General features: G+C 71.6%; 53 protein-coding genes and 1 pseudogene (3 of these 54 only partly in view). 27 read left to right on the forward strand and 27 right to left on the reverse strand.

What is annotated here, in order from left to right; genetic code table 11:
• Positions 1–9, forward strand: the final stretch of a protein-coding gene (locus IGS69_RS29310) for a GTP-binding protein (protein WP_190903474.1). It extends 615 nt beyond the left edge of the window; the window shows 9 of its 624 coding nt (coding positions 616–624); the start codon falls outside the window, past its left edge; it ends in the stop codon at positions 7–9.
• Positions 1–586, forward strand: partial view of a GAF domain-containing protein gene (locus tag IGS69_RS29315; RefSeq protein ID WP_190903475.1) — the 3' portion only. It extends 29 nt beyond the left edge of the window; only the last 586 of its 615 coding nucleotides appear in the window; its start codon lies off the left edge, out of view; the stop codon is at positions 584–586. The genes IGS69_RS29310 and IGS69_RS29315 overlap by 38 nt, the downstream gene beginning before the upstream one ends.
• A gap of 179 nt (positions 587–765) precedes the next feature.
• On the opposite strand, the gene IGS69_RS29320 is transcribed toward IGS69_RS29315, so the two are convergent.
• The 5 genes from IGS69_RS29320 to IGS69_RS29340 all read right to left on the reverse strand — a co-directional run bounded on the left by IGS69_RS29320 (position 766) and on the right by IGS69_RS29340 (position 6031).
• Positions 766–963, reverse strand: coding sequence for a hypothetical protein (locus IGS69_RS29320; protein WP_190903476.1), 198 nt, complete (start codon positions 961–963; stop codon positions 766–768).
• A 1032-nt stretch (positions 964–1995) separates the two neighbouring features.
• The gene (locus IGS69_RS29325) at positions 1996–2811 is read right to left on the reverse strand and encodes an ABC transporter permease (RefSeq protein WP_190903477.1); all 816 of its coding nucleotides are present in this window, start codon (positions 2809–2811) and stop codon (positions 1996–1998) included.
• Positions 2812–2846: 35 nt separating this feature from the next.
• On the reverse strand, positions 2847–3731 hold the full coding sequence (locus tag IGS69_RS29330) for an ABC transporter permease (protein ID WP_190903478.1): 885 nt from the start codon (positions 3729–3731) through the stop codon (positions 2847–2849).
• 7 nt (positions 3732–3738) lie between these two features.
• Positions 3739–4926, reverse strand: a complete 1188-nt coding sequence (locus IGS69_RS29335; RefSeq protein WP_190904692.1) for an ABC transporter substrate-binding protein — start codon at positions 4924–4926, stop codon at positions 3739–3741.
• A gap of 67 nt (positions 4927–4993) precedes the next feature.
• On the reverse strand, positions 4994–6031 hold the full coding sequence (locus IGS69_RS29340; RefSeq protein WP_190903479.1) for an ABC transporter ATP-binding protein: 1038 nt from the start codon (positions 6029–6031) through the stop codon (positions 4994–4996).
• A 101-nt stretch (positions 6032–6132) separates the two neighbouring features.
• Between IGS69_RS29340 and IGS69_RS29345 the strand changes: the two genes are divergently transcribed.
• Both IGS69_RS29345 and IGS69_RS29350 read left to right on the forward strand, forming a co-directional pair.
• Entirely contained in the window at positions 6133–6927 is a 795-nt protein-coding gene (locus tag IGS69_RS29345) for a FadR/GntR family transcriptional regulator (RefSeq protein WP_190903480.1), read from the forward strand.
• Positions 6920–7717, forward strand: a complete 798-nt coding sequence (locus IGS69_RS29350) for a PDC sensor domain-containing protein (RefSeq protein WP_190903481.1) — start codon at positions 6920–6922, stop codon at positions 7715–7717. Before IGS69_RS29345 ends, IGS69_RS29350 begins: the two co-directional genes overlap by 8 nt.
• Before the next feature lie 364 nt (positions 7718–8081).
• On the opposite strand, the gene IGS69_RS29355 is transcribed toward IGS69_RS29350, so the two are convergent.
• Positions 8082–9800 carry a sigma-54-dependent Fis family transcriptional regulator gene (locus IGS69_RS29355; protein ID WP_190903482.1) on the reverse strand — a complete coding sequence of 573 codons (1719 nt, stop codon included), beginning with the start codon at positions 9798–9800 and terminating at the stop codon, positions 8082–8084.
• A gap of 237 nt (positions 9801–10037) precedes the next feature.
• Between IGS69_RS29355 and IGS69_RS29360 the strand changes: the two genes are divergently transcribed.
• The 5 genes from IGS69_RS29360 (at position 10038) to IGS69_RS29380 (ending at position 15742) form a co-directional block, all read left to right on the forward strand.
• Complete coding sequence (locus tag IGS69_RS29360; RefSeq protein WP_190903483.1) at positions 10038–11786, forward strand: FAD-dependent oxidoreductase; 1749 nt, start codon at positions 10038–10040, stop codon at positions 11784–11786.
• Between the two features lie 81 nt (positions 11787–11867).
• The gene (locus IGS69_RS29365) at positions 11868–12737 is read left to right on the forward strand and encodes an intradiol ring-cleavage dioxygenase (protein ID WP_190903484.1); all 870 of its coding nucleotides are present in this window, start codon (positions 11868–11870) and stop codon (positions 12735–12737) included.
• Positions 12734–13840, forward strand: coding sequence for a maleylacetate reductase (locus tag IGS69_RS29370; protein WP_190903485.1), 1107 nt, complete (start codon positions 12734–12736; stop codon positions 13838–13840). The genes IGS69_RS29365 and IGS69_RS29370 overlap by 4 nt, the downstream gene beginning before the upstream one ends.
• Positions 13841–13849: 9 nt before the next feature.
• Positions 13850–14692 (forward strand): NmrA family NAD(P)-binding protein, encoded by an 843-nt coding sequence (locus IGS69_RS29375; protein WP_190903486.1) that lies wholly within the window; start codon positions 13850–13852, stop codon positions 14690–14692.
• A gap of 138 nt (positions 14693–14830) precedes the next feature.
• On the forward strand, positions 14831–15742 hold the full coding sequence (locus tag IGS69_RS29380; RefSeq protein ID WP_190903487.1) for a YceI family protein: 912 nt from the start codon (positions 14831–14833) through the stop codon (positions 15740–15742).
• Between the two features lie 72 nt (positions 15743–15814).
• On the opposite strand, the gene IGS69_RS29385 is transcribed toward IGS69_RS29380, so the two are convergent.
• Positions 15815–16198, reverse strand: coding sequence for a DUF6083 domain-containing protein (locus tag IGS69_RS29385; RefSeq protein ID WP_190903488.1), 384 nt, complete (start codon positions 16196–16198; stop codon positions 15815–15817).
• Positions 16199–16708: 510 nt separating this feature from the next.
• On the opposite strand from IGS69_RS29385, the gene fusA reads away from it, so the two are divergent.
• Positions 16709–18751 carry an elongation factor G gene (gene fusA / locus IGS69_RS29390; protein WP_190903489.1) on the forward strand — a complete coding sequence of 681 codons (2043 nt, stop codon included), beginning with the start codon at positions 16709–16711 and terminating at the stop codon, positions 18749–18751.
• Positions 18752–18819: 68 nt separating this feature from the next.
• On the opposite strand, the gene IGS69_RS29395 is transcribed toward fusA, so the two are convergent.
• Positions 18820–20622, reverse strand: a complete 1803-nt coding sequence (locus IGS69_RS29395; protein ID WP_190903490.1) for a coagulation factor 5/8 type domain-containing protein — start codon at positions 20620–20622, stop codon at positions 18820–18822.
• Positions 20623–20877: 255 nt separating this feature from the next.
• Here IGS69_RS29395 and IGS69_RS29400 point away from each other — a divergent pair, with 255 nt between their 5' ends.
• From IGS69_RS29400 to IGS69_RS29420, 5 genes are read left to right on the forward strand one after another with little or no spacing between them, the layout of a single operon-like run.
• Entirely contained in the window at positions 20878–22194 is a 1317-nt protein-coding gene (locus IGS69_RS29400) for an ABC transporter substrate-binding protein (RefSeq protein WP_190903491.1), read from the forward strand.
• A gap of 5 nt (positions 22195–22199) precedes the next feature.
• Positions 22200–23189, forward strand: a complete 990-nt coding sequence (locus tag IGS69_RS29405; RefSeq protein WP_190903492.1) for a carbohydrate ABC transporter permease — start codon at positions 22200–22202, stop codon at positions 23187–23189.
• Positions 23190–23200: 11 nt separating this feature from the next.
• Positions 23201–24040: a carbohydrate ABC transporter permease gene (locus IGS69_RS29410; RefSeq protein ID WP_190904693.1), complete on the forward strand. Its 840-nt coding sequence runs from the start codon at positions 23201–23203 to the stop codon at positions 24038–24040.
• A 29-nt stretch (positions 24041–24069) separates the two neighbouring features.
• On the forward strand, positions 24070–25428 hold the full coding sequence (locus IGS69_RS29415) for a GH1 family beta-glucosidase (RefSeq protein WP_190903493.1): 1359 nt from the start codon (positions 24070–24072) through the stop codon (positions 25426–25428).
• 14 nt (positions 25429–25442) lie between these two features.
• Positions 25443–25664, forward strand: a complete 222-nt coding sequence (locus IGS69_RS29420; protein WP_190904784.1) for a hypothetical protein — start codon at positions 25443–25445, stop codon at positions 25662–25664.
• On the opposite strand, the gene IGS69_RS29425 is transcribed toward IGS69_RS29420, so the two are convergent.
• The 5 genes from IGS69_RS29425 to IGS69_RS29445 form a co-directional block, all read right to left on the reverse strand.
• A complete protein-coding gene (locus IGS69_RS29425; protein ID WP_190903494.1) occupies positions 25642–27204 on the reverse strand; it encodes a hypothetical protein in 1563 nt (520 codons plus the stop codon). The genes IGS69_RS29420 and IGS69_RS29425 overlap by 23 nt on opposite strands.
• A gap of 254 nt (positions 27205–27458) precedes the next feature.
• Complete coding sequence (locus IGS69_RS29430) at positions 27459–28232, reverse strand: LppU/SCO3897 family protein (protein WP_190903495.1); 774 nt, start codon at positions 28230–28232, stop codon at positions 27459–27461.
• A 33-nt stretch (positions 28233–28265) separates the two neighbouring features.
• On the reverse strand, positions 28266–28508 hold the full coding sequence (locus tag IGS69_RS29435; RefSeq protein WP_232543673.1) for a hypothetical protein: 243 nt from the start codon (positions 28506–28508) through the stop codon (positions 28266–28268).
• A 13-nt stretch (positions 28509–28521) separates the two neighbouring features.
• Positions 28522–28842 carry a hypothetical protein gene (locus tag IGS69_RS29440; RefSeq protein ID WP_232543674.1) on the reverse strand — a complete coding sequence of 107 codons (321 nt, stop codon included), beginning with the start codon at positions 28840–28842 and terminating at the stop codon, positions 28522–28524.
• A 112-nt stretch (positions 28843–28954) separates the two neighbouring features.
• On the reverse strand, positions 28955–29578 hold the full coding sequence (locus IGS69_RS29445; protein WP_190903496.1) for an HD domain-containing protein: 624 nt from the start codon (positions 29576–29578) through the stop codon (positions 28955–28957).
• A 170-nt stretch (positions 29579–29748) separates the two neighbouring features.
• On the opposite strand from IGS69_RS29445, the gene IGS69_RS29450 reads away from it, so the two are divergent.
• Positions 29749–30291 carry a hypothetical protein gene (locus tag IGS69_RS29450; protein ID WP_190903497.1) on the forward strand — a complete coding sequence of 181 codons (543 nt, stop codon included), beginning with the start codon at positions 29749–29751 and terminating at the stop codon, positions 30289–30291.
• Between the two features lie 43 nt (positions 30292–30334).
• Here IGS69_RS29450 and IGS69_RS29455 read toward each other — a convergent pair whose 3' ends face one another.
• Both IGS69_RS29455 and IGS69_RS29460 read right to left on the reverse strand, forming a co-directional pair.
• Positions 30335–31294, reverse strand: coding sequence for an ATP-binding protein (locus IGS69_RS29455; RefSeq protein ID WP_190903498.1), 960 nt, complete (start codon positions 31292–31294; stop codon positions 30335–30337).
• 228 nt (positions 31295–31522) lie between these two features.
• Entirely contained in the window at positions 31523–32284 is a 762-nt protein-coding gene (locus IGS69_RS29460) for a CDP-alcohol phosphatidyltransferase family protein (protein WP_190903499.1), read from the reverse strand.
• Between the two features lie 108 nt (positions 32285–32392).
• Between IGS69_RS29460 and IGS69_RS29465 the strand changes: the two genes are divergently transcribed.
• The 5 genes and pseudogenes from IGS69_RS29465 to IGS69_RS34815 form a co-directional block, all read left to right on the forward strand.
• Positions 32393–33385, forward strand: coding sequence for a zinc-dependent alcohol dehydrogenase (locus IGS69_RS29465; protein ID WP_190903500.1), 993 nt, complete (start codon positions 32393–32395; stop codon positions 33383–33385).
• A gap of 159 nt (positions 33386–33544) precedes the next feature.
• Positions 33545–33943 carry a 6-pyruvoyl trahydropterin synthase family protein gene (locus tag IGS69_RS29470; protein WP_190903501.1) on the forward strand — a complete coding sequence of 133 codons (399 nt, stop codon included), beginning with the start codon at positions 33545–33547 and terminating at the stop codon, positions 33941–33943.
• A complete protein-coding gene (locus IGS69_RS29475; RefSeq protein WP_190903502.1) occupies positions 33940–35145 on the forward strand; it encodes a glycosyltransferase family 4 protein in 1206 nt (401 codons plus the stop codon). The genes IGS69_RS29470 and IGS69_RS29475 overlap by 4 nt, the downstream gene beginning before the upstream one ends.
• A gap of 266 nt (positions 35146–35411) precedes the next feature.
• A complete protein-coding gene (locus IGS69_RS29480) occupies positions 35412–36350 on the forward strand; it encodes a class I SAM-dependent methyltransferase (protein WP_190904696.1) in 939 nt (312 codons plus the stop codon).
• Positions 36347–37417, forward strand: a pseudogene (locus IGS69_RS34815) (lysylphosphatidylglycerol synthase transmembrane domain-containing protein); the annotation flags it as partial. The gene IGS69_RS29480 and the pseudogene IGS69_RS34815, both read left to right, overlap by 4 nt.
• A gap of 155 nt (positions 37418–37572) precedes the next feature.
• On the opposite strand, the gene IGS69_RS29485 reads toward IGS69_RS34815, so the two are convergent.
• Positions 37573–38301 carry a creatininase family protein gene (locus IGS69_RS29485; protein WP_190903503.1) on the reverse strand — a complete coding sequence of 243 codons (729 nt, stop codon included), beginning with the start codon at positions 38299–38301 and terminating at the stop codon, positions 37573–37575.
• 41 nt (positions 38302–38342) lie between these two features.
• Here IGS69_RS29485 and ribA point away from each other — a divergent pair, with 41 nt between their 5' ends.
• The 3 genes from ribA (at position 38343) to IGS69_RS29500 (ending at position 41353) form a co-directional block, all read left to right on the forward strand.
• On the forward strand, positions 38343–39002 hold the full coding sequence (gene ribA / locus IGS69_RS29490; RefSeq protein WP_190903504.1) for a GTP cyclohydrolase II: 660 nt from the start codon (positions 38343–38345) through the stop codon (positions 39000–39002).
• A gap of 141 nt (positions 39003–39143) precedes the next feature.
• Positions 39144–40199 (forward strand): saccharopine dehydrogenase, encoded by a 1056-nt coding sequence (locus IGS69_RS29495; protein WP_190903505.1) that lies wholly within the window; start codon positions 39144–39146, stop codon positions 40197–40199.
• Positions 40196–41353 (forward strand): saccharopine dehydrogenase family protein, encoded by a 1158-nt coding sequence (locus IGS69_RS29500; protein ID WP_190903506.1) that lies wholly within the window; start codon positions 40196–40198, stop codon positions 41351–41353. The genes IGS69_RS29495 and IGS69_RS29500 overlap by 4 nt, the downstream gene beginning before the upstream one ends.
• 6 nt (positions 41354–41359) lie before the next feature.
• On the opposite strand, the gene IGS69_RS29505 is transcribed toward IGS69_RS29500, so the two are convergent.
• The 3 genes from IGS69_RS29505 to IGS69_RS29515 form a co-directional block, all read right to left on the reverse strand.
• On the reverse strand, positions 41360–42592 hold the full coding sequence (locus tag IGS69_RS29505; protein WP_190903507.1) for a serine hydrolase domain-containing protein: 1233 nt from the start codon (positions 42590–42592) through the stop codon (positions 41360–41362).
• Positions 42593–42898: 306 nt separating this feature from the next.
• Positions 42899–44266 (reverse strand): MFS transporter, encoded by a 1368-nt coding sequence (locus IGS69_RS29510; protein WP_190903508.1) that lies wholly within the window; start codon positions 44264–44266, stop codon positions 42899–42901.
• Between the two features lie 165 nt (positions 44267–44431).
• A complete protein-coding gene (locus tag IGS69_RS29515; protein WP_190903509.1) occupies positions 44432–45097 on the reverse strand; it encodes a TetR/AcrR family transcriptional regulator in 666 nt (221 codons plus the stop codon).
• 142 nt (positions 45098–45239) lie between these two features.
• Here IGS69_RS29515 and IGS69_RS29520 point away from each other — a divergent pair, with 142 nt between their 5' ends.
• Both IGS69_RS29520 and IGS69_RS29525 read left to right on the forward strand, forming a co-directional pair.
• Positions 45240–46115, forward strand: coding sequence for a shikimate dehydrogenase (locus IGS69_RS29520; RefSeq protein WP_190903510.1), 876 nt, complete (start codon positions 45240–45242; stop codon positions 46113–46115).
• A gap of 14 nt (positions 46116–46129) precedes the next feature.
• Positions 46130–47926 (forward strand): bifunctional sugar phosphate isomerase/epimerase/4-hydroxyphenylpyruvate dioxygenase family protein, encoded by a 1797-nt coding sequence (locus tag IGS69_RS29525; RefSeq protein WP_190903511.1) that lies wholly within the window; start codon positions 46130–46132, stop codon positions 47924–47926.
• On the opposite strand, the gene IGS69_RS29530 is transcribed toward IGS69_RS29525, so the two are convergent.
• From IGS69_RS29530 to tal, 7 genes are all read right to left on the reverse strand, one after another.
• Complete coding sequence (locus IGS69_RS29530) at positions 47913–48122, reverse strand: hypothetical protein (protein ID WP_190903512.1); 210 nt, start codon at positions 48120–48122, stop codon at positions 47913–47915. The two genes, IGS69_RS29525 and IGS69_RS29530, sit on opposite strands and share 14 nt — an antisense overlap.
• 73 nt (positions 48123–48195) lie before the next feature.
• Positions 48196–48783: a histidine phosphatase family protein gene (locus IGS69_RS29535; RefSeq protein ID WP_190903513.1), complete on the reverse strand. Its 588-nt coding sequence runs from the start codon at positions 48781–48783 to the stop codon at positions 48196–48198.
• A 3-nt stretch (positions 48784–48786) separates the two neighbouring features.
• Positions 48787–49671, reverse strand: coding sequence for a phosphogluconate dehydrogenase (NAD(+)-dependent, decarboxylating) (gnd, locus tag IGS69_RS29540; RefSeq protein ID WP_190903514.1), 885 nt, complete (start codon positions 49669–49671; stop codon positions 48787–48789).
• Between the two features lies 1 nt (position 49672).
• Positions 49673–51337, reverse strand: coding sequence for a glucose-6-phosphate isomerase (gene pgi / locus IGS69_RS29545; protein WP_190903515.1), 1665 nt, complete (start codon positions 51335–51337; stop codon positions 49673–49675).
• Positions 51330–52265 (reverse strand): glucose-6-phosphate dehydrogenase assembly protein OpcA, encoded by a 936-nt coding sequence (gene opcA / locus IGS69_RS29550; RefSeq protein WP_190903516.1) that lies wholly within the window; start codon positions 52263–52265, stop codon positions 51330–51332. Before opcA ends, pgi begins: the two co-directional genes overlap by 8 nt.
• Positions 52262–53935 carry a glucose-6-phosphate dehydrogenase gene (gene zwf, locus IGS69_RS29555; protein WP_190903517.1) on the reverse strand — a complete coding sequence of 558 codons (1674 nt, stop codon included), beginning with the start codon at positions 53933–53935 and terminating at the stop codon, positions 52262–52264. Before zwf ends, opcA begins: the two co-directional genes overlap by 4 nt.
• Positions 53932–55077: a transaldolase gene (tal, locus tag IGS69_RS29560; RefSeq protein ID WP_190903518.1), complete on the reverse strand. Its 1146-nt coding sequence runs from the start codon at positions 55075–55077 to the stop codon at positions 53932–53934. The genes zwf and tal overlap by 4 nt, the downstream gene beginning before the upstream one ends.
• An 89-nt stretch (positions 55078–55166) precedes the next feature.
• Here tal and IGS69_RS29565 point away from each other — a divergent pair, with 89 nt between their 5' ends.
• Complete coding sequence (locus IGS69_RS29565) at positions 55167–55973, forward strand: helix-turn-helix domain-containing protein (protein WP_190904697.1); 807 nt, start codon at positions 55167–55169, stop codon at positions 55971–55973.
• Between the two features lie 51 nt (positions 55974–56024).
• Here IGS69_RS29565 and IGS69_RS29570 read toward each other — a convergent pair whose 3' ends face one another.
• Positions 56025–57202 carry the 3' portion of a glycoside hydrolase family 16 protein gene (locus tag IGS69_RS29570; RefSeq protein WP_190903519.1) on the reverse strand. It continues 220 nt past the right edge of the window, so 1178 of the gene's 1398 nt are visible here — the last part of the coding sequence; its start codon lies off the right edge, out of view; it ends in the stop codon at positions 56025–56027.

The raw sequence follows: 57202 nt of genomic DNA on the forward strand, positions 1-57202 counted from the left end.
CGGGCCTGAGTCCGGGATCGCCGTGCGCCATCTGCTCCTCCCCCCGGAGGACCCACAGGTGCGTACCCGATCCGAGCGGCTGCGCGAGCTGGGCATCGAAGCCCGTCCGGACACGGAACTTGACGCCTTCGCACGGGAGCTGGCACAGCGCACCGGCGGCTGCTACGCCGGGGTCAACTTCTTCCTCGACGCCGACCGCCAGTTCTTCGCAGGGTTGTACAGCGCCGCACAGGACACCCCGGTGCACGTGGGATCGCCGTTGCTGGAGGACCCGGTGCCCGGCCGTGTCATGCCCCGCGACATCGACATGGGCATCTGCCCGCACGTGGTCAAGCGTCGCCGGGCGCTGGTGCTGGAGGACATCCGGGATTTCCCGCGGTTCGCCGGAAACCGGGTGGTCGACGCGATCGGCATCCACTCCTACCTGGGCGCGCCGCTGATAGACAGCACCGGCGTGGTGCTCGGCACCATCTGCGTAGTCGACCAGGACCCGCAACCATGGGGGCGTAGGGGGCTGGAAATCATCAAGGCCATGTCTGCGGAACTGGTGGAACGGCTCGAGGAGTCGGCGCGCGGTCGCAGCTGACCGGCGCTGCCGGACTTGCAAAATCATGTGACCCGTTGCCAGGGTGCTCTGTCGTCCGCTGGACGAGGTATGCGTCAGGCCACTGCGTGCGGCTATCGTCCAGGATTGCCTTGGCTCGGCGCTGGGGGAGCTGTCCCAGGGGCTCGATGCCCTTAAAGGACTCGGAGGTCCGTCGAGGTTCAGGTGCGCGGCTTCAGCTTGATCAGGCGTACGGGCTCCCCGTCGAGGAGCAACCGGTCGATCAAGTCGTCGGTGATGTCATCGTGTTCGCCCTGGGGCAGGTCGAGGGTGACGTGGAAGTCGCGCAGCGCGGCACGGATCCGGTTCGGCAGGCTTCCGTAGTCGGGAGTCTCGGCCGGGTCTGCGCCGATGGTCACATGGGCTTCGCGTGGTGCGTCGCGCGGCCAGGTGACGCAGTACCTGGCCGCGATTGCGCTGCACGACACGGCGCGCAAGGCGTTGTGGAGGGCGGACTCGAACTGGTTGACGTGCGCGTCACTGGTATCGACTGTGCGGCGGTATCCGCGCTGACCCCGAGCGCCTGGCCGATCGCAGCCCAGCCGGCGCCGGCGGCGCGGTCTGCTTGTGCCGCGGTCCGAAACCGGGCTCACTGAGTCCGGGATGCCCCCAGGAGAATCGTCCCGCTTTGAGTCAAAGCATCATGACAATCAGGGGGCACATCCATGTGCATCCTCACCCATGTTCGACGCTTGGCCGCCGCCGGGCTCGGCTCGGCCCTTCGCGCCACGGGCGGCGGAGCGGCAACCGTGCACCGAAGAACCCGCCGAAGGACCCAGGTGTCGATGCTGGCGGCCTTCCTCCTGGTCTGCGGAGTCATCGTCACCTCGGCCACTACGGCACAGGCGGCGCCACCGGACAGTCATCGCCCGGCCACCTGGAACATGAACCAGAGCAGTTCCCGATGGGACGGCGTGTACAGCCTCACCCACCACCACGACGTGGTCGCCCTCCAGGAAGTCCCGCTGCACGCGCCGACCGGGAGTGAGCGCCTGCGAGACATTCGTGGAATCGAGCGCTACCGGTGGCGCGAGAGCGACCGTCATCCCTACCGCTACCTATTCATCCTGCGGCACTCCAGCCGGAACATCGGCATCGTCACCCGCTGGCTGCCGAGCAACACCTACGAGATCCCCAGCGTCTACCGGCCCGCGCTCGCCGTCGCCCACCGCGGCGACGGCGTCCTGTTCGCCTCCGTGCACGCTGAGTCCGGAGCGGAAACCTCAGGTCACGGCTCGGCTTCGCAGCGCGGCCGGCCGGCTGGTGCCGGCCGAACTCGAGGGTTCCCTGACGGGACGTCCCTCCTCCGGAACCTGCTCGTAGGGATGCGGCATCAGCTCGGGATCCCACGGGTCCGGAGCGTCGCGGGAGCCCCGGGTCATGGGGGTTCCTCAGATCCTGCTGCCCGAGGCGGTGTCAGACGACAGCCGCTGGGCGAGGTAGATCGGTATGACCGACAGCAGGACGAGGACCGCGGCGACAACGTTGACCACGGGCGCCTGCTGGGGCCGGGCCATGTTGGAGAAGATCCAGATGGGCAGGGTCTGGACGCCGGGCCCGGCCGTGAAGGTCGTCACCACGATCTCGTCGAAGGACAGGGCGAAGGCGAGCAGCCCGCCAGCCACGAGCGCGGAACGCACCAGGGGGAAGGTGATGTCGACGAAGGTACGGAAGGTGTGTGCGCCCAGGTCCATGGCGGCTTCCTCGTACGAGCCGGCCATTCGGCGCAGCCGGGCGACCACATTGTTGAAGACGACCACGACGCAGAAGGTGGCGTGACCGACGACGACCGTGAACATGCCGAGGCCGACGCCGAGCGGTTCGAGGACCGTACGGAAGGCGGTGTTGAGCGCGACGCCGGTGACGATGCCGGGCAGCGCGATCGGCAGGACGATCACGAAGGAGATGGTCTCCCGGCCGAAGAACCTGAAGCGCTGGACGGCGAAGGCGATGAGCGTGCCGAGGACCAAGGCGATCGCGGTAGCGCCGAGCCCGGCCTTGACCGAGGTCCACAGTGCGGCGCGGGCACCGGTGCTTCGCCATGCGTCGCCCCACCAGTGAAAGGTGAGTCCGGGCGGCGGCCAGCCCGAGCTGCGGTCCGGGTTCAGGGAGTTGACCACGACCAGCAGCAGCGGGATGTAGATGACCGCGAAGCCGAGCACGGCGGCGATGCGCACGGTGATACGCGCGGGGCGGGAGAGATTCATCGAGGGGCCTTCGGTTTGCGTACCGTCAGAGGCTGTCAGAGGCTGCTGAGGGCTCCGGTGCGGCGCACCGCGAGCAGATAGAACACGATGATCACCACGGGTACGGTGCCGAGCGCCGCGGCGAGCGGCAGGTCGAGGGTGATGTTGGAGTAGATGAGGTTCCCGATCAGCTGGGTCTTGCCGCCGACGATCTGCACGGCGATGTAGTCGCCGAGGCTGAGCGAGAAGGTGAAGATCGAGCCGGCCGCGATGGACGGCAGAATCATCGGCAGCACCACCAGGCAGAAGGTCCGGCCGGTGCGGGCGCCGAGGTCGGCGGAGGCGTCCAGCAGGTTGGCCGGGAGCTGTTCGAGCCCGGCGTGGATCGGCAGGATCATGTACGGCAGCCACAGGTAGGTCAGCACCAGAACGGTGGCCGTCAGTCCGTAGCCGGGTCCGTGGAGGCCGAGGGGCGCGAGCAGCCAGTCCAGCAGACCGCCCTCGGCGAGCATGAGCCGCCAGGCGTACGCCTTGACCAGATAGCTGGCCCACAGCGGGGTGAGGATGGCGACCACCAGCAGGGGCCGCCACCTGGGCCGCGCGATCCGGGCCGTGTAGAAGGCGACCGGGAAGGCGATCACGGCGCACAGGACGGTGACCACGAGGGCGACGCCGATGCTGCGCAGGGCGACCTGGCGGTAGACGTCGGTGGTGAACAGGGCGGTGAAGTTGTCCGTGTTCCAGACCTTCACCACGCTTGAGGTGAAGCTGTCCGTGGTCCAGAACGCGGACGTGAACAGCGCGGCGAGCGAGCCGAGGTAGGCGAGGACGAGCCAGGCCACCGGCGCGGAGAGCAGCAGGGACAGTTGCAGCCGGGGACGACGGTGCAGGGTCCCGGCGAACCGCCGGACGAATCCGGCGGTCGGCACGGTCTTCGTCATGTGATGCTCAGCCCTTGATCTCGGTCCATGCCTGGACCCACTTGCTGTAGGGCACGCACTTGGTGTCCTTGCGGCCGTCCAGGCACTGCGGGACGGGCGTGGTCCAGAAGTGGACCTTCTTCCAGTACGGCTCGTCGGCCGCGTGGTACGTGGCGCAGTGGTCCTTCACCGAGGTCAGGGCACAGGACTTGGCGTTGGACGGGGCCTCGCCGAAGTACTCGGCCACCTGGGCGTTCACCTGGGGAGAGATGATCCAGTCCATCCACTTGTAGGCGCAGTTGGGGTGCTTGGCCTTGGCGGAGATCATCCAGGTGTCGGACCAGCCGGTCGCGCCCTCCTTCGGCAGCACCGCCTTGACCGGGGCCTTCTCCGCCTGTGCGGCGTTGACGATCACCTGCCAGGCAGTGCCGACGACCGAGTTACCGCTCTTGAAGGCGGAGATCTCCTTGAGGTAGTCGCCCCAGTATTCCCCGATGTTGGCGTTCTGCTCCTTGAGCAGATGGACGGCGGCGTCGAACTGCTTCTGGTCCAGGGCGTAGGGGTTCTTGATGCCCAGCGACGGCTTGCTCTTCATCAGGTACAGGGCGGCGTCCGCGATGTAAATCGGTGAGTCGTACGCGGTGACCTTGCCCTTGTGGGCCGATGCCTTGTCGAAGACGGCGGACCAGGAGTCGGGGGCCGGGGAGACCTTCTCCGTGTTGTACATGAGGAGGTTGGCGCCGCGGCCGTGCGGGATGCCGTACGGGACACCGTGGACGGAGTTCCAGTCCTGGTTCTTGAGACCGGCGAAGACGTCCTTGTAGTTGGGGACGAGCTTGGTGTTGACGGGCGCGGCGTCGCCGGAGGCGATCAGGCGCAACGAGGCGTCGCCGGAGGCCGAGACCGCGTCGTACTGACCGGACTTCATCAGGCTGACCATCTCATCGGAGGTGGCCGCGGTCTTGGTGCTGACCTGGCAGCCGGTCTGCTTCTCGAAGTCGCTGGCCCAGTCGACCTTCGGGTCGTTCGAGCCGTCCTCGACGTAGCCGGCCCAGGCTATGAGGTTCACCTTGCCCTCGGTCTTGCCGAGCTTCTTCTGCGCCTTGAGGTCGGGCGGGTTGAAGCCGTCGGCCGGCGAGGACGTGCCGGACGAGCCGCAGGCGGTGGCGAGGAGGAGGGCGCCGACCGCGGTGGCGGCCTTCAGCGAACGGGACATGCGCACGGAGAGCTCCACAGGGGATGCGGGGAAAGGTGGCGGGGACAGGACGTGCGGGGTGGTGCGATCACTGCGATTCGGGAACACGGACGTTGTGGCGTGGCTGCCACTGGAGCCTGACCCGCGAGCCGCGATAGGCCGCGACGTCCTCGGACGAGGTCTCCAGGTTCTGCTGGAGGGCGGTGAGCCGCCCCCCGGCGTCGAGGTCCACGAGGAAACGAGTCGCGTCCCCGAGGTAGACGACCTCAGCGACGGTGCCGACGGCGCTGGAGCACCCCGGCTCGCTGCTGTCCCGGTCCTCCTTCAGCACGCGGATCTTCTCCGGACGGATGCTGAAGGTGCCGGCCGTGCCCACCACCCGCTCCGCGGCCTGGCCGGTGAGCAGGTTGGAGGTGCCGACGAAGCCGGCGACGAAGGGCGTGGCGGGACGTTCGTAGATCTCGGCGGGGGTGCCGACCTGCTCGATGCGGCCCTGGTTGAAGACCGCGATGCGGTCGCTCATGGTCAGCGCCTCGTCCTGGTCGTGGGTGACGAAGACGAAGGTGATGCCGACCTCGCGCTGCAGCTCCTTGAGCTCGATCTGCATCTGCTCGCGCAGCTTGAGGTCGAGGGCGCCCAGCGGCTCGTCGAGCAGCAGCACCCTGGGCGTGTTGACCAGGGCCCGGGCCAGCGCCACGCGCTGCCGCTGGCCTCCGGAGAGCTGGGACGGCCGGCGGTCGCCCAAGCCTTCGAGCCGCACGCTCGCCAGGGCCTCGCGGGCCCGCTCCAGCCGCTTGGCCTTGGGAACCTTGCGGATCTTCAAACCGTAGGCGACGTTCTGTTCGAGCGTCATATGCGGGAAGAGCGCGTAGTCCTGGAAGACGGTGTGCACATCCCGCTCGAAGGGGGCGAGGCGGGTCACGTCCCTCCCGGCGAGTTCGATGGTGCCGCTGGTGGGCAGCTCGAAGCCGGCGATCATCCGAAGCACGGTGGTCTTGCCTGATCCGGACGGCCCCAGCATCGAGAAGAACTCGCCGTCCGCGATGTCCAGATCGACCCCGGCTACCGCCTTCGTCTGCCCGAAGGACTTGCACAGGCTCTGCAGTCGGACGGCTTTCCCTTCCATGGGCGGGAACCTTTCTGGCGCTGCCGGACGTTGACCTTAAACATATGAAGTCATAGTCCTAGTTTCAATACCCCGCTAAGGTAAAGCTTGAGTCAACGAACATGGGGGTGGTTGCTGTGACGCGAGAACCGGGCGGCGCCCGGCAGGCCGTCTTCACACCCGTCGACAATCAGGCCCGGGTGGACGCGGTCGTGCGGCGGCTCGGCGACGCCATCGAGCTCGGGCTACTGGCGGACGGGGAGCAACTGCCCGGCGAGTCCGACCTCGCGACACAGCTCGGCGTCTCGACCGTCACCCTGCGTGAAGCACTGATGGCGCTGCGCCAGCAGGGGTTGGTCACCACCCGCAGGGGGCGGGGCGGAGGGAGTTTCGTCACCGTTCCCGAAGGTCCCGCCGAGGAGCGGCTGCGGAGCCTCCTCGTCGGCTGGAGCACCGAGGAACTCCGTGACCTCGGCGACCACTGGGCCGCCATCTCGGGGGCCGCCGCCCGGCTCGCGGCCCAGCGCACCGAGCCCGGGGATCTGCTCCCACTGCGCAGGTCTGTTGAGCAGTTGACGGAGGCGGCCGACGGCGCGGCACGCAGCCGGGTGCACGGGCGCTTTCACGTGGAACTGGCCGCCGCGGCCCAGTCCGCGCGGCTGACCCGGGAGGAGATCGGCATCCAGACAGAGGTGGGGGCGCTGCTGTCTCTCGTGCTCGGCGAGGAGGGGTATCTCAAGGACGTGTGCGATCGTCACCGCACCGTGATCTCCGCACTGCAAGATGGTGCGGACGAGCAGGCGAGAGCCCAGACCGAGAGGTGTGTCCAGTTGTGCATGGCGCGCTTGGTCGAACTCCGCCTCGGCTCCTCCAGCTCCGCTGGTGGTCCCCATCCCCAGGAGAACACCTATGGGTAGCAGTCCCCGTCCCACAGGCGGCGGACCCGACATCCTTGACGAGGTGACGGCCGCCGACGTGGCAGCCTGCGTCCGCGACACCCTGGAGGGCGTCTTCCACGCCGTTTCCGAGACCGGTACGGACGCGGCGGCACTCCTCGCCTCGGCCACCGAGAGCGGCCGGCGGCCCCTCACCGGCGACCTCGCCGCGCTCCGCCCCGGCCTGCACACCCGGCTCACGCGACTCGATCTGGTCTCCGGCGCCGGTTTCGTGGCCGCTCCGGGGCTGCTCGCCGACGTATCGGCATGGCTCGAATGGTGGCAGATCGGCGCGAGCGGTGCCGTGCGCCCGCTGGTGCTGGACCTGGACCCGGAGCACTCGGCGTACTCCGACTACACCCACTGGGACTGGTTCACACTGGCCCGCGACACCGGGCGGCGCGCGGTCGCGGGGCCGTACGTGGACTATCTCTGCTCCGACGAGTACAGCCTCACCCTGTCCGTGCCGGTGGCGGTCGGGGGCCGCTTCACGGGAGTGGCCGCGGCGGACGTGTACCTCTCGCATTTCGAGGCGGCGGTGATGCCGGTCATGCAGAAGCTGCCCGGCCCCGCCTTCCTCGTCAACGCGCGCGGCCGTGTCGCTGCCTCGGCCTGTGCCGACCATTTGGCCGGTTCTCTCGTCAAGGGCCCGGACTTCGGGGCCGTACTGGCCGGACCGGCGGACGGCGTCGAACACGGCGGGCTGCGGCTGCGACCCTGCGGTGACATCCCCCTCATCCTGGTCACGACTCCGCCGGTATGGCGTGCGTAGGTCTCCGAGCCGCCCCCTACCGGCACTGCCGACCCGTTATCCGTGTGGCTTCGCTGCGCGGTAGGCGGGAGGGCGGAACGACCGCTGCTTCGGCAGCGCTTACTTCGGAGACACGCGATGCGTAACCAGTCCAAGCCTGCGACGCGGTGCCGGATTCGGCCGGCACCTTTCCTGCTGTGTGCGCCCTCCGTGGGGCCGGGCAGTTCAGTCGGGCATCACACTGTCTCGTCGCCTAGAGGGGCCGCGGATGCGGTCGCGGTAACTCCCTTCTTTCGTGGCAGGAGTTGGGCGGCCGGCCGGGTGGCCGGGGACGCGCGGGGGCGGCGTGGACGGACCGTCGCGAGGGGGCCGGGGGCGTGGCCGCTCACCCCCGGTACCCCCGAAGCTTGCGGTACAGCGTCGCCCGGCCGATCCCGAGTGCGACCGCCGTGCGTGCCTTGTTGCCGCCGTTGCGGCGCAGCGCCTCCAGGATCGCGGCACGCTCGGCGTGCTCCATCGGGCTGAGCGGGCGGGCGGCCGGGCCTTCCCGGACGGCGTCCGGCAGCTCCGCGCGGCGGACCGGCCCGGACACCCGCCGGTGCTCCGCGAGGGCGCGTACGACATGGGCCAGCTCGGTGACGTTGCCGGGCCACGGGTACGCCTCGAGCGCGCGCAGGGCGTCCAGGGTCCAGGTCAGGGGCGGTTGCCCGGGCGCCGGGCGGGGGGTGAGGGCGGGCAGGAGTTCCCGGATGTCCTCGGTGCGTTCCCGCAGCGGCGGCAGGGTCACCGAGCGGGCCGACAGCTTGTCCAGCAGGCGCTGGAGGCAGGGGCCGGGCTGCGCGCCGGGGGTGTAGGTGACCAGCAGCCGGGTGTCCGGGTGCTCGTCGAGCAGGGAGTTGAGCGCCGCCACTCCAGGCTGCGCGAGGCGCTCGGCATGGCGCAGCAGGAGGAGCCGGTCGGGCTGCCGGGCGGACAGGGCCTGCTCGAGGCCCACGTCCCGTGCCGCGTCGGCCTCCTGGACGGGGTCCGGGCCGAACAGCTCGCGTGCCAGTGCGGCCTTGCCCGTTCCGCGTTCGCCGGTCAGCAGCAGGGGTTCCCCGGAGCGGACCAGTTCCGCCGCACGCCCGACGGCGTGCCGCCAGGGGACCGAGGAGCCGGTCAGGGCGACCGGCGGAGGCGCGGCCGGCGCGGCGGGCGCCGGATCGTCGAGCGGCTCCAGAGCGACCACGATCCCGATCGTCCTGCCGTCCAGCCGTACCGGGGTGACGCGCGCCGTGCAGCCGGCTCCCTCCGGCAGCCGGGCGACGCCCGTGACGTCCCGGTGCCGCGCGTCGGCCGCCGTGCGCTCCAGCGTCCCGAGCACCTCGGGCGTCAGCAGCCGCTGCGCCGCGTCGCTGACCAGCCGGTTGCGGCCGTCGAGTGCCGCCACGGCCCGGTCCGGCCCGCGCGCCGCGCGCACGTAGGCGTCCAGCAGCGCCCTTTCGTCCCGCCCGGCCCGGGCCCGCAGCTCCGTCTCGACCGCCGCGACCGTCGCCTCGGCGAACGCCGCCTGAGGATGCGGCGGTCCGGCGGCGCACAGCTGTGACGCGACCGTCACGGTGCCCAGCACCTGTCCGCTCTCCGGCCCGAGCACCGGGACGCTGACCGCGGAGACGTCCTGCCACCGGTCGAGGAAGTGCTCGGGTCCGTGGACCTCGGCCCGGCCCCGGGTGCGCACGGCGAGAACCGCGCTGTTGTGGCCGACCTCCTGCTCGGACAGGCCGGTGCACGCGCCGAGCCCGGGCATGCTTCCGGCCGTCCACAGCACGCGCAGCCGCTCGTCGGTCAGGACGAGCAGCGACCCGCCCGCGCCCAGGGCGGGGACGATCCGGTCGAGCACCGGCCGGGCGGTGCCCAGCAGAGCCGACTCCCCGGGGCGCGCGGGACACGTCACCGGCTCCTCCAAGTCGTGCGGCACGCCGAAGAACCGGGCCCGCCGCCACGCCGCGACGACCTCCTCCGGCACGCCCTGGGGCAGCGGACGCCCCGACAGGAACCGCTGGCGGGCGACGCGCAGTGAGGGCCGGGCGGTGGTGGCTGTGGGGGAGGCATCTGTGGTGGTCACGGCACGGTCCACCGTAGCGGGTTCAGTTGAACAGGAAACAACCGTGGGTCCCGTCGCCACACTTCGCCCACAATCTGATGTGTCGTAGCGGGGTGAACGAGGCCCTTGCGTCTCGTCGCCGACACCCCTGTGCCCCGTACCTGTGTCTCGTAATGAGACACCCGCGACCAGCCGAAGAGCCCCATGATCGTGCACGTCCCGCGTCCGCCGCCCGAACCCCTTCCGCAGGAGCGCCCCGTGTCCACCGTCGTCGAGACCGACGTCCTGATCGTGGGCAGCGGCCCGGCCGGTGCGTCGGCCGCGCTCGCCCTGAGCACCTACGGCGTCCCCAACATCGTGGTGACCCGCTACGCGAGCCTCGCCGACACACCCCGCGCGCACATCACCAACCAGCGCACCATGGAGGTGCTGCGCGACCTCGGAGTGGAGCAGGAGGTCGTCGCGCAGGCCACCCCGCAGCACCTGATGGGCAACACGACGTTCTGCACGAGCCTCGCGGGTGAGGAACTGGGCCGGGTGCGCTCCTGGGGCAACGACCCGCTCGTGCAGGCCGAGCACGAACTCGCCAGCCCGACCCGCATGTGCGACATGCCGCAGCACCTCATGGAGCCGGTCCTCGTGAACGCGGCCGTCGCCCGCGGTACCCGGCTCCGCTTCCAGAACGAGTACCTCTCCCACACCCAGGACGCCGACGGCGTCACCGCCACCGTCCGCGACCGGCTGCGCGGGGACACGTACGAGATCCGCGCCAAGTACCTGATCGGCGCCGACGGCGGACGGTCGAAGGTCGCCGCGGACGCCGGGCTGCCGATGGGTGGTCAGATGGGCGTGGCGGGCAGCATCAACATCGTCTTCGAGGCGGACCTGAGCCGGTACACCGCCCACCGTCCGTCCACCCTCTACTGGGTCCTCGCCCCGGGCGCGACGGTCGGCGGCATCGGCGCGGGCCTCGTGCGCTGTGTGCGCCCCTGGAACGAGTGGCTGATCGTCTGGGGCTACGACGTGAACGCCGGCCCGCCCGACCTGACCACCGAGTACGCCGAGTCGGTCGTCCGGACGCTCATCGGGGACGACGACATCCCCGTGACCGTCAAATCGTCCTCGGCGTGGACCGTCAACGAGATGTACGCCGAGACGTACGCCAACGGCAGGGTCTTCTGTGCCGGAGACGCCGTCCACCGGCATCCGCCGTCCAACGGCCTCGGCTCCAACACCTCGATCCAGGACGCCTACAACCTCGCCTGGAAGCTCAAAATGGTCCTCGACGGCACCGCCCACCCCAGGCTGCTCGACAGTTACACCGCCGAGCGTGCCCCGGTCGGCCGGCAGATCGTCACCCGCGCCAACCGGTCCATCCGCGAGACCGCCCCGGTCTTCGAGGCCCTCGACGGGCTCTCCCCGCAGACCCCCGAGCAGCTGTGGGCCAACATCGCCGCCCGCAAGGACGCCACCGAGGCCGCCGAGAAGCAGCGGGCGGCTCTGCGCGAGGCGATCGCCTTCAAGGTCTATGAGTTCAACGCCCACGGCGTCGACCTCAACCAGCGCTACGACGCCGGGGATTGCGCCGCGATCGTCCCCGACGGCACGCCCGACCCCGGCTTCGCCCGCGACCCCGAGCTGCACCACCAGCCGTCCTCCCGCCCCGGCGCCCGGCTCCCCCATGCCTGGATCACCTCCGGCACCCGCACGCTCTCGACCCTCGACACCATCGGCCGGGGCCGTTTCACCCTGCTGACCGGCATCGGGGGAGAGGCCTGGGTGCGAGCGGCCGAGGCACAGGAGGTGGAGATCGCCACGGTGGTGATCGGCCCGGGGCAGCGGTACGAGGACCCGTACGGCGACTGGGCGCGGCTGCGTGAGATCCCGGACGCGGGCGCCCTCCTGGTACGCCCGGACGGTTTCGTCGCCTTCCGGCACGCCTCCGCCGGCCCGGACGCCGGAGAACTGCTCGCGGACGCGCTGCGGCGCATCCTCGGTCACGCCTGACCGCGCCATCATGGAGGCAGCGGAAGAGCGCCAGGAACCGGAAGATCAGCAAGCCGCGGACGTCGACGACGAGGAGCCGGGATGACCACCGATGCGACCAGGGCCGGCGTCACCGAGCAGGTGCTCGCCAGCCTGCGCGGGACCGCCGACCCGCGGCTGCGTGAACTGCTCACCGGCCTCGTCCGCAATCTGCACGACTTCGCGCGCGAGACCCGCCTCACCCAGGAGGAGTGGGAGCGGGCGATCGCCTTCCTGACCGCGACCGGGCAGAAGTGCACCGACACCCGGCAGGAGTTCATCCTGCTGTCGGACGTGCTGGGCCTGTCCATGCTGCTGGAGACGCTGAACGACGATCACGTGGCGGGCGCCACCGAGTCGACCGTGCTGGGCCCCTTCCACATGACCGAATCGCCGGTCCGCGCACTCGGCGACGACATCGACCTGGTCGGCGGCGGCGAGAAGTGCGTCGTCAGCGGGCGGGTGCGGTCCGCCGACGGCACCCCGCTGCCCGGCGCCGTCGTCGACGTCTGGCAGGCCGACGACAAGGGCTTCTACGACGTCCAGCAGCCCGGCGTCCAGCCCGCGGGCAACGGACGCGGGCTGTTCACCGCCGACGCCGACGGCCGCTTCTGGTTCCGCACCTGTGTCCCGGCGGCGTATCCGATCCCCACCGACGGCCCCGTGGGCGGGCTGCTGCGCGCGACCGGACGGCACCCCTACCGCCCCGCGCACATCCACTTCATCGCCGCCGCCGAGGGCCACACGCCCGTCACCACGCACATCTTCGTGGCCGGCGGCGACTACCTCGACTCCGACGCGGTGTTCGCCGTGAAGCGGAGCCTGGTCCAGGACTTCGCCGAGACCGACGACCCCTCCCTGGCCCGGGAGTTCGGAGTGGAGAACCCCTTCCGGCACGCCCGCTTCGACCTCGTCCTGGAGCAGGCCGTATGACGTTCCAGCAGGAGTTCACGTACGAGACCCGGCCCGTGCGGGTCGTGTTCCGGCCCGGCGCGGCCGTCACCGCGACGCCGGACGAGGCGGCGCGCCTGGGGCTGAGGCGGCTGCTCGTCGTGTGCGGCAGCCGGGGCGAGCCGGTGGCCCGGGCCGTCGCGGAGGCGCTCGGCGACAGGTGCGCGGGAGTGCACGCCGAGGCGCGGATGCACGTGCCCGCCGAGGACGCCGACCGGGCCGTCGCGGCCGTCCGGGTGGCCGGGGCGGACGGCTGCGTCGCGGTCGGCGGCGGCTCCGCGATCGGGCTCGGCAAGGCGATCGCCCTGCGCACCGGACTTCCGCTGATCGCCGTGCCGTCCACCTACTCGGGCTCCGAGATGACCCCGGTCTGGGGCCTGACCGAGGGCGGCGCCAAACACACCGGCCGCGACCCGGTCGTCCAGCCCCGCAGCGTCGTCTACGACCCCCGGCTCACCCTCTCCCTACCCGTACCGCTGACCGTCACCAGCGGGATCAACGCGCTCGCGCACGCCGTCGAGGCGCTGTACGCCCCCGATGTCTCACCGCTGGTGTCGGTCATGGCCGAGGAGGGCGTCCGGGCCATGGCCGAGGCCCTGCCGCGACTGGCCGCCGGCCCGGAGGACCTCGACGCGCGCAGCCGGGCGCTGTACGCGGCATGGCTGTGCGGGGCGTGCCTCGGCGCGACCACGATGGGGCTGCACCACAAGCTGTGCCACGTCCTCGGCGGTACCTACGGCCTGCCCCATGCCGAGACCCACACTGTGGTCCTGCCCCACGCCCTCGCCCACAACGCCCCCGCGGCCCCACAGGCGTTGACCGTCCTGCGCCGCGCCCTCGGGGCCGACGACGTGCCCCGCGCCCTGTGGGACCTGGCCGGCCGCCTCGGCGCCCCGCGTTCCCTGGCCGAACTCGGCCTCACGGAGGCCGACGTGACCCCGGCGGCGGCCCGGGCCGCGGGTGAGCCGTACGCCAACCCGCGCGAGGTGACGGCGGAAGGGGTACGGGGCGTACTGCTCGCGGCGTTCGAAGGAGGCCCGCCGGACTCCGGCTCGCGGACAGAAGGTGACCGCAAGCCTTCCTAGGGTCGAGGCATGACTCAGACACAGAGGATTCTTGTCACCGGCGCCACCGGAACCGTCGGCCGGCAGGTCGTCGCCGAACTGCTCGACCGGGGGCACGAGGTGCGTGCCCTGACCCGCGACGCCGCGAAGGCCGCCTTCCCGGCCGGGGTCGAGGTCGTCGAGGGTGACCTGACCGAGCCGGACGGGCTCGCCCCCGCCCTGGAGGGGGTCGGCGGACTGCACCTGATCACGTTCGGCGGTGCCGCATTCAGCCCGCTGGAGACCGGCCCCCGGATCCTGGAACTCGCCAAGTCCGCCGGGGTCCGCCGCGTCACCGTGCTGCACGGCGGCGGCCCCACCCCGCTGGAGGACGCGGTACGGGCCGAGGACGGCGTGGACTGGACGGTGCTCATGCCGGTCGAGTTCATGGCCAACGCCCTGGAGTGGGCCGACGGGATCGGGGCCTCGGGGGAGGTGCGTGAGCCTTTCGTGAACCGGCTGAGTGCCATGGTCCACGAGGCGGACATCGGCGCCGTCGCGGCCGTCGCGCTCACGGAGGAGGGGCACGGCGGCCAGGAGTACGTGATCACCGGCCCCGAGGTGCTCACCGTAGGCGACAAGGTGAAGACGATCGCTGCCGCCGTCGGCCGGGAGATCACCCTGGTCGAGCTGACCGAGGAGCAGGCCGTCGCGCAGTGGCGGGCGGCGGGCCTCGCCGAGGACGTCATCGGCTTCCTGCTCATGGCGTACGGGGACACCCCCGAGGTGGGCCGTACGGTCTCCGGCACCGTCGAGAAGGTCACCGGCCGCCCGGCGCGCACCTTCGCCCGGTGGGCGGCCGAACACGCCGGCGTCTTCACAGGACAGTCATGACTGTCTCGTATTGAGACACCCGGACCACCATCCGGTCCGTCAAGATCGAAAAGGGGGTGTGACCACAGCAAGGTGCGGCCGTCGGCATGGGCTGAATCGCCGACCGCACGGCCGCACACCCGAAGAAAGGTGACCACCATGGCCCTCGCACTGCTCCGGCGCCGGTGGCTCAGAGACACCCCCGCCGCGGCGGGCCTCGCCCTCCCCCTCCCCGACGGCGCGGGCGCCGTCGCCCGCGAAGTCGTCGACCCGATGGGATCGCCCCTGGCGGCCGCGGACGTCACCGTCACCGCCCTGGACACCCACCGCGTCGCCGCCCGCGGCACGACCGACCCCTACGGCTACTTCCTCGCCACGCTTCCGCCCGGCCGCTACAGCCTGCTCATCTCGGCGCAGGGCCTGCGGCCGCACCGCGAGACGATCGAGACGGGCCCCGGCACGTCGACGGCCACCGAGCGTGTCTGGCTGCAACCCGCCGAGGCTCTCCAGCTTCCGGCGCCCGGCACCTGGCTCTTCGACCCGCCGCACACGGCGATCCGGTTCATCGCCAAGCACGTCGGCATGGCCCATGTCCACGGCCGCTTCGAACGCTTCGAGGGCGGCATCCGGATAGCCCCGGACATGGCCGACTCCCGGGTGCACGTCCGGATCGACGCCTCCAGCATCACCACCGGCAACAACACCCGCGACAACCACCTGCGGTCCGCCGACTTCCTCGACGTCGAACGCTTCCCGCACATCGACTTCACGAGCGCGCGCTTCGTCTACCGCGGTGGCAGCAAGTGGACGCTGCAGGGCTCCCTCACCATGCACGGCGTCAGCCGCTCGGTGGCCCTGGACACGACGTACCTCGGCACCGTGAACGGCGGCTACGGCCAGGAACTGCGCTGCGCGGCCCTGGCGACGGCGGAACTCCACCGCGAGGACTACACCCTCAACTGGCGTTCCATGCTGGCCCGCGGTATCGCGGTGGTCGGCCCGACGGTCCAGCTGGAACTCGACGTCCAGGCGATGTACCGCACCCACGACACGCCCACCCCGCCGGAGTAGTGGGCCGGCCTGGGCCTTTGGACGAGGCCCAGGCCACGCTCCGCGCCGGTCCGTCGTACGGACCAGCCGGGCCTACCCGGCGTCGGGCCACACCTGCGGCGGCCGGGGATGCTCCGGGCCGGTCCGCCGCCCGGCCGCCCGGGCGTTCTCGCCCCGCAGGGCCGTCAGCCATGGCCAGAGATCAGGCAACGGCTGCTCCGCACACGCCAGGCGGTGCTCGATCCGGCATCGCTGAGACCCGTCCGGCGGGCACACGCCGTACACCGTGACCCGGCCGTCCGACAGCGTGATCCACCGGTGGTCCGCCGGCACCAGATGCGCCGGCACCTCAAGCCCGGGCTCCAGCAGAACCCAGTCCTGCTCCGGCGTCGCCACGCGGTCCTGCGGCAACCGGCAGTACGGACACGCGTACTGGCCGACCCGTAATCGGCGCAGCCCCTCATCCACAGCCCCCATACGGCCAGAGTCCGCAGTCAGTGGCGCGGCGACCAGAGCGCGAACCGGACGTTGCGCCCGAGGTGCTCCGGCATCACCGAGGCGCCGTGAGACCCGGCTGGTGCGGCCGGCCACTCCCGCCGGTTCGCCGGCGGCCGGGATTCGACGAAACCGCGACCGGGCCGCGCACCCGACGCACACCGCCGATATTCGCTGGTCCCCGTCCCGCCGGCCTCCCTACACTCACCCCAGACCCGCGCCGCCCACGATCCCAGCGCCGCACCGACGTGACGAAGGAAGGGAGACCGCCATGCGTGACCACACCGCTGTCGCCGTCTCCCTGCCTCAGCACGAGGTGATCCTCGTGTCTTCGTCGCCCCGGTGCCCGCTGCGCGGCGGCACCGGCTGACCGGGACGAACGCCCGGCGACTCCCGACGACCTTGACGTGACGTCAGGTCCCGGTGACTCCTTCCTGTTTCGCCCGGAATCGCGCTGCCCCATTTCCTGATCGCATCGAAAGGCCCCGGGCCGTGCGCACCCACCTCAACCCGCTCGCCGTCGTCCGCAACCTCGGCATCCTCGCCCACGTCGACGCCGGCAAGACCACCGTCACCGAACGGATCCTGTTCGCCACCGGCACCACCCACAAGCGCGGCGAGGTCCACGACGGCACCACCGTCACCGACTTCGACCCGCAGGAGCGCGACCGCGGCATCACCATCTTCGCCGCGGCGGTGAGCTGCGCCTGGGACGGTCACCGGATCAACCTCATCGACACCCCCGGGCACGTCGACTTCGCCGACGAGGTGGAGCGCGCGCTGCGGGTGCTCGACGGGGCGGTCGCCGTGTTCGACGCGGTCGCCGGGGTGGAGCCGCAGAGCGAGTCGGTGTGGCGGCAGGCCGACCGGCACGGCGTACCGAGGATCGCCTTCGTCAACAAGATGGACCGCGCCGGGGCCGACCTCGACACGGCCGTCGCGTCGATCCGGGAGCGGCTCCACCCGGCTCCCCTGGTCGTGCAGCTGCCGATCGGCACGGAGGACACCTTCACCGGCGTCGTCGACCTGGTGCGCATGCGCGCACTGCTGTGGGACGACGGCGGCTCCGTCGAGGAGACGCCGGTGCCGGACGGCCTCAGGGACGAGGCCGCCGCCCGCCGCCGCGCGCTGGAGGAGGCCGTGGCGGAGCTGCACCCGGGCGCACTGGAGGAGTTCTGCGACACGGGCACGCTCGCCGAGGAGACCCTCACCGCGGCGTTGCGTGACGTGACCCGGGACGGTGACGGCGTGGTCGTGCTGTGCGGCTCCGCGTACCGCAACCGCGGTGTCGAGCCGCTGCTCGACGCGGTCGTGGCCTATCTGCCCTCGCCCCTGGACGTGCCGTCGGTCCGCGGCACGCACGAGGGCGAGGAGCGGACGCGGCCCGCCGATCCCGCGGCACCGGCCGCCGCCCTGGCCTTCAAGGTGCAGGCCACCGCGACAGGCCGGCTGACCTGTCTGCGGATCTACTCGGGCACGATCGAGAAGGGAGACACCCTGTGGGACGCGACCGCGAGGCGCACCGAGCGGATCGGCCGGATCCTGCGCGTCCGGGCCGACCGGCACGCCCCGCTGGACCGTGCCGTCGCCGGGGACATCGTCGCCGTGGTCGGGCTGAAGTCCGCCCGCGCCGGCTCGACCCTGTGCGCACCGGACGCGCCGCTCGTCCTGGAGCCGCCCGGTGTGCCCGAGCCGGTCGTGTCGGTCGCGGTGGAGTCCCGCCGCGCCGGTGACACCGACCGGCTGGCGTCGGGGCTGGCCCGGCTCACCGAGGAGGATCCCTCGCTCGTCGTGCGAACCGACCCGGAGACGGGGCAGACGGTGCTGTCCGGTATGGGTGAACTGCACCTGGAGGTGGCGGTGGAGAAGCTCCGGCGCGAGCAGGGGCTGGAAGTCAACGCCGGGCGCCCCCGCGTCAGTTACCGCGAGACCGTCGGCCGGGGCGTGTCCGGCGCGGTCTTCCGGCACGTCAAACAGGACGGCGGGGCAGGGCAGTTCGCCCATGTCGTCCTCGACGTGGAGCCGCATGACGAGGGTGGCTTCGAGTTCCGCTCGGCGGTCGTCGGCGGGCGGGTGCCGCAGGAGTACGTCCGGGCGGTCGAAGCGGGCTGCCGCGACGCCCTCGCCGAAGGGCCGCTCGGCGGGCACCCGGTGACGGGCCTGCGCGTCACGCTCACCGACGGGGCGACCCATGTGAAGGACTCCTCGGACACGGCGTTCCGCACGGCCGGCCGCCTCGGTCTCCGCGCGGCCCTGCGCGCCTGCGTGATGATCCTGCTGGAGCCGGTCGTCGAGGTCACGGTCACCGTGCCCGAGGACGCGGTCGGCGGTGTGCTCGGCGACCTCGCCGCCCGGCGCGGCCGGGTGACCGGGTCGGTCACCCGGACGGGCGCGGCGATCGTCACCGCCACCGTGCCGCTGGCCGAACTGTTCGGCTACGCGACCCGGTTGCGCAGCCGCACGCAGGGCCGCGGCACGTTCACGGCCCGTCCCACCGGCTACGCGCCTGCGCCGGTCGCGACGCCGATGCGGTAGCGCACGAGCCGGGCCCCTCCCTTCCTCACCGGAAGGGAGGGGCCCGCCGGTCCGCCCCACCCTGGGAGCTACGGGTACGACACCACCGTCGACGGCACTGTGGACGTCCCCGACGTCGGCGAGCCCGTGTCGTTGATGACGCACTCGTACTGCCCGTTACCCCCCAGCGACACCACGAGCAGGTCGTGGAAGCGCACCCCGGGCCGGTTCGGCGCGGCGAAGCCGTGGTGCTGCACGATGCCCGGATCGACGTTGTAGTAGCAGTAGCTGCCCAGGCCCCAGCCCTCGTGGGTGGTGACGCCGTCCCCGACGCGGTAGGCGGCGTAGCCCTTGACGGAGCCGTTCTGGATCGCGGCCTGGTTCGGGGCGTCGTACGCCTTCTCGTTCTGGTAGAAGATCGTGCGGCCGCGCTCGCCGAACCACTGCACGTCGTACTTGTTGAAGTGCTCCACGAACAGCCCGGTCGCCAGCACGTCATGGCCGTTGACGACGACCCCGTAGTCCGCGCGGTTGGTCTCCCAGCCGACGCCGTCGCCGTGGTCGGCGCGCCAGACCCAGGTGTGGTCGACGATGGTGTGCCGGCTGTTGACGACCATGCTCGTGGTGGCCTTGCCCGGGCCCGCCCCGCCGATGCGGACGAACACGTCCTGGACGGTCGTCGGGTTGGCGGAGTGGTCGCGGGAGGCGCCCCGTGGGCCGATCTCCAGCAGCGTGGCGGAGTTGACCGGCCCGGCGTCGACGAGGAACCCGGCCAGGCGCACGCCGTCGACGTCGGCGACCTTCAGCGCGGTGACGCCGTTGTCGGGGATGAGCGTGGCGTATCCCAGTCCCAGCACCACCGTGCCGGCCCGGTCGACCCGTACCGGCTGGTCGAGGTGGTAGATCCCCGGCGTCAACAGCAGGTGGAGTCCCTCGGCGAGGGCCTGGTTGAGCGTGGCCGCCGGGACGCCGGGCTTGGCGACGTAGAAGCGCGACAGGGGCAGCGAGGTGCCCCGCGGGGTGCCGTTGCCCCAGGTGACGCCCCGGGCGTCGGTCCGCTTCTCGGGCAGGAAGACCCGGTACTCGCCGCCGTCGAGGTACAGGAACGGCTTCTCGCGGGAGACCGGCGTCGTGGCCAGGGTGGTGTACGGCGGGTTGGGGAAGCCCTGCGCGGGGGCGCCCTCGACACCGGAGAACACCATGTTCCACACGCCGTTGAGCCAGCCGCCGATCGCGCTGTCGCGGGTGTACCACTGCTGCTGGGAGTACGGCTGCACCTGGCCGTCGATCCGGCTGTCGGCGATGTAGCCGCCGCTGGACCAGCCGTAGCCGGTCGGGGCGAGGTTGAGGTTGCCGCGGATGTGCATCCGGCGGAACGGGGCCGCCTGCGAGACCGCCCAGCGGTTGGTGCCGTTCACGGGAACGACCGCGAGATTCTCCGCAGAGCGCCAGAAGTTCTGCGTGGCGTTGCCGTTGAACCAGCCCGCGTCGACCGTGATGTCGCCGTTGATGGTGGTGTCGTCGGGGGAGAGGCCGAGACCGGAGATCGAGGTGTAGAAGCCGATCTGGGCGTTGAGGCCGTGATAGGTGCCGGGTTTGAACAGCAGCTGGTAGCGGCCGGTGCCGAACTGGGCCGATTCCTGCTGCCGGAAGATCTCGTCGAGTCTGCCCTGGATGTTCGGCGTGGCCGGGTCGAAGACCAGCACGTTCGGGCCGAGGTCGCCACCGCCGGGCAGGGCGCGAGGCTTCCTGCGCACGGGGGTCTTCGGTGCGTCGGGGGCGGCCGAGGCGGTGCCGGGCAGCGCCGCGAGCGCGGACGCGGCCGCGGCGGCGCCGAGGACGGTCCGGCGGCCGGGCGCCGGCAGGCGGGATGACGGGGAGTCAGGGTGCATGGGGCGGCTCTCCTGGTTCAGGAAGTGAACAGAGTGGGGTGCGGGGAGCGCTCTCTCGCCGCTGAATGGTTCATCCGTGGAACAGATGCGTCAAGGGGTGCGGCGAGACTTCCAAGAGTGTGTCCAAACCCTTGACGGGACTGCCTTCCGGGGATTAACTCACGTCCTAAATTAAGCCATGACGGCTTCTTTTCCCGCCCAGGCTCTCGCCCCGGCGGAAGGGGCCGTACTCCCGGAAGAGAGCCAGGAGCACCCATGCGCAGCAACCGAGCCGCGGCGGCAGGCGCCGTCACACTGTCACTCGCCCTCGCGGCCACGGCCTGCGGAGGTGGCTCCGCCACCGGCGGCGGATCGAACGATTCGCCCAAGACGCTCACCTACTGGGCGTCCAACCAGGGCGCCAGTATCGAGGTCGACAAGAAGGTCCTCCAGCCCGAACTCGCCAAGTTCGAGAAGCAGACCGGCATCAAGGTGAAGCTGGAGGTCGTCCCCTGGTCGGACCTGCTCAACCGCATCCTCACCGCCACCACCTCCGGCCAGGGGCCGGACGTGCTGAACGTAGGCAACACCTGGAGCGCCTCCCTCCAGGCCACGGGCGCGCTGCTGCCCTGGGACGCGAAGAACTTCGACAAGATCGGCGGCCGGGACCGGTTCGTGGACTCGGCACTCGGCTCCACAGGCGCGGAGGGCGAGGACCCGGCGGCGGTGCCGCTGTACTCGATGGCGTACGCGCTCTACTACAACAAGAAGATGTTCGCCGACGCGGGCATCTCCCAGCCCCCGGCCACCTGGGACGAACTCGTCGCCGACGGGAAGAAGCTGTCCAAGGACGGCAAGTGGGCCCTGGGCATGGAGGGTTCCAACCCGTCGGAGAACATCCACCACGCCTTCGTCTTCGCCAAGCAGCACGGCGCCGACTTCTTCACCGCCGACGGCAAGGCCGACTTCACCGGTGACGGGACGGTCGCCGCGGTCAAGCAGTACGTCGACCTCATGGCCACGAACAAGGTCATCGCGCCGGGCAACGCCGAGTACGCGCAGAACCAGTCCGTCAGCGACTTCGCCAAGGGGAAGACGGCGATGCTGCTGTGGCAGTCCGCGTCCGCCAACCTCGAGTCCCAGGGCATGAGCAAGGACGACTACGGCATCGCCCCCGTGCCCGTGCGGTCCGGCACCCCCGGCACCGGCAAGCAGGTCAACTCGATGGTCGCCGGCATCAATCTGGCCGTCTTCAAGAACACCGACAACCTCGACGGCGCCGCCGAGTTCGTGAAGTTCATGACGAGCGACGCCGAGCAGAAGATCCTCAACAAGGCCTACAGCACGATCCCGCCCGTCAAGTCGGCCCAGGCGGACGCGGCCTTCGCCACCCCGGCCAACGGCGTCCTGAAGGACACCCTGGCCAAGAGCGCCGTGGCACTGCCGCAGGTCGCCGACGAGTCCCAGTTCGAGACGGCGGTCGGCACCGCCATCAAGGGCCTGTTCGCCGACGCGGCCGCCGGAGACCCGGTCACCACCGGCTCCGTGAAGGCGGCCCTGCAGAAGGCCCAGCAGCAGATGCCGGCGGCCTGACCGACATGACGACCACTGCCGAGGCCGAGAGGCCGGCGGTCCGCACGAGCCCGCCCGGCGCGGATCGCGGCCCCCGCCGCCGCACCGGGCGGATCCGCCGCGTGGGCCTGCCCTACCTGCTGCTCCTGCCCGCCCTGCTCCTCGAACTCCTCGTCCACCTGGTGCCGATGGTGATCGGCATCGTCATCAGCTTCAAGGAGCTCACGCAGTTCTACGTCCGCGACTGGGGCGCCGCCCCCTGGTCCGCCCTCGACAACTACCGCGTGTCGGTGGACTTCGACGCCCCCGCCGGCGAGGCCCTGCTGCACTCGTTCCTCGTCACGATCGCCTTCACCGTGCTGTCGGTGGGCCTGTGCTGGCTGATCGGCACGGCCGCGGCGGTCTTCATGCAGGACACCTTCCGGGGCCGCGGCCTGCTCAGGGCCCTGTTCCTCGTCCCGTACGCGCTGCCGGTCTACGCGGCCGTCATCACCTGGGTCTTCATGTTCCAGTACGACAACGGCCTGGTGAACCACGTCCTGCACGACCAGCTGGGCCTCACCGACAAGCCGTCCTTCTGGCTCATCGGCGACAACAGCTTCTTCGCGCTGCTGACGGTGTCGGTGTGGAAGGGCTGGCCGTTCGCCTTCCTCATCGTCATGGCGGGCCTGCAGAACATCCCGCGCGAGCTGTACGAGGCGGCCGCCCTGGACGGCGCCGGTGTCTGGCAGCAGGTCCGCAGGATCACGCTGCCGTCCCTGCGCCCGGTCAACCAGGTGCTGGTCCTCGTCCTCTTCCTCTGGACGTTCAACGACTTCAACACGCCGTTCGTCCTGTTCGGCAGGAGCGCGCCGGAGGCCGCCGACCTCATCTCGGTGCACATCTACCATGCGTCGTTCGTCACCTGGTACTTCGGCATCGGGTCCGCGATGTCCGTCCTGCTGCTGCTGTTCCTGCTGCTGGTCACGGGCGGATACCTGGCGCTCACCTCGCGCGGACGGAGAAAGGCCTCATGACCACGTCCCCCATGGCCCCGCCCCGCTCCTTCCTGTGGTCCCGGCGGATCTTCCTGACGCTGCTGACGGGCTTCGTGCTGATCCCGGTCCACGTCATGGTCTCCAGCTCGCTGAAGCCCCTGGCCGACGTCACCGGAAAGTTCCGCTGGCTGCCGAGCGAGCTGACGATCCGCCCGTACATCGACATCTGGTCGACGGTCCCGCTGGCGCGGTACTTCGTCAACTCCCTCGTCGCGGCCGGGGCGGCGACGGTCTGCTCGGTGGTCATCGCCGTCTTCTCGGCCTACGCGGTCAGCCGCTACGACTTCCGCGGCAAGCGCGTCTTCACCGTCACCGTCCTGTCCACGCAGATGTTCCCGGGCATCCTCTTCCTGCTGCCGCTGTTCCTGATCTACGTCAACATCGGCAACGCGACGGGCATCGCCCTGTTCGGCTCGCGCGGCGGCCTGATCCTGACGTATCTGACGTTCTCTCTCCCGTTCTCGATCTGGATGCTGATCGGCTACTTCGACTCGGTGCCGCGCGACCTGGACGAGGCGGCCCTGGTCGACGGCTGCGGGCCGCTCGGCGCGCTGTTCCGGGTCGTCGTCCCGGCGGCCGTCCCCGGCATCATCGCGGTCGCGGTCTACGCCTTCATGACCGCCTGGGGCGAGGTGCTGTTCGCCTCGGTGATGACCGACGACACCACCCGCACCCTCGCCGTCGGCCTCCAGGGCTACTCCACCCTCAACGACGTGTACTGGAACCAGATCATGGCCGCCTCGCTGGTCGTCAGCGTGCCCGTGGTCGCGGGCTTCCTGCTGCTCCAGCGCTATCTCGTGGCCGGCCTGACGGCGGGAGCCGTCAAGTGACCGACTCGCCCGTTCCCGAAAGGACTTCCGTGACCATCGACCTCGCCGCACTCCCGCACGACTTCCTGTGGGGCACGGCCACTTCGGCGTACCAGATCGAGGGAGCCGCTGCGGAGGACGGCCGCTCGCCGTCGATCTGGGACACGTTCTCGCACACTCCCGGGAAGACCGCCGGCGGCGACCACGGCGATGTCGCCTGCGACCACTACCACCGCTGGCGCGAGGACATCGCCCTGATGCGCCGGCTGGGCGTGAACGCCTACCGCCTGTCCGTCGCCTGGCCGCGCATCGTCCCGGGCGGCGACGGACCCGTCAACGCCAAGGGCCTCGCCTTCTACGACCGGTTGATCGACGGCCTGCTGGAGGCGGGCATCACCCCGTCCGTCACGCTCTACCACTGGGACCTGCCGCAGGCGCTCCAGGACCGGGGCGGCTGGCCCGAGCGGGACACCGCCGCGGCGTTCGCCGAGTACGCCTCGGTCGTCGCCGGGCGGCTGGGCGACCGCGTCTCCCACTGGGCCACCCTCAACGAGCCCCTGTGCTCGGCGTGGATCGGCCACCTGGAGGGCACGATGGCACCCGGTCTGACGGACCTCACGGCCGCCGTCCGCGCCTCCTACCACCTGCTGCTCGGCCACGGGCTGGCGGCCCGGGCCATCCGCGCGGCGGCCCCGGGAGCGCGGGTCGGCATCGTCAACAACCTCTCCACCATCCACCCCGCGACCGACCGCCCCGAGGATCTCGCCGCCGCCCGCCGCATGGACGGCCACACCAACCGCTGGTGGCTCGACCCCGTGCACGGCAGGGGCTTCCCGTCGGACATGCGCGAGCTCTACGGCGTCGAACTCCCGGAACGACCCGGCGACTCGGCGGCCATCGCCGCCCCGCTGGACTGGCTGGGCCTGAACTACTACTTCCCGCAGACCGTCGCCGACGACCCCGAAGGCCCCGCGCCGTACGCCCGGGCCGTACGCCGTGACGGCGTCCCGCGCACCGGCATGGACTGGGAGATCGACGCGAGCGGCATCGAGGACCTGCTGCTGCGGCTCACGCAGGACTACGGGGCCGGCCGGCTCTACGTCACGGAGAACGGCTCGGCCTACCCCGACGTCGTCCGCCCCGACGGCACGGTCGACGATCCTGAGCGACAGGAGTACCTCCTGCGCCATCTGGAGGCCTGCGCCTCCGCGGCCCGTCGCGGCGCCCCGCTGGCGGGCTACTTCGCCTGGTCGCTGCTGGACAACTTCGAGTGGGCGTACGGGTATGAGAAGCGGTTCGGTCTCGTCCACGTCGACTACGCGACGCAGAAACGCACGATCAAGGGCACGGGGCACCGGTACGCCGATGTCGTCCGGGCCCATCGGAGTCAGGTGCGCGAGGCGGCCTGACGCGGTGGATCCTGGTGGGCGGTGGGGGCAAGTGTGGCCGCGCCTCCATTCCCACGGATCAGAACACCGGCGCCTTCCGCGACCTCGGCATCAAGTTCGTGCCCCAGATGCGGCTGCTCGACAAGGACGGGTTTGTGGGCCACGGCGAACTCGACGGGCGGGGCATCGGCGCCCCGCCCACGGGTGCGGTCGCGGACGAGGGCCGGCGGAAGCTCAATCCAGCAGGGGACAGGTGAGGGGGAGGACGCGTTCTGTCAGCCGGCCGGTGAGGTGGGTGTCGGTGAGGGCGGCGTCGGTGAGCCAGTCCGCTGCGGTCAGCCGGTCGATCAGGTCCCGCAGTTCACCGGCGCCGACCGGGACCCGGGTGGCGAGGGCGTTCAGGGTGACGCCCCGGCCGCCGGGTCCGAGGCGCCCCACGCCGTCCGTCCACGTGGCCAGCGTCACGGCGAGCAGCCGGGCGCCGGCGGGTGCCTTGGCCTTGCGGAGCTTCTTGTCCGAGACGACTCTCTGGGCCCAGCCGGAGAGCTTGGGCCGTGTCTTCCTGCCGAACGTGAACGGGCCCGACCCGTCCGCGTCGGGCACCAGGGAAGGGACGGTGACCGGAGTGGGGTTCTCCGGCTGGGAGGCGAGCAGGTCGCCGACTGTGCCTGGGAGGGACAGCCAGCCGCAGCCGGTCAGCTGCTCGACCAGGTCCTCCGGGTCGGTCAGGCCCAGCGCGTTGACGTCCTGGCCGACGAGATTGCCGGTGCCGGTGTGCGCGGTGCGCAGGGTCAGCATCAGCACCAGCAGCCGTGCTTCCGCGCCCGGCAACGGCGTATGGCCGGCGACGTACGCGAGGACGGAGCGCGCGTACTCCCACTGCGCCGGCACGGTCAACAGGCGCGCCACGCCCGGTTCGTCGCCGTCCGGGACGCAGCCGGTGCGGTGCTGGTGCTGGCGTCGGATGACGGCGGCGGCCTGCTCGGCACGCTGGGCCTCCAGCCGCAGGGTGACGTCGCAGGTGACGTCGGACCAGGTGAGGAAGGCGCGGGCCTTGCGTTCCTGGAGATCGGCCAGCAGCACCAGGTCGGGCTCGGGGCGCTTCTGGTAGGCGCGGAAGAGGTCACCGAGCTCGGTAAGTTCGTCCCGCAGGGACACGGGCCTCAGGTCGCGCGGAATGACACGCCGGCCGATCCTCGCCTCCGGCGGGCGGCGGCGCCGCGCGGGTACGGGGCGGGGTGCGGGTAAGGGGAGAGGCGCCGGATATCCCGTCCGGGTGGTGACCTGCTGGTCGGAGAACTGCGGCGTGCCCACGCCGGTGCCCGCCGCCGCGGGGGTCGGGCGGTCGGCGGTCCGGGGCGCGGACGAGTGGGACTCGGTCGCGGTCCGGGCCCCGGGAGTGGCGGCGGCACACTTGGAACAACACTCCAGGGCCTGCCACCAGCGTCCCGCCCGGTCGGTGATCACGGTCAGGACGACCGGTCCGCCGCACCGCCAGGGTGGTTCGGTACGCGCACGCCTGCCGGTGTCGGCGAGGTGGGCGCTGCAGCCGTCGGCCCGACAGGCGCAATAGGTGTCGGCTCCGGGGGCGGGTGTCGCGCGCAGGTGCGCCTTCAGGTGGGCGACCGCGGCCGTACGGCCTGCCGCCGCGGAGGGCAGACGCTGCTCGGCACAGCCGGGTCGGCTGCACGAGACGCGCACCTCCGCGCTGCCTCGGCCGACGGGGTCCAGACGCACGATCCACCGGCGCCCCGGCACCCGTTCGTCCAGCTCGCTCCCAGCGCCGGCCTGTGTCATCCCGTTCTTCCTCCGTCTCCCGTGACCTGCGTGTCGCCGCCGCTTCCTGTTGTGCCGAGAGGGGTTCGGGCGGCGGCTTCACGGTATGCGGCACAGGGGTGAAGGGGGATGAATTCGCACAGGGTGAGGGCTTTCGGGTGACAACGCCGTCCGTTTCGGTGAACCCGGGCGCGACGGCCGTCACGACGACGGAGACGGGTCTGACCGGCCTACTCGCGAGCGTACTTGGGAGGCTGGGGGATCTGAGCTGTCGGTCAGCCGCCCTGGTAGATCGTGGTGCACAGCAGCGTGGCGCCGTCGTCCACCAGGGCAGCCCAGTAGCGTGTCTGGTCGCCTGCCACCCGGCGGCAGTTGTTCGCGTTGGCGCCCGCCGGGGCGCGATAGACGCCTGTGATGTGCATGATCTGGTTGAACGGGACGGGCACCGGCTCGCGTCGGCAGGCCACGGCCGTCATCAGGGCGAGGGAGACCGAGTCGCCGGACTGCTGGCCGAGAATGCAGTAGTTGGCGTGGTAGACGCGGGTGAGGCAGAGCTTCGTGGTGTCGCCGGTGGTGGTGGACCGGTAGCTCCAGTACGACTTCCCATAGCCGGTGGGGCAGGCCGTATTGAGGGCGGTCACCTGGACCTGCGCCTGCTCGCCGGCGCAGGACACGGGGGCCGGCGGAGCACCGACGCTCCAGTCGACGCTGGTGGTGCCCCCGCGCCCCGTGTCGTGGACCGCCAGGCAGTCGCCCACCGAGATGGCTTTGAACGCCTCTGCGGTGGGATCCGGAGCGGGCTTCGCCGGCTCGGGGCCGGACTCGTCAGTGCTCCCCTCACCGGTGTCGGAGTCATCGGGGATGCGGTCGGTCGGCGAAGACGTGTCCGGGGCCGGGCTGGAACTGGAGGGGGGCGAGTCGGACACCAGGTCCTTCAGCTCGCCCACGTTGTTCAAGCCCAGCCAGCCCAGGATCGACAGCACGGATGCGATTCCGCCGATCAGTGCCCACGCCTTGGCAACGGGATGGTCACCGGATGCGCCTGCCACAATGCCCTCCCCCGCTGAGGCTCGGGTGCGATGTCAACCATTCCGGCGCTGCTGAGAGTGCACCGCGATGTAGCGGACCGGCCAGTCCTCCACCTTGGTCAGCACTCCCTCCTGTGCGAGATCCCGGAGGATCTGGCGGGTGTGCTTGTCCTGCGGGTCGTGCCCGGCGTCGCGCAGCGTGCGCAGGCTGCGTTCGGTGTCCCAATAGCCGCCGTACGTCCGCACCGCCTGCTCAAGGTCGGCGCGCTGGCTGGTGGTCGGTGTCGCTTCGGTCATCGGTTGTCGCTCCTCAGACCTGGTCGGCGATCGCGGAGGAGTGCGCCCGCCTGGTGTGGTTGGCAATGCTCGCCGGGGCACCGGCGTAGTCGCACGACGAGCACCTCTGCCACACGCCCTCGGACACGGCACGTGCGCTCACCGAGTGGCCGGGCCCGTATCCGTGTCCGTGCAGCAACTGGGCCACGGAGGAACCGTATTCGACCGCCAGCAATGCCGCCTCGGCCACCTTGTCGTGACCGGGGGCGAAGAACGATCCGGTTCCGACCCTCTTGGCGCAGCCGCACCAACAGGTTCCGGTCGGAGTGAGGTGGGGAAGAGGCTTCGTGGTCATGCCGTCACAGTAGGTCAACCAGCGAGGAAGCACGGGGCGTTCGTCATGTTCGGTGGCGCCACCAAGCCAAGCACTGGACCCGGCCGCGCCGGCCTTCCGGCCCTGCGGCCTGTTATCCGTGAACCGCGGCAGCCGTCGTGTCTTCCTCTGCCCCGAAGCCCGGTGCGGGCCGTGCCAGGTCCGGCTCCCCGAACTCGGCGCGCAGGGCCTCGAAAGCGATCACCTTGTCCTCGCCGAACCGGCGGACATGGGCGGCGTACTCGTCGGGGGAGAGGAACACTGAAGGCCGGGACTTGGTGTGGAACTTGTCCGCGTACATGACCAGCCGCTCCTCCGCCGTCTCCGCCACGTAGTCGGCGGGAGGGAGGGGGAGGCCCTGGCGCACGATGTCCTGCCGCGTGAGTCCCACTCCGGTGTGGTGGGAGCAGAAGCGGCGGAGGACTTCGGGGAAGCCCTCCGCTTCGAGAATCTCGTGGCCGAGGAGGCCGTGCCGGATGTAGTTCGGGTGGTCCAGGCGTCCCTCGGTGTCGTAGAGGCGGTAGACGCCGATGTCGTGGAGGAGGCAGCCGGCGCGGACCAGGTCGGCGTCGAGGTGAGCGAGGTGGGGCGCCGAAAGGAGCTGTTCGGCGATACCCCAGACGATCTCGCAGTGCGTGTGGACGAGGGTGAACGCCTCGGCGGTGGGCGCGTACTTCTCGTGCAGCGCCTGGATTTCTGCGGGGCCCGGAATGCTCACCGCAGGAGCGTAACAACCGCCGATTCCGCGGGGCCGACCGGTGACCACGCCGCTGTGTTCACACGATCGGGTGGTACTGCGAACAAGCGGGCACGGGCCGGCTGTCCGGTCCGTTCGAGCGGGTGACGGGGACTTCTCGTCCACAGCCATCACCACATCGGGAGCACATCATGGGCCTGCACTTCCACCGCAACCCCGACGGCACGACGACCGGGCGCAATGAGGCCAGCGGCTTCACCATGACGCATGCCGACGAAGAAGAGGTCAAGCGCCGGTTGTACGAGGACGCCGGGTGGGAGTACTCGCCTCCACCGCCCCCGCTTCCGGCCGGTTTCCACCGGTTCTCCTTGGTGCACGAGGAGGTCCGGGCGTCGGGGTTCGGAGACGAGAGGTATGCGGGTCTGCGGGCGCGTCCCCCGGAGGGATGTGTGCCGGTCGACCGGGGGTGCTTCGCCCTGGAGTGCGAGCGGCCGGGCAGGACGCTCGTGGACGCGGTCGCCGGTACCGTCGCGGAGGTCCGGCGGGGGCACGGGCTGGTGATGAACAGTCTGGGTGTGGAGAAACCCCATGAATGGTTCGGCGCCGACAACAAGGACGGGTACGCGGCGGAGACCGTCGCGCACCTGATGCTGACGGCCGCCGCCCGCGCCCGACTGCTCGGATACGGGCGCAAGGACCTCGTCCGGCTGCTCGATGCCACGGGGATCGAGTAGCCGGAGCAGCAGGACGCGGTGGGTGTGGTGCGGCCAAGCCGCCTCAGGGCTGAGCGGTCCGCCCAGGGACGAAGTCCGGGTCCACCTGCGCCGCCAGGTCCTCGCCCGTGCGCGCGTCGGCCCAGGCCCGGGCGTTGCGCAGATGGAACTCGACCGCGTGGCGGTGGAGGCGGTCCCAGTCGCGGGGGCGGGAGTCGACCGCCTCGCGCAGGACGCCGAGGGCGTGGCGGTTGTGGGGTTCCAGCGACGCCAGGGCATGCGGGCCGGGCTCGGTGCGGCCCTGCTCGGCCGCGCGGACCCAGGGGGAGTGGACCAGGTGGGTCAGGAGGTCGTCGCCCACCTGCTCCTTGAGGAAGAGGAGATCGTCCTCGCAGGTCACCTTGTTCCCGACGACCGCGATGCGGATCCCGAACTGTTCGGCGTGGTCGCGGTACTGGTGGTAGACGGAGACACCCTTGCGGGTGGGTTCGGCCACCAGGAACGTGATGTCGAAGCGGGTGAACAGGCCCGAGGCGAACGCGTCCGCGCCCGCCGTCATGTCGACCACGACGTATTCGCCGGGGCCGTCCAGCAGGTGGCTCAAATACAGCTCCACCGCGCCCAGCTTGGAGTGGTAGCAGGCCACGCCCAGGTCCGACTCGTCGAACTCGCCCGTCACCATGAGGGGGACGCCGCCCGCCCGGCCGACGTGCCGCCCGTGCAGGTCGTCGTCGCCGAGCGGACGCAGGAGGCGTGAGCCGCGGCCGGGCGGGGTCGTCTTGATCATCGCCTCGGGGGAGGGGATGCGGGGGTTGTCGCCCCGGAGGAACCTCTTGATCTCGGGCACGTGGGTGCCCAGGGGAGGTGCGGACACCTCTTCGCCGCCGAGCGCTTCGGCCAGGTGCTGGTTGATGTCGCCGTCGATGGCGAGGACCGGGGCGCCGGAGCGCGCCAGGTGGCGGGAGAAGAGTGCGGACAGGGTGGTCTTGCCGCTGCCGCCCTTGCCGACGAACGCGATCCTCACGGCCGCTCCACCCTTTTGAAAATGGATGTCATGTGACTAGGTTTAGGGAGTGCTCCTTGTCGGTGTCAAATCGCCTGCTCCATATGGGATTCAGTGGCCTCCGACGCGTTCCTCGGCGCCCGCAACAGCGTCCTGGACACGTGCCGCCGGCCCACCAGCAGATCATCGCCGGCGTCTCCAGCAAGGCCCGGCGGCCCGCGCCCGGTCCGGGTCGTGACCGGACGGGTGTCAGCCGGCGACCAGCTCGCGGACCTGCCGTGCGGCCGGGCTGTCCTCGGTCCGCGAGGTCCGGTACAGCCACAGCACGTCCCGCCCGAACGACCAGACCAGCAGGCCCAGGGCCAGGGCCGCGACCCCGAAGTTGGCCGCGTACGGCAGCAGATCGGCGCCCGCCAGGAGCAGCAGCACACCCTGGAGCGCGGCGACGGTCTTGCGGGCGGTGCTCGGCGGGAGCGCGGCCGTCAGCCAGGGCCACACCTTGGCCGCGGCGACGAAGACGTAGCGCATGCCGCCGATCAGCAGCACCCACGGGCCGAGTTGCATCGACACGTACACGCTCAGCACCAGGATCAGGAACGCGTCGACCTCCATGTCGAAGCGCGCCCCCAGCGGGGTCGAGGTGCCGGTGCGGCGGGCGACCTTGCCGTCGACGCCGTCGAGGATCAGCGCCACCGCCGTCAGGCCGACGAACAGTGACACCGGCGGTGAGCTCTGGAAGGAGTCGGCGACCAGGGCCGTGACCCCGCCGACGAGGGTGGCCCGGCCCAGGGTGACCCGGTTGGCCGCGCCGAACGAGCGCAGCCGCGAGCGGTGCAGGGCCCGGGAGAGCACCGCCCAGGTGGCGATCGCGAACGCGAGGCCGCTGAGCCAGCCCGCCGGCCCCATCCCGATCGCCGTGCCGATCAGGGCCAGCAGCAGGACCTGCACGCCCGCCCCCAGGGCGGTCTCCTGCTGTACGAGCCTCGCGTCGTAAGTGTTGTTCAGGGCCACCGAACACCCTCCGGCCGTGTGACAGAGTCGATCAACGCCGCTACGTTGTGCGCGGCCTGTGCACCCCTCGGTACGCAAGCAGCTTCCCGATCGTTCAGGAGGACTTCGATGAAGCACACCGGACGGGCGTTCTGGATCGACTCGCCTGGGCGAGGCGGCATCCGGGACGTCACCCTGCCGGCGCCCGGCGAGGACGAGGTGCTGGTCCGCACGCTCTTCTCCGGCGTGAGCCGCGGCACCGAGACGCTCGTCTTCCGCGGCGGGGTGCCCGTCAGCCAGCACACCGCCATGCGCGCCCCGTTCCAGGAGGGCGACTTCCCCGGCCCGGTGAAGTATGGCTACCTCAACGTCGGCGTGGTGGAGGAGGGGCCCGCGGCGCTCAAGGGCCGCACCGTGTTCTGCCTGTACCCGCACCAGACGCGCTACGTCGTCCCCGCCGCCGCGGTCACCCCCGTCCCGGACACCGTGCCCGCCGAACGGGCCGTGCTCGCCGGGACCGTGGAGACCGCAGTCAACGCCCTGTGGGACGCCGCGCCCCTGGTCGGCGACCGGATCGCCGTGGTCGGCGGCGGCATGGTCGGCTGCTCGGTCGCCGCCCTCCTCGCCAGGTTCCCCGGCGTCCGCGTGCAGTTGGTCGACGCCGACCCGTCCCGCGCGAAGATCGCCGAGGCGCTCGGCGTCGGCTTCGCCACCCCCGAGGACGCCGACGGGGACCGTGACCTCGTCGTGCACGCCAGCGCCACGGAACAGGGCCTCACCCGGTCCCTGGAACTCCTCACCGCCGAGGGGACCGTCCTCGAACTCAGCTGGTACGGCGACCGGCGGGTCAGCCTTCCGCTGGGTGAGGCCTTCCACTCCCGGCGGCTCGTCATCCGCAGCAGCCAGGTCGGCACCGTCTCCCCGGCCCGCCCGAACCGCACCTACGCCGACCGGCTCGCCGTCGCCCTGGACCTGCTCGCCGACCCCGCGCTCGACGCCCTCATCACCGGCGAATCCCCCTTCGAGGAGCTGCCGGACGTGCTGCCCCGGCTGGTCTCCGGCGAGGTCCCCGCGCTGTGCCACCGCATCCGTTACGACAAGAGCGATGGACGCATCGGCTGACGATTCGTTCCATCCGGTACCACTTCGCCACGACAAGAGCGCCTGACCTGAGAAAAGACGTACGTACGGCTGAACAGGGGAAGGCAACGAGCCGTACTACTCGGCATCCCCGGCACCCGAGAGCGGGGAGCAGACGCGCCGCACCTGGAGGGTCGTCCGTTGTTCAGCATCACCGTCCGCGATCACATCATGATCGCCCACAGTTTCCGTGGCGACGTCTTCGGACCGGCCCAGCGCCTGCACGGGGCCACGTTCCTCGTGGATGCCACGTTCCGGCGCGAGCAGCTGGACGAGGACAACATCGTCGTCGACATCGGGCTGGCCACCCAGGAACTCGGCGCGGTCGTCAGCGAGCTGAACTACCGCAATCTCGACAACGAGCCCGACTTCGCGGGGGTCAACACCTCCACGGAGTTCCTCGCCAAGGTCATCGCCGACCGGCTCGCCGAGCGCATCCACAAGGGGGCGATGGGCGAGGGCGCCAAGGGCATCGCGGGCCTCACCGTCACCCTGCACGAGTCGCACATCGCCTGGGCGAGTTACGAGCGTGCGCTGTGACCGACACGACGATCGAACGGCCCGGGCAGCCCGGACCGGCGCCGGCACGGCTGAATTATGTTCCCGTGCAGCACGCTTCCCTGAAGAACGCCGAGATCATCCCCATGTCCCTGCGCACCGTGCACTTCGTGCTGCCGGGCGGCGTCGACGACCCGACGGCGCCGAGCGGCGGCAACGCCTACGACCGGCGCGTGTGCCTGGACCTGCCCGGCTTCGGCTGGCAGGCGACCAAGCACACCGTGGCCGGTGACTGGCCCAGGCCGGGAGCCGACGCCCGCACGGAACTGGCGAGCGCCCTGGCCGCGTTGCCCGACGGGGCCGTCGTGCTCCTCGACGGGCTGGTGGCCTGTGGCGTGCCCGAGATCGTGGTGCCCGAGGCGGAACGGCTGCGCATGGCCGTCCTCGTCCACCTCCCGCTCGGCGACGAGACGGGGCTCGACGCGGAGGTGGCGGCCGAGCTGGACGCCAGGGAGCGGACGGTGCTGCGGGCGGTGCCCGCGGTGATCGCCACCAGCGACTGGGCGGTCCGCCGCCTGGTAGCCCACCACGGCCTTCCCCCCGAGCGCGTCCATGTCGCCGCCCCCGGCGCCGACATCGCGCCGCTCGCGCCCGGCACCGACGGGGTGTCGCGCCTGCTGTGCGTGGCCGCCGTGACCCCGCGCAAGGGCCAGCACCGGCTGGTGGAGGCGCTGGCCGCGGTACGCGACCTGCCGTGGAGCTGCGTGTGCGTCGGGAGCCTGACCCAGGACCCGGAGTACGTCGCCCATCTGCGGTCCCTCATCGAGCAGCACGGCCTCCAGGACCGGCTGGAGCTGGCCGGGCCGAAGTCCGGCCCCGCGCTGGACGCCGCCTACGCGACCGCCGACCTGATGGTGCTCACCTCCTACGCCGAGACCTACGGCATGGCGGTGACCGAGGCCCTGGCCCGCGGCATCCCGGTGATGGCCACGGACGTCGGCGGGCTGCCGGAGGCCGTCGGCCGTGCGCCCGACGGCGGCGTGCCCGGCATCCTCGTGCCGCCGGAGAACCCCGCCGCCATCGCCGCCGAACTGCGCGGCTGGTTCGGCGAGGCGGACGTACGACGCCGTCTGAAGGCCGCCGCCCGCAGCCGTCGCGCCGCCCTCGACGGCTGGGCGACGACCGCACAGAGCCTGGCCGCGGTACTGCGCCGGCTCCCGACCGAACCCCGGAGGCCCGCATGACCAACCCGGCGACGACGACCCAGCAGGGCGGGGCGATTCCGGCGCAGCCCGGTCCGAGGGAGGTCACGGGCGTGACGGACAGCACGACGCCGGGGACGAAGCCCGGCTCAGCGCAGGCCGTCGCAGCGGGCGTTCAAGGCGTGGTTCCCGGCGGGCAGTCAGCGCGGGGCCAGGCCGCCGGGGCCGCACTGCCGGGCGTGGGCACCGGCGGCGAGTCCGGGGCCCGGTCGACCGAGCACGCCGCGGTCCCCGGCCCCGGCTCCAGTGTGGCGGTCGGTCCGGGGCACGCTCCCGGGGCCGTCATCCCCGGCGCCGGCCCCAGCGGCAACCCCGGCTCGCGGCCGACCGTCAAGCTGCGTGAGGCGGGCCCGGACGATCCGCCCCGGTACGCGCCCGAGTGGCTGGAGCTGCGGGAACCGGCCGACGCCGCCGCGCGGGCGCACGACCTGCTGGACCCGCTTCGGATCCGGCTCGCCAACATGCCCGGCAAGTCGGGCGTCGTCATCCACGACCTGGGCTGCGGCACCGGCTCGATGGGCCGCTGGCTCGCGTCCCGCCTGGACGGCGCCCAGCACTGGATCCTGCACGACCGCGACCCCTACCTGCTGCACTTCGCCGCCGTCTCCTCCTCGCGCTCGGCCGCCGACGGCAGCCGGGTCACCGTGGAGACGCGCCGCGGCGACGTCGCCCGCCTCACCCCGGACGCCCTGCACGGCGCGTCCCTGGTGACCGCGTCCGCCCTGCTGGACGTCCTCACCCGGGAGGAGATCGACGCCCTCGCCGCCGCGTGCACCGGGGCCGGCTGCCCCGCCCTGCTGACGCTGTCCGTCGCCGGGCGGGTCGAACTGACCCCGTCCCACCCGCTGGACGCGGAGCTGACCCAGGCGTTCAACGACCACCAGCGCCGCGACGGCCTGCTCGGCCCCGACGCGGTCACGGCGGCGGCCGAGGCGTTCTCCGAGCACGGCGCGACCGTACGGCTGCACCCGAGCCCCTGGCGGCTCGGCCCCGAGCAGGCCGCGCTCACCGAGCAGTGGCTGCGCGGCTGGGTCGGCGCGGCCGTCGAGGAGCGCCCCGAGCTGCGGGCCGAGGCCGAGGTCTACCTGACCGACCGGCTGACCGCCCTCGCCGCGGGCGAGCTGCGTGTCACCGTCCACCACGTCGACCTCCTGGCCCTGTCCCGACCGGGGGGCGGAGCGTCATGAGCCCCCAGGCGACGGGAACGCGCCCGCGCACCACGCCCACGGAGAACCCCCGGGTGCCCGCGCCCCCCGGCGGCATCCGGGTGCCCGCGGCGTCCGGTGCGGGGGTCACGGCCCGGGCGGACGTGGTCGTGCCGCGCCCGGCCGCCGGCGACAGAAGCGAGCCCGCCGCCCCCGGCCGAAAAGCCGAAGTCCCGGTGGGTGCCGGGGCGTCGGTCTCCGGCCCCCTCCGCAGGGCCCTGGGCCGCCTCGGCTCGCCGAAGGTCCGTACGCACTTCGGCACCGTCGCCGGGATCGCCATCCTGGGCGTGCTGTTCTGGCGGCTCGGCACCGGCGTCTTCCTGGACGGGCTGCGGCGGATCGACGGGATGGCGCTGCTGCTCGCGCTCGGCATCGGCCTCGTCACCACCGTGTGCAGCGCGTGGCGGTGGGCGATCGTGGCCCGGGGACTCAAGATCCGGCTGCCGTTCGGGCCGGCGGTCGCGGACTACTACCGCGCGCTGTTCCTGAACGCGGCCCTGCCCGGCGGCGTTCTCGGTGATGTGCACCGGGCCGTGCGGCACGGGCAGAGCGAGGGGGACGTGCGGCGGGGCGTGAAGGCCGTCGTCCTCGAACGGGCCGCCGGGCAGATCGCGTTGTTCGCCGTCGGCGCCGTCGTCCTGCTGACCATGCCGTCCCCGGTACTGACCGAGGCCCGGCACATCGCCCCGCCGGCGGCCCTGGCCGTCCTCGGGGCGCTCGCCGTCGTCCTCGCCCTGCGCATGAACCGCCCGGCACCCTCCCGGCGTGGCCGCAAGCTGCGCGCGGCCCTTGCCGAGACCCGCCAGGGGCTGCTGTCGCGGGAGAACGGGCCCGCGGTGGTTGTCTCCTCCGTGGTGGTGCTGGCAGGTTACGTCGCGATGTTCGTACTCGCCGCCCGTGTCGCCGGGACCGCCGCCTCCGTGGCCGTCCTGCTGCCCCTCGCCGTTCTCGCCCTGCTGGCGATGGGCCTGCCGCTGAACGTCGGCGGCTGGGGCCCCCGGGAGGGCGTCACCGCCTGGGCGTTCGGCGCGGCGGGCCTGGGCGCCGGCCGGGGGCTGGCCGTCGCGGTCGTCTACGGGGTGCTCAGCCTCGTGGCCAGCCTGCCCGGCCTGATCGTGCTCGTGGCCCGTTGGTACACGGGCCTGCGGACCGGGTCCGGGGCCACCGCACAGGCCCCGGAACCCGCTCCCGCACCGCCGGGTGACTACGCGTCGGAGGTCAGCATCGAGAAATACGCCCCGAAGGAATCCGCGAGGCTCGCCAGGAGTTCCTTCCCCTTTTCCGCCGAACCCAGCGAAGGACGACCGATGACACCGGAATCGGTATAGCCGGACATGCCGAGGGTGAGCAGATGACGCCGGTCGTCAGCGACGAAATCGGAGGTCTCATAACCGGGCCGGAGCATTTCGGGATGAGCGTGCAGAAGGATGGAGGTCTCGATTTCCCCCGCATGCATGTCGGTGAGCAGCGAGGTGACCACACCCGCCCGCTCGCGCGCCGTCTCCCAGTCCTCCGCGGCCGGGAAGAGCGCCATCCGCTCGCCGCGGGCGGAGGATTCCTGAACCACGTTGCCCAGCACATAGTTGCCGCCGTGCCCGTTGACCACCACCAGGGCGTCGACCCCGGACCGGCGCAGCGAAGCCGCAATGTCCCGTACCACCGCATGAAGGGTCACCGAGGAGATGCTCACGGTCCCCGGCCAGGCCGCGTGCTCGTGCGAGCACGAGATCGTCACCGGAGGAAGGAGGTGCACCGGGTACGCGCCGGCTATCTCCCGCGCGACGGCACAGGCGACGAGCGTGTCGGTCGCCAGGGGGAGGTACGGACCGTGCTGCTCGAAGCTCCCCACGGGAAGCACCGCGACCTGCCGTGAGACACCGGCGCCCCGCGTCCGTACGTCTTCCGTGGTGTCCGCCGGCACCAGATCACTCATAACGTCACGGCCTTTCGTCTCTGCTTAGGAACTCGAGAATCATGACAGAAAAAATTGGTGTACTCGGCAAGAAGTCGACGCAGCGGACCGGCGTGGAACGCGTCGTGAATGCCCCACTGCCCACGGTGTACGGGAAATTCCAGGCGGTCGGCTACCTGGACCACGACCGCGGTGACGAACAGGTGGCGCTGGTCTACGGCGAGATCGGCACGGACGGCGTCCTGATCCGGCTGCACTCGGAGTGCCTGACCGGCGACGCCTTCGGCTCCCAGCACTGCGAGTGCGGTGACCAGCTCGACGCCGCCCTGCGCGCGGTCGTCGCCGAAGGAGCCGGTGTCGTGGTCTACCTCAGAGGGCACGAAGGCCGCGGCATCGGCCTGCTCGCCAAGCTGCGTGCGATGGCCCTGCAGGCGGAGGGCCTGGACACCGTCGAGGCCAACCTCGCCCTCGGCCTGCCGGTCGACGCCCGCGACTACGGTGTCGCCGCCCGGATCCTGGACGACCTGGGTGTGCGGTCCGTGCGGCTGATGTCCAACAACCCGCGCAAGCGCGAGGCGCTGGTGGACCACGGCATCACCGTCACCGAGCAGGTGCCGCTGCTGATCCCGCCGTGCGAGAACAACATCACCTATCTGCGCACCAAGCGGGAACGCCTCGACCACCACCTGCCCCACCTGGACGCGGTGGTCAGCTCCTCCTGACCGCGCGGCCGGTTCCGGTTCCCGACGTGACCTGGGCGAATCCGTGCGCGACCCGCAGGCGGGCCGCGTACGCTTCGTGGACGTCCGCCCCAGAAGCGTCGGCCCCCAGCGGCCGACGCCTCACGCCGGAGGCCCACTGGGATGACCGAGCTCCATCTGTGGCTGCGCCACGAGGCCCGCACGACCGAGCGACGCACTCCGATCGTTCCCGACGACGCCCGGCGGCTCGTCGGGAGCGGAGTGGAACTGACCGTCGAGGAGTCCCCGCAGCGGGTCTTCCCGATCGAGGAGTACGAGGAGGCAGGCTGCCGCGTCGCCCCCGCGGGCTCCTGGGTGACGGCGCCCCGGGACGCCGTCGTGCTCGGCCTCAAGGAACTGCCCGAGGAGCCGGCCGCCCTGACGCACCGGCACATCTTCTTCGGCCACGCCTACAAGGGCCAGCCGGGAGCGGCGGAGCTGCTGGGCCGGTTCGCCGCCGGGGGCGGGGCGCTGTTCGACCTGGAGTACCTGGTGGACGACACCGGACGACGCCTGGCCGCCTTCGGTTTCTGGGCCGGCTATCTGGGCGCCGCCCTCGCCGTGCTCCGGCACCGGGGCCGGCTGCGGGCGCCCCTGACGCCGACCACCAAGGAAGACCTGGACGAGACGCTGAAGCCCGCCCCCGGCGACGCCGAGTTCACCGGCCTCGTCATCGGCGCCCTGGGCCGTAGCGGCCGCGGCGCCCGCGCGGCCTTCGCCACCGCCGGAGTCGACCCCACCTGCTGGGACCTGGCCGAGACGCGGGACCTGGACCGGCCGGCCCTGCTGCGGCACGACGTGATGGTGAACGCGGTGCTCGCCACCACCCCCGTCCCGCCCTTCCTGCGCGAGCAGGACCTCGACGCCCCGGACCGCCGCCTGCGCACCCTGTGCGACGTGACCTGCGACGTCGGCTCCCCGCTCAACGTCCTCCCGGTGTACGACGACACCACCTCCTGGGACGAGCCCGTACGGCGGCTGCGCGACGCACCCCCGCTCGACCTCATCGCCATCGACAACCTGCCCTCCCTGCTGCCGCTGGAGTCCAGCGCCGACTTCTCGGCCGCCCTCTTGCCCCATCTGCTCGACTTCGGTGTCTCCGGACCCTGGGGGCGCTGCCTGGAACGGTTCCGTGACGCGTCCCGCACTCACGGCCTCGACAAGGGGGAAGCCCCTTGAGCACTGAACCGGCTGGGGCGAGCGGCACCGTCCACTGGATCGGCGCCGGCCTGTCCACGGGCAGCGGCCTCGCGGCGCTGTGCGACACGGCCGAGCGGGTCCGGCTCTGGCACCGCACCGAGAGCCGGGCCGCCGACGCCCTCGGCCGGCTGGGCCTCACCGGGAGGGCCGAGCCCCGGGCGTACACGCTGCCCGCGCTCGCCGCCGAACTCGCGCCGGGTGACGTCGTCGTGTCGATGCTGCCCGCCCCCGAGCACGCCCCTCTCCTTACCGACTGTGTACGGCAGGGGGCGCACTTCGCCTGCTCCAGCTATGTGTCGGACGCGGTGCTGGAGCACGTGCCCGCCGCCGGCAAGGCCGGACTCGTCGTCCTCACCGAGGCCGGGCTCGACCCGGGCATCGATCACCTCTTCGCCCACGCCCTGGTCGCCCGGGCCCGGGAGGCCATCGGCGACGCCACGCCCGCCTCGTACACCCTCACGTCGTACTGCGGCGGAGTTCCTGCCGTCCCGAACGACTTCACCTACCGCTTCAGCTGGGCACCCACCGGTGTCCTCAACGCCCTGCGCTCCCCGGCCCGTTACATCGAGGACGGTGCGCGGACCGTCGCCGAGCGGCCGTGGGAGGCGACCCGGCGGCATGTCGTCGACGGGGAGACCTTCGAGGTCTACCCCAACCGCGACAGCCTCCCGTTCGTCGCGCAGTACGGGCTGCCGGATGCCTGGACACCACGGACGTTCGTGCGCGGCACCCTGCGGCTGGAGGGCTGGCTGCGCGCCTGGGATGCCGTCTTCGCCGAACTCAGGGGCGGCGACGACGACCGCATCGCCGCCCTGGCCCGGGAACTGGCCGCCGCCTACCCGACCACGGACGACGACCACGACCGGGTCGTCCTCGCCGTGTCGCTGGACGTGCGGGCCGAGTCCGGGCGCTCCTGGGCGGGCGGCTGTCTGCTGGACCTGGTGGGTGACGCGGAGGAGAGCGCGATGGCCCGCTGTGTCTCGCGGACCCTCGCTCTCGGAGTCCGTCACATCCTGGACGGCTCCCTGCCCCCGGGCCTGAACCGCGCCGCCGAGACGGCCGCCCGGTCCGAGCAGTGGCTGGGTGAACTCGCCCGGGACGGACTGGAGTTCACCCTCCGCGTCGACCGGTAGCGGGCGTCAGTCCGACAGGGCCTCATGGACCATCCGCTTGAGGTCCTTGAAGACCGAGTGCGAGGTTCTGGGCCGCACCTGCGTCATGAACTGCACCGTCAGGTCGCGGCCCGGGTCGATCCAGAACGTCGTGGTGGCCACCCCGCTCCAGCCGAAGGCGCCGAGCCCGGTCGGTACCAGGGTGCGGGACGGATCGATCACCACGGAGCAGTTGAAGCCGAAGCCGAGACCGTCGTTGCCGGGCTCGTCGTGGGCCGGGCGGCTGCCGAAGGCCCGCAGGTCGGCTCCGCCGGGCAGGTGGTTGCGGGTCATCAGGTCCACGGTCCGCGGGGCGAGCAGCCGCACGCCGTCGAGTTCGCCCCGGCGGCGCAGCATCTCCATGAAGCGGTGGTAGTCATGGGCCGTGCACACCATGCCGCCGCTGCCCGACAGGAACCGCGGCCGGCCGCGCAGCGGGAGCCCCGGGATCGGCTCGATGCCGCCGCCGCCCTCCTTCTCCCCGTACATCTCGCAGAGCCGGGGCGCCTGTGCGTCCGTGACGTGGAAGCCCGCGTCCGTCATGCCGAGCGGCCCGAAGATCCGCTCGGCGCAGAACACGTCGAGCGGCTTCCCGGACACGACCTCGATGATCCGGCCGAGGACGTTGGCGGCCACCGAGTAGTTCCACTCGGTGCCCGGCTCGAACTGCAGCGGCAGGCTCGCGTACACCTCGACGGTCTCGGCCAGGTCCGCACCCGGCGGCACCGACGACTCCAGGCGGGCGTCGCGGTACAGGGCGTCGACCGGGTGGGCGTGGTAGAAGCCGAAGGTCAGGCCCGAGGTGTGGGTCAGCAGATGCCGGACGAGTATCGGGCCGTCGGCCGGGCGGGTCTCGACGTCCGCCCCGGACCCGCCGACGTAGACCCGGGGGTCGGCGAACGCGGGCAGGTGGCCGGCGACCGGGTCGTCCAGGGACAGCCGGCCCTCCTCCACCAGCAGCAGGGCGGCGACCGCGGTGACCGGCTTCGTCATGGAGTAGACCCGCCACAGGGTGTCGGGCTCGACCGGGAGCTCGGCCGCGACGTCGCGCCGGCCGTGCGTCGTGAGGTGGGCGACGCGCCCGCCCCGGGCGACGGAGACCAGGAAGCCCGGCAGACGCCCTTCGTCGACCAGCCGGGCGAAGTGCCGGTCCAGGCGGCCCAGCACCTGCGGATCCAGCCCGGCCTCACCCGGATCGACCTCTTGTCGCAGCTGTGCCATGCCTCGTCTCCCGTCGCGCTCATAGAGATGAGATCCGGCATACCCCACCCGGAGGGCCTCAGACCCCATCGGGATGCAGGAACGGTTCATGATCGCGCAAGAACGCGTGAGCGGGGTTTCCGGGGCAACGCCTCTCGGGGGCGGCGGGGCAACGCCCTTCAGGGGCGCGGGGCTGAGTCGATGTGCGGCTCCGCCGCGTGGGCGCGACCAGCCCCCACGCACCCGCACTTGCCCCGCACCCGCACCCGCACCCGAGGGCCACTCACGACCGGACCTCAAAAACAGCCAGTGGAAAGCGCGCCGGCGTCAGGCCGCCGTCACCTTCTCCTGCCGCGCGGCCCCGGCCCCGGCCCGGCCCCGTTCCCCCAACCCCTCCGTCGGAACCCGGTGCGTCTCCCGCGCCGACACCGCCGCGATCACCGGCGGCACGCACAGCGCTGCCGTGAACAGCGCCACCGCCGACCAGTCGTCACCCCCGGGCCCCGCGATCTGCGCCGCGAACGTCACCGCGAACCCGGCCGCCGCGAACCCGATCTGCGTACCGATGGCCACGCCGGACAGCCGCACCCGGGTCGCGAACATCTCGCCGTAGAACGCGGGCCACACCCCGTTCGCGGCGCTGTAGACGACGCCGAAGCAGACGATGCCCGTCAGGAATGTCAGCGGGTAGGAGCCGGTGGAGACCGCCCACAGGTACAGGAACATCGTCACCGCGCTGCCGGCCGCGCCGATCAGGAACACCGGGCGGCGCCCGATCCGGTCGGACAGCGTCGCCCACAGCGGGATCGCGGCGAGTGCGACGACATTGGCCAGGGCGCCCACCCACAGCATGGCCGTACGCGACATGCCGACCGCGTCGCTCGTGGCGTACGCCAGGGCCCACACCGTGAAGATCGTGCTGACCGAGGCGATCAGCGCGCCCCCGATCACCCGCAGCACATCCGCCCAGTGCTCGCGGAGCAGGATCACGAGGGGCAGCTTGACCACACCCTCCTGGGCGGCCTGCTGGGCGAAGGCGGGTGTCTCGTCCAGCTTGCGGCGGATGACCCAGCCGACGACGGCGACCGCGACGCTCAGCCAGAACGGCAGCCGCCAGCCCCACGACAGCAACTGGTCCTCGGGCAGCGCGGCGACCGGGATGAAGACCAGCGTGGCCAGCAGCTGGCCGCCCTGGGTGCCGCTGAGGGTGAAGCTGGTGAAGAAGCCGCGCCGGTCCGGTGGCGCGTGCTCCAGCGTCATGGAGTTGGCGCTGGCCTGCTCGCCCGCCGCCGAGATGCCCTGCAGCACCCGGCACAGCACCAGCAGGACCGGGGCGAGACCGCCGACCTGGTCGCGGGTCGGCAGACAGCCGATGAGGAACGTCGACAGGCCCATCAGCATCAGGGTGAAGACCATGATCTTCTTGCGGCCGAGCTTGTCCCCGAAGTGCCCGAGCACCAGCGCGCCGACCGGTCGGGCGGCGTACGCGACACCGAACGTGGCCAGCGACAGCAGGGTCGCGGTCGCGGGGTCGGACTCGTCGAAGAACACCTCGGGGAAGATCAGCGCGGCGGCACTGCCGTAGATGAAGAAGTCGTAGTACTCCAGGGCGCTGCCGATCCAGGCGGCGGTCGCGGCTTTCCTGGGCTGACCGGGCGGGGCGGCGGACCCTGAGGGCATGGCGGGGACGGACACGGCGGCTCCTTCGGGGGGCTCCACCTTAGGGCGGAGCGGGGTGATGGACGAGCAGAGGGGGACGTGCCGGATCGCGGCTAATTAACCCACTGGGTAGTTAGTAGGGGATGGCCAGAGATGCTGCGCCCGCGTGCCGCCGGTGTCAAGGGGTGGTGCGCGGCCTGTTCAGTCCGCCGAGCGCTCCGCCGTCAGATACGCGATCACCATGTCGCCCAGCATCGCCCGGTAGTGGGCGCGCTGTGCCCCGTCGAGCAGGTCGCGGCCGAACAGCGCGCCGAAGGTGTGCCGGTTGGAGACCCGGAAGAAGCAGAAGGAGGAGATCATCGCGTGCAGGTCGACGGCGTCGACGTCGGCCGTGAACAGGCCGGACTCCTGGCCCGACGCCAGGATCCGGCGGATCACGTCCAGGGCGGGGGAGCCGATCTTGCCGAGCTTCTCGGAGCCGGCGATGTGGTGGGCCTCGTGGATGTTCTCGATGCTGACCAGGCGGATGAAGTCCGGGTGCTGCTCGTGGTGGTCGAAGGTCAGCTCGGCCAGCCGCCGGATCGCCGCCACCGGGTCCAGGTGGTCGACGTCGAGCTCCTGCTCGGCCTCCCGGATCACGCCGTACGCGCGCTCCAGCACGGCCGTGAACAGCTGCTCCTTGCCGCCGAAGTAGTAGTAGATCATCCGCTTGGTGGTGCGGGTGCGGGCGGCGATCTCGTCGACCCGGGCGCCGTCGTAGCCGGCCCGGGCGAACTCCTGGGTGGCGACGTCGAGGATCTCGGCCCGGGTGCGGGCGGCGTCACGGATGCGCTCGCCGGATCGTGCCGGTTCTTCGACGCTGGTCATCAGGTTCCTTCGGGCGGAGGGTCCGGTGCCGGTGATTCTAGAAGCAGGGGCCCGTCCGGCCGTGGGGTCTTCCCCAGCTCGTTCTCGGCTGATATAGCTAACGTACTAGTTCGTACATTAGTGAGCCGCTCGGGAGGCGCGCGTGCCCAAGGAGTCGTATCTCGTCGGACTGATCGGTTCCGGCATCGGCCCGTCACTCAGCCCGGCGCTGCACGAGCGTGAGGCCGACCGGCAGGGCCTGCGCCTGGTGTACCGGCTGATCGACATCGACGCGCTCGGGGTGCCGCCCGAGGCGGTCGGGGACCTGCTGCGGGCCGCCCGCGACCTGGGCTTCGACGGGCTCAACATCACGCACCCCTGCAAGCAGCTCGTCATCGAGCACCTGGACGCGCTTGCCCCGCAGGCCGAGGCGCTGGGCGCGGTCAACACCGTCGTCTTCGAGGACGGGCGGGCCGTCGGCCACAACACGGACGTCACCGGCTTCGCCGCGTCCTTCGCGCGCGGGCTGCCCGACGCCCCGCTGGAGCGGGTCGTGCAGCTGGGCGCCGGAGGCGCGGGGGCGGCCGTCGCCCACGCCACGCTCACCCTCGGCGCCGGGCGGGTCACCGTAGTCGACGCCCTGCCCGAAAGGGCCGAGACCCTGGCCGGGGCCCTGAACCGCAGCTTCGGAGAGGGCCGGGCGGCCGCCTCCGCCCCGGACCGGCAGGCCGAGCTGCTCGCCCGGGCCGACGGCATCGTGCACGCCACCCCCACCGGCATGGCCGCCCACCCCGGCCTGCCCCTGCCCGCCGAACTGCTCCACTCGGGCCTGTGGGTGGCCGAGGTGGTCTACCGCCCGCTGGAGACCGAACTGCTGCGCACCGCCCGCGCCCTGGGCTGCGCCACCCTCGACGGCGGCGGCATGGCCGCGTTCCAGGCCGCCGACGCGTTCCGCCTGTTCACCGGCCGGGAACCCGACGCCGCGCGGATGCTGGCGGACCTGACCGAACTGGCCGGGGCCGTCGGAGCTGCGAACTAGAAAGAGGTACCGACGTGCGTACGTCCATCGCCACCGTCTCCCTCAGCGGCTCCCTCACCGGGAAACTCGACGCCGCCGCCCGGGCCGGCTTCGACGGGGTGGAGATCTTCGAGAACGACCTGCTGGCCTGCCCCCTCACCCCCGAGGACATCCGCGCCCGCTGCGCCGACCTCGGGCTGGGCATCGACCTCTACCAGCCGATGCGCGACATCGAGGCCGTCCCCGAGGCGGAGTTCACCCGGAACCTGCGGCGGGCCCGGCACAAGTTCGAGCTGATGCGCCGGCTCGGCGCCGGCACGGTCCTCGTCTGCTCCAGCGTCTCCCCGCAGGCGGTGGACGACGACGCCCTCGCCGCGGAGCAGCTGAGCCGGCTCGCCGATCTGGCGGCGGAGTCCGGCATCCGGGTCGCCTACGAGGCGCTCGCCTGGGGGCGGCACGTCAGTACGTACGACCACGCCTGGCGCATCGTGGAGAGGGCCGGTCACCCCGCGCTCGGCACCTGCCTGGACAGCTTCCACATCCTCTCGCGCGGCTCGGATCCCAAGGGCATCGCGGACATCCCCGGCGAGAAGATCTTCTTCCTCCAGCTCGCCGACGCCCCGCTGCCGGCCATGGACGTCCTGCAGTGGAGCCGCCACCACCGCTGCTTCCCCGGCCAGGGCGGCTTCGACGTGGCGGGTCTGGTGCGGCACGTCCTGGCCACCGGCTACGACGGCCCGCTCTCCCTGGAGGTCTTCAACGATGTCTTCCGGCAGGCCGACGCCGGTCCGACCGCCGTCGACGCCCGGCGCTCCCTGCTGGTCCTGCAGGAGACGGTGGGCCGGGCGCCCCTGCCCGACCCCGTCGTCCCCACCGGCGTCGCCTTCGCCGAGCTGGTCACACCCGACGCCGAACCCCTCGCCGCGCTGCTCGGCTCCCTGGGCTTCACCCGGACCGCCCGCCATCGCGGCAAGCCTGTCGACCTGTGGGAGCAGGGCGAGGCCCGGGTCCTGGTCAACACCGGCACCGCCGTCCGCCGCGACGGCACCCGGCTCGCCGCGATCGGGCTGGAGTCACCGGACCCGGCCGGAGCCGCCCGGCGGGCCGAGGCCCTGCTCGCGCCCGTCCTGCCCCGCCGCCGCGCACCGCAGGACGCCCCGCTGGAAGCGGTCGCCGCCCCCGATGGCACGGAGCTGTTCTTCTGCGCCACCGGCCGCCCGGAACTGCCCGACTGGCGGGCCGACTTCGAGACCACGGGCCTGCCTCCGGCACAGGCCGGCTTCCGGGGCATCGACCACCTCGCCCTCACCCAGCCCTGGCACCACTTCGACGAGGCGGCCCTCTTTCACCGGGGCGTGCTCGGCCTGCACGCCCAGGAGAGCGTGGACGTCGCCGACCCCTACGGCCTGATGCGCAGCCGTGCCGTCACCAACCCCGACGGCAGCGTCCGGATCGCCCTCACCGTCGGCGCCGCACCCACCGACGACACCGTCCACGCCCAGCACATCGCCCTGGCCACCGACGACGTCGTCGCCGCGGCCCGCCGGTTCCGGGAGGCGGGCGGCAGTCTGCTGCCGGTGCCCGCGAACTACTTCGACGACCTCGCCGCCCGCTTCGAGTTCGCCGACGGCGAGCTGGAGACCTACCGCGACCTCGGCATCCTCTACGACCGTGACGACCACGGCGTCTTCCGCCACTGCTACACCCGCACCGTCGGACGGGTCTTCTTCGAACTGGTCCAGCGCGACGGCGGCCACCGGGGCTACGGCGCCGCCAACGCCCCGGTGCGGCTGGCCGCGCAGCACACGGCACGGGCGCTCACTGGCGGCTGACGGTCCGGGTGATGCCGGTGTGACGGTGGTGGCGAGGATCCAGCCCGTGAGCACCGGGGCGGAGGAGAGCCACTGGTAGCCGTCGGTCGGCGCCCCAGGCCGCGTCCCGTGCCGGGGTCTCGTCGGCCGGGTTCCGGAGGTCCACGTCCCGCCCGCGCGGGAAGGCGCCCCGCACCCGCTCCTCGGCGGGTGTCATGTCGTCGGTCTCCCTCAGCGGGGACTCTGACGCGCCCGGCCGGAGGCCGGCACCTCACCTCCGGCCGGGCTCGTTACGCCCGGCAGTTCCACTCCGCGATCACGGGCCGGCCGTGCTCGGTCGACAGCCGGCTGACCGTGCCGGTCTCCAGCCGGAACGACTGCCCCCGCGCCGGGGGCAGTCCCAGCCGGCGGGCCGTCAGGACGCGCAGGAAGTGGCCGTGCGCCACCAGCACCACATCGCCCTCGGGCAGCGACTTCTCCGCCCTGGCCAGCACCCGGTCGGCGCGTTCGCCGACCTCCTCGGGGGACTCGCCGGGCTCGCCGTCGGGGCCGGGCGGCGCTCCGTCGGTCCACAGGTCCCAGTCGGGGCGGGTGCGGTGAATCTCCTCGGTGGTGACGCCCTCGTAGGCGCCGTAGTGCCACTCGTGCAGGTCCGCGTCTTGCACGGCCCCCCTCAGGCCCGCGAGTTCGGCGGTGCGCACCGCGCGGCCGAGCGGGCTGGTGAGGACCAGGGCGAAGGAGCGGCCCGCGAGGAGCGGGGCGAGCGACGTGGCCTGCTCCTCACCGTGCGGGGTGAGGGGCAGGTCGGTGAAGCTGGTGTGCTGTCCGCTCCGGCTCCACTCCGTCTCGCCGTGGCGGACCAGCAGCAGATCACCCACGTCCTACGCCTTCTTCGCGGACTCGACGGCGTGGCCGCCGAACTGGTTGCGCAGCGCCGCGATCATCTTCATCTGCGGCGAGTCGTCCTGCCGGGAGGCGAACCGGGAGAAGAGCGAGGCGGTGATCGCGGGCAGCGGCACGGAGTTGTCGAGCGCGGCCTCCACCGTCCAGCGTCCCTCACCGGAGTCCTGGGCGTAGCCCCTCAGCAACTCCAGGTGCTCGTCCTCGTCCAGGGCGTCCACCGCCAGGTCGAGCAGCCAGGACCGGATGACGGTGCCCTGCTGCCAGGAGCGGAACACCTCGCGGACGTTGTTCACCGAGTCCACGGCCTCCAGCAGCTCCCAGCCCTCGGCGTAGGCCTGCATCATCGCGTACTCGATGCCGTTGTGGACCATCTTCGCGAAGTGCCCGGCGCCGACCTTGCCCGCGTGGACGTAGCCGTACGGGCCCTCCGGCTTGAGGGCCTCGAAGATCGGCTGGAGCCGGTCGACGGTCTCCTTCTCGCCGCCCACCATCAGGGCGTAGCCGTTCTTCAGGCCCCACACGCCGCCGGAGACGCCCGCGTCGACGAAGCCGATGCCGCGCTTGCGCAGCTCCTCGGCGTGCTTCTCGTCGTCCGTCCAGCGCGAGTTTCCGCCGTCGACCACGGTGTCGTACGGCTTGAGGAGGTCCGCCAGGCGGTCGATGACGTGCTGGGTGGGGTCGCCGGCCGGGACCATGACCCAGACCGTGCGGGGCGCTTCCAGCTGGTTGACGAGGTCGGCCAGGCTGTCGGCGTCGGACTTCTCGGGGTCGGTGTCGTAGCCGATGACGGTGTGGCCGGCGTTGCGCAGGCGCTCGCGCATGTTGCCGCCCATCTTGCCGAGACCCACAAGACCGATCTGCATGTCAGTTCACTTCCCGAAGTTTGCGGTAGGCGGCCACCAGCGCGGCCGTGGACGGGTCGAGACCGGGGACGTCAGCGCCCTCGGTCAGGGCGGGCTCGACGCGCTTGGCGAGGACCTTGCCGAGCTCGACGCCCCACTGGTCGAAGGAGTCGATGTTCCAGACGGCGCCCTGCACGAACACCTTGTGCTCGTAGAGGGCGACCAGCTGGCCGAGGACCGACGGGGACAGTTCGGTGGCCAGGATCGTCGTGGTGGGGCGGTTCCCCCGGAAGGTGCGGTGCGGCACCTGCTCCTCGGGCACGCCCTCCGCGCGGACCTCCTCGGCGGTCTTGCCGAAGGCGAGCGCCTGGCCCTGCGCGAACAGGTTGGCCATCAGCAGGTCGTGCTGCGCCTTCAGTTCGTCGCTCAGCTCGGCGACGGGCCGGGCGAAGCCGATCAGGTCGGCCGGGATGAGCCTGGTGCCCTGGTGGATCAACTGGTAGTAGGCGTGCTGCCCGTTGGTGCCCGGGGTGCCCCACACCACCGGCCCGGTCTGCCACTCCACCGGCTTGCCGTCGCGGTCCACCGACTTGCCGTTGGACTCCATGTCGAGCTGCTGGAGGTAGGCGGTGAACTTGGACAAATAGTGGCTGTAGGGCAGCACCGCATGCGACTGGGCGTCGTGGAAGTTGATGTACCAGATGCCCAGCAGGCCCAGCAGCAGCGGGGCGTTGGCCTCGGCCGGGGCGTTGCGGAAATGCTCGTCGACGATGCGGAACCCGTCGAGCATCTCCCGGAAGCGGTCCGGGCCGATCGCGATCATCAGGGACAGGCCGATCGCGGAGTCGTACGAGTAGCGGCCGCCGACCCAGTCCCAGAACTCGAACATGTTGTCGACGTCGATGCCGAACCCGGCGACCTTCTCCGCGTTGGTGGACAGCGCGACGAAGTGCTTGGCCACCGCCTTCTCGTCGCCCCCGAGGCCCTTCAGCAGCCAGGACCGCGCCGAGGTGGCGTTGGTGATCGTCTCGATCGTGGTGAAGGTCTTGGACGCGACGATGAACAGCGTCTCCGCCGGGTCCAGGTCGCGCACCGCCTCGTGCAGGTCGGCGCCGTCCACGTTCGACACGAAGCGGAACGTCAGATCCCGGTCGGTGAACGGCCGCAGTGCCTCGTAGGCCATCGCGGGGCCTAGGTCGGAGCCGCCGATGCCGATGTTGACGACGTTGCGGATGCGCCGGCCGGTGTGTCCGGTCCACTCCCCGGAGCGCACCCGGTCCGTGAAGGCGGTCATCTTGTCGAGCACGGCGTGCACGCCCGGGACGACGTTCTCCCCGTCGACCTCGATCACCGCGTCCCGCGGGGCGCGCAGCGCGGTGTGCAGCACGGCGCGGTTCTCGGTGATGTTGATCTTCTCGCCGGCGAACATGGCGTCGCGCAGCCCGAACACGTCGGTCGCGGCGGCCAGCTCCTGGAGCAGGGCCAGCGTCTCGTCGGTGACCAGGTGCTTGGAGTAGTCGATGCGCAGGTCGCCCACGTGCACGACATAGCGCTCGGCGCGTCCCGGATCCGCCGCGAACAGCTCCCGCAGATCGGGCCGCGGCAGGGCGTCCCGGCGGTGGTGCTCCAGGGCGGTCCACTCGGGACGCCGGTTGAGCCTCGGGGAACCGGAGGGGGAGTCAGACATGAGCGGGGGTCTCCTCGGTTGCCTCGCCGTTCAGGGCGATGGCGTACATCTCGTCGGCGTCGAGGCGCCGCAGCTCCTCGGCGATGAGTTCGGAGGTGGCACGGACCTTCAGGGCGAGGGTGCGCGGCGGCTGGCCCGGCAGGGTCAGCGTGGCCAGCGGTCCCTCGGGGCGGTCGATGACGATGTCGCCGCTCTCCGTGCCCAGCCGCACGGCCGTGATGACCGGCCCGGCGGTGACCACCCGGTCGACCCGCACGTGCAGCCGCGCCTCCAGCCAGCGGGCCAGCAGCTCGGCGGCCGGGTTCTCGGCCTCGGCCTCCACCGCCGCCGAGACGATCCGCGCCCGGGCCTGGTCCAGCGCCGCCGCCAGCATCGAACGCCAGGGCGTCAGCCGGGTCCAGGCGAGGTCGGTGTCGCCCGGGGCGTAGGAGCGGACCCGGGTCTGCAGCGCCTCGAGGGGGTTCTCGACGGAGTACAGATCGGTGATCCGTCGCTGGGCCAACGCCCCGACCGGGTCCTTCGAGGGCACCTCCGGGGCGTCCACCGGCCACCACACCACCACCGGCGCGTCCGGCAGCAGCAGTGGCAGCACCACCGAGTCGGCGTGGTCGGACACCTCGCCGTAGGTCCTGAGGATCACGGTCTCGCCGGTGCCCGCGTCGGCGCCCACCCGGACCTCGGCGTCGAGGCGGGAGGACTGGCGGTCGCGCGGGGTGCGGGCGTGGCGCTTGATGACGACCAGGGTCCGCGAGGGGTGCTCGTGCGAGGCCTCCTCGGCCGCCTTGATCGAGTCGTAGGCGTTCTCCTCGTCCGTGACGATCACCATCGTCAGGACCATGCCCACGGCGGGTGTGCCGATGGCGCGGCGCCCTTGCACCAGCGCCTTGTTGATCTTGCTTGCCGTGGTGTCGGTCAGGTCGATCTTCATGGCCTGCGCCAGCTCCGTCCGTCTCGTGCGAGCATCTCGTCCGCTTCCCTGGGTCCCCAGCTGCCCGCGGGGTACTGCGCCGGCCTGCCATGTGTCGCCCAGTACTCCTCGATCGGGTCGAGGATCTTCCAGGACTCTTCCACTTCCTGGTGGCGGGGGAACAGGTTGGCGTCGCCCAGGAGGACGTCAAGGATCAGCCGTTCGTACGCCTCGGGGCTCGATTCGGTGAACGACTCGCCGTAGGCGAAGTCCATCGTGACGTCCCGGATCTCCATCGACGTGCCCGGCACCTTCGAGCCGAAGCGGACCGTCATGCCCTCGTCCGGCTGGACGCGGATGACGATCGCGTTGGAGCCGAGCTCCTCGGTGGCCGTGGAGTCGAAGGGGGAGTGCGGGGCCCGCTGGAAGACGACGGCGATCTCCGTCACCCGGCGTCCCAGCCGCTTGCCGGTACGCAGATAGAACGGGACGCCCGCCCAGCGGCGGTTGTCCACCTGGAGCCGGACCGCGGCATAGGTGTCCGTCGTGGAGGACGGGTCGATGCCGTCCTCCTCCAGATAGCCGCGCACCTTCTTGCCGCCCTGCCAGCCCGCCGCGTACTGGCCGCGCACGGTGCCCTGGCCCAGCTCCTGCGGCAGCTGCACCGCCTTGAGGACCTTCAGCTTCTCGGTGAGCAGCGAGGCGGCGTCGAAGGCGGCCGGTTCCTCCATCGCGGTGAGCGCCATCAGCTGGAGGAGGTGGTTCTGGATGACGTCACGGGCGGCGCCGATGCCGTCGTAGTAGCCGGCCCGGCCGCCGATGCCGATGTCCTCGGCCATGGTGATCTGCACATGGTCGACGTACGACCGGTTCCAGATCGGCTCGAACATCTGGTTGGCGAAACGCAGGGCCAGGAGGTTCTGGACGGTCTCCTTGCCGAGGTAGTGGTCGATCCGGAAGACCTGCTCCGGGTCGAACACGTCGTGCACGATCCGGTTGAGCTCCTCGGCCGACCTCAGATCGTGCCCGAACGGCTTCTCGATGACCGCCCGGCGCCAGGAACCCTCGGGGGGACTGGCCAGCTTGTGCTTCTTCAGCTGCTGGACCACCTTCGGGAAGAACTTCGGCGGCACCGACAGGTAGAAGGCGTAGTTGCCGCTGGTGCCCCGGGAGGCGTCCAGCTCCTCGACGGCGGAGCGCAGCTGCTTGAACGCCGTGTCGTCGTCGAAGTCGCCGGGGATGAACCGCATGCCCTCGGCGAGCTGCTGCCAGACCTCCTCGCGGAACGGCGTGCGCGCGTGCTCGCGGACCGCGTCGTGCACCACCTGCGCGAAGTCCTGGTCCTCCCAGTCCCGGCGGGCGAAGCCCACCAGGGAGAAGCCCGGCGGCAGCAGACCCCGGTTGGCCAGGTCGTACACGGCCGGCATCAGCTTCTTGCGGGACAGGTCGCCGGTCACGCCGAAGATGACGAGCCCGGAGGGCCCCGCGATCCTGGGCAGACGGCGGTCGCGCGGGTCGCGCAGGGGGTTCTCGAAGTGAGTGTCGGCGTGCTTCGTGCGGGGAGTGTGACCGCTCACCCCGGTCTGCTCCACCCCGGCCGCCTCCTGTGCGGCCCGGGCCTCCTTCTCCTCCTTGGTGCCCTTGGTCTCCTGTTCGGCCGTCTGGGGGATGCCCTCGATGCCCTCACTCATTCCGCGTCAACTCCCTTGCTGTTCAAGGACTTGGTGACCGCGTCCAGCAGCTCCTGCCAGGCCACCTCGAACGTGGCCACCCCCTCGTCCTCCAGTTGCCGCACCACCTCGTCGTATGCGATGCCGAGCCGTTCGACGGCCGCCAGGTCGGCGCGGGCCTGGGCGTAACCGCCGGTGACCGTGTCGCCCTGGACGTCGCCGTGGTCGGCGACGGCGTTCAGCGTGGCCTCCGGCATGGTGCTGACCGTGCCGGGGGCGACCAGTTCCTCCACGTACAGGGTGTCCTTGTATGCGGGGTCCTTCACACCGGTGGAGGCCCAAAGGGGGCGCTGCCGGTTCGCACGGGCCCCGCCGAGCGCCTGCCGGCGCGCCCCGGCGAAGACGTGCTCGTACGCCTCGTAGGCGAGCCGAGCGTTGGCCAGGGCCGCCCGGCCCTTCAGGGCGAGGGCCTCGTCCGTGCCCAGCAGCGTCAGCCGCTTGTCGATCTCGGAGTCCACTCGGGAGACGAAGAACGACGCGACCGAGTGGATGTCCGACAGGTCGAGACCGGCCGCCTGGGCCTTCTCCAGGCCGGCGACATAGGCGTCCATCACCTCGCGGTAGCGCTCCAGGGAGAAGATCAGCGTCACGTTCACGCTGATGCCCGCGCCGGTCACCTCGGTGATCGCCGGAAGGCCCGCCTTCGTCGCCGGGATCTTGATCATCACGTTGGGGCGGTCCACCAGCCAGGCCGGCTGCCGGGCCTCGGCGACGGTCGCCCGCGTGTCATGGGCGAGGCGCGGGTCGACCTCGATGGAGACCCGGCCGTCCCGGCCTCCGCTCGCCTCGTACACCGGCCGCAGGACGTCGGCGGCGGCCCGGACGTCGGCGGTCGTCATCATCCGTACGGCCTCGTCCACGGTCACCCCGCGCACCGCCGGGTCGGCGAGCTGCTCCTCGTAGCCCGCGCCGGAGCCGATGGCGGCCTGGAAGACGGACGGGGTGGTGGTGACGCCGACGACGTGCCTCGTGGCGACGATCCTGGCCAGGCCGCCGGACTCGATCCGCCGCCGGGACAGGTCGTCCAGCCAGATCGACACGCCCCCGTCGGACAGGCGCCTGAGCGCTCCCGCGTGCGCGGTCGCTTCGGTCACAGTGATCATCTTCTTTCGGGCGGTCGGATCAGCCGCGGGGCGGCGACGGGATCGATACGTTCCCCTTCCCGGTGGAGCTCAGTGCCGGCGGCGTCGGCATGCGGGTCGGTCCGATGGGGACCGGCCGCACCTGGCGCGCCGACGCGCCGCTGGAGCGCGTGCACCGCATCGACTTCCACGTCGTGATGCTGTTCGGCGCCGGCCCGGTCCGGCACATGGTCGACTTCACCGAGTACGAGGCCACGGCCGGGGACCTGCTGTGGATCCGCCCGGGGCAGGTCCACCGCTTCCCGCGCAGCAGCGAGTACCGCGGAACCGTGCTGACCATGCAGCCCGGCTTCCTGCCCCGCTCGACCGTGGAGGCCACCGGCCTCTACCGCTACGACCTGCCGCCGCTGCTGCGCCCCGACGCGCCCCAACTGGCCGGTCTGCAAGCCGCGCTCGCCCAGCTGCTGCGCGAGTACGAGGACACGGCCACGCTCCCGCTGAGCCTGCACACCGCCGTCCTGCGCCACACGCTGACGGCGTTCCTGCTGAGGCTCGCCCACCTCGCGGCGAGTACGGCGCAGGCCCTGCGGCAGCGGTCCGACTCCACCTTCACCCTCTTCCGGGACGCCGTGGAGCGGGACTTCGCCACCAACCACAGCGTCACCGCCTACGCCGACGCGCTCGGCTACTCCCGCCGCACCCTGGTCCGGGCGGTGCGCGCCGCGACCGGTCAGACCCCCAAGGCCTTCATCGACAAGCGCGTGGTCCTCGAGGCCAAACGGCTCCTCGCCCACACCGAACCGCCCATCGGCCGGGTCGGCGTGGCGGTCGGCTTCCCCGACGCCGCCAACTTCTCCAAGTTCTTCCATCAGCACACCGACCGGACCCCGGCGGCGTTCCGCGCGGAGTTGCGCTGAGGGCAGCGAAAAGGGGCCCCACGCACGCGTGGAGCCCCTTCCCGGGCCGGGTCAGCGCCCGAACGTGAACCAGTTGACGTTCACGAAGTCCGCCGGCTGCCCGCTGCTGAAGGTCAGATACACGTCGTGCGTGCCGGTCACGCCACTGATGTTCGCCGGGACGGTCCGCCACGACTGCCAGCCGCCGGTGTTGCCCACCGCGAAGCTGCCGATGGGCGCGTTGCCGCGGCTGTCCAGCCGTACCTCGACCAGCCCGCTGACGCCGCTCGCCGCGCCGCTCGCGACCCGGGCGCTGAACTGCCGGGCCGCCGTGGAGCCGAAGTTGACGCCCTTGAACTGCAGCCAGTCGCCGCTGGCCAGCGCGCCGACGTTCTGCCCGCCGCCGGAGTCGGTCGTCGTCTCGGTGAGCACGCCGGACTGGCCGTCGTAGGACTCGGCCTGGATGGCGGAGTAGGCGTCACGGTTCCCGGTCGGCGGGGGCGTGGTGCCACCGCCTCCCGAGGACAGCACCTGTACGTAGTCGACGACCATCGCGTGGCCCGGCTGCGTCCCGGCGTCCGGGCCGCCGCCGAACGCGTCGGGGAAGCCACCGCCCATCGCGACGTTCAGGATGACGAAGAAGCCGTGGTCGGTGGCGTTCTTCCAGGTCGTCGCGTCGACCTGATTCGCGCGCACGGTGTGGTAGTTGACACCGTCGAGGTAGAAGCGGATCTCCTCGACGCTCGTGGAGCGGTCCCACTCCATCCGGTACGTGTGGAAGCCGGCCTGGCAGGAGGTGCCCTGGCAGGTGGTGGAACCCCCGATGCCGCTGGTCTCGTTGCAGGGGCCGCCCGGTGAGGTGCCGCAGTGCATCGTCGCGAACACCGTGTTCATGCCCTGGGTGTTCTCCATGATGTCCAGCTCACCGACCGCCGGCCAGTTCCAGTAGTTGCCGCGGTAGGGGCCGCCCAGCATCCAGAACGCCGGCCAGTAGCCCTTGGCGGCGGCGCCGGTGACGTTCGGCACCTGGATGCGCGATTCGACGCGGAGCTTGCCGCCGGCCGGGGGCTGGAAGTCGGTGCGCCTGGTCTCGATCCGTCCGGAGGTCCAGTTGCCGGCGGCGTCCCGCCGGGGCGTGATGCGGAGGTTGCCGCTGCCGTCGAGCGCGACGTTGTCCGTGCTGTTCGTCATCGTCTCGATCTCGCCGGTGCCCCAGCCCGTGGGACCGCCCGGGTAACCCCGGCCGGTGG

This window comes from Streptomyces tuirus (assembly GCF_014701095.1).
GTDB lineage: Bacteria > Actinomycetota > Actinomycetes > Streptomycetales > Streptomycetaceae > Streptomyces > Streptomyces tuirus.

Bases quoted from the DNA above. Each gene is read 5' to 3' on its own strand.
- IGS69_RS29325 (WP_190903477.1), bottom strand. From the start codon at position 2,811: ATGAATCTCTCCCGCCCCGCGCGTATCACCGTGCGCATCGCCGCCGTG.
- IGS69_RS29330 (WP_190903478.1), bottom strand. From the start codon at position 3,731: ATGACGAAGACCGTGCCGACCGCCGGATTCGTCCGGCGGTTCGCCGGG.
- IGS69_RS29335 (WP_190904692.1), bottom strand. From the start codon at position 4,926: ATGTCCCGTTCGCTGAAGGCCGCCACCGCGGTCGGCGCCCTCCTCCTC.
- IGS69_RS29340 (WP_190903479.1), bottom strand. From the start codon at position 6,031: ATGGAAGGGAAAGCCGTCCGACTGCAGAGCCTGTGCAAGTCCTTCGGG.
- IGS69_RS29345 (WP_190903480.1), top strand. From the start codon at position 6,133: ATGGGGGTGGTTGCTGTGACGCGAGAACCGGGCGGCGCCCGGCAGGCC.
- IGS69_RS29350 (WP_190903481.1), top strand. From the start codon at position 6,920: ATGGGTAGCAGTCCCCGTCCCACAGGCGGCGGACCCGACATCCTTGAC.
- IGS69_RS29365 (WP_190903484.1), top strand. From the start codon at position 11,868: ATGACCACCGATGCGACCAGGGCCGGCGTCACCGAGCAGGTGCTCGCC.
- IGS69_RS29370 (WP_190903485.1), top strand. From the start codon at position 12,734: ATGACGTTCCAGCAGGAGTTCACGTACGAGACCCGGCCCGTGCGGGTC.
- IGS69_RS29375 (WP_190903486.1), top strand. From the start codon at position 13,850: ATGACTCAGACACAGAGGATTCTTGTCACCGGCGCCACCGGAACCGTC.
- IGS69_RS29380 (WP_190903487.1), top strand. From the start codon at position 14,831: ATGGCCCTCGCACTGCTCCGGCGCCGGTGGCTCAGAGACACCCCCGCC.
- IGS69_RS29385 (WP_190903488.1), bottom strand. From the start codon at position 16,198: ATGGGGGCTGTGGATGAGGGGCTGCGCCGATTACGGGTCGGCCAGTAC.
- IGS69_RS29395 (WP_190903490.1), bottom strand. From the start codon at position 20,622: ATGCACCCTGACTCCCCGTCATCCCGCCTGCCGGCGCCCGGCCGCCGG.
- IGS69_RS29400 (WP_190903491.1), top strand. From the start codon at position 20,878: ATGCGCAGCAACCGAGCCGCGGCGGCAGGCGCCGTCACACTGTCACTC.
- IGS69_RS29405 (WP_190903492.1), top strand. From the start codon at position 22,200: ATGACGACCACTGCCGAGGCCGAGAGGCCGGCGGTCCGCACGAGCCCG.
- IGS69_RS29410 (WP_190904693.1), top strand. From the start codon at position 23,201: ATGGCCCCGCCCCGCTCCTTCCTGTGGTCCCGGCGGATCTTCCTGACG.
- IGS69_RS29425 (WP_190903494.1), bottom strand. From the start codon at position 27,204: ATGACACAGGCCGGCGCTGGGAGCGAGCTGGACGAACGGGTGCCGGGG.
- IGS69_RS29435 (WP_232543673.1), bottom strand. From the start codon at position 28,508: ATGACCGAAGCGACACCGACCACCAGCCAGCGCGCCGACCTTGAGCAG.
- IGS69_RS29440 (WP_232543674.1), bottom strand. From the start codon at position 28,842: ATGACCACGAAGCCTCTTCCCCACCTCACTCCGACCGGAACCTGTTGG.
- IGS69_RS29450 (WP_190903497.1), top strand. From the start codon at position 29,749: ATGGGCCTGCACTTCCACCGCAACCCCGACGGCACGACGACCGGGCGC.
- IGS69_RS29465 (WP_190903500.1), top strand. From the start codon at position 32,393: ATGAAGCACACCGGACGGGCGTTCTGGATCGACTCGCCTGGGCGAGGC.
- IGS69_RS29485 (WP_190903503.1), bottom strand. From the start codon at position 38,301: ATGAGTGATCTGGTGCCGGCGGACACCACGGAAGACGTACGGACGCGG.
- ribA (WP_190903504.1), top strand. From the start codon at position 38,343: ATGACAGAAAAAATTGGTGTACTCGGCAAGAAGTCGACGCAGCGGACC.
- IGS69_RS29495 (WP_190903505.1), top strand. From the start codon at position 39,144: ATGACCGAGCTCCATCTGTGGCTGCGCCACGAGGCCCGCACGACCGAG.
- IGS69_RS29505 (WP_190903507.1), bottom strand. From the start codon at position 42,592: ATGGCACAGCTGCGACAAGAGGTCGATCCGGGTGAGGCCGGGCTGGAT.
- IGS69_RS29515 (WP_190903509.1), bottom strand. From the start codon at position 45,097: ATGACCAGCGTCGAAGAACCGGCACGATCCGGCGAGCGCATCCGTGAC.
- IGS69_RS29530 (WP_190903512.1), bottom strand. From the start codon at position 48,122: ATGACACCCGCCGAGGAGCGGGTGCGGGGCGCCTTCCCGCGCGGGCGG.
- gnd (WP_190903514.1), bottom strand. From the start codon at position 49,671: ATGCAGATCGGTCTTGTGGGTCTCGGCAAGATGGGCGGCAACATGCGC.
- pgi (WP_190903515.1), bottom strand. From the start codon at position 51,337: ATGTCTGACTCCCCCTCCGGTTCCCCGAGGCTCAACCGGCGTCCCGAG.
- opcA (WP_190903516.1), bottom strand. From the start codon at position 52,265: ATGAAGATCGACCTGACCGACACCACGGCAAGCAAGATCAACAAGGCG.
- zwf (WP_190903517.1), bottom strand. From the start codon at position 53,935: ATGAGTGAGGGCATCGAGGGCATCCCCCAGACGGCCGAACAGGAGACC.
- tal (WP_190903518.1), bottom strand. From the start codon at position 55,077: ATGATCACTGTGACCGAAGCGACCGCGCACGCGGGAGCGCTCAGGCGC.
- IGS69_RS29565 (WP_190904697.1), top strand. From the start codon at position 55,167: ATGCGGGTCGGTCCGATGGGGACCGGCCGCACCTGGCGCGCCGACGCG.